Origin of the sequence: Streptomyces sp. NBC_01431 (assembly GCF_036231355.1) — a bacterium.
Taxonomy (GTDB): domain Bacteria; phylum Actinomycetota; class Actinomycetes; order Streptomycetales; family Streptomycetaceae; genus Streptomyces.
Window position 1 is genome coordinate 1,375,663 of record NZ_CP109496.1, and the last position, 57,671, is coordinate 1,433,333.

General features: G+C 70.7%; 47 protein-coding genes and 3 pseudogenes (2 of these 50 only partly in view). 31 read left to right on the forward strand and 19 right to left on the reverse strand.

Going from position 1 to position 57,671, the window contains the following annotated elements; all coding sequences use genetic code 11:
* Positions 1-88: the end of a DUF1918 domain-containing protein gene (locus OG522_RS06490; protein ID WP_329461978.1), read on the forward strand. 830 nt of this gene lie to the left of the window's left edge; only the last 88 of its 918 coding nucleotides appear in the window; its start codon lies beyond the left edge, outside the window; it ends in the stop codon at positions 86-88.
* 384 nt (positions 89-472) lie between these two features.
* Positions 473-1,348, forward strand: coding sequence for a universal stress protein (locus tag OG522_RS06495; RefSeq protein WP_329461979.1), 876 nt, complete (start codon positions 473-475; stop codon positions 1,346-1,348).
* Between the two features lie 31 nt (positions 1,349-1,379).
* On the opposite strand, the gene fdhF is transcribed toward OG522_RS06495, so the two are convergent.
* Entirely contained in the window at positions 1,380-4,067 is a 2,688-nt protein-coding gene (gene fdhF, locus OG522_RS06500) for a formate dehydrogenase subunit alpha (RefSeq protein ID WP_329461980.1), read from the reverse strand.
* Complete coding sequence (locus OG522_RS06505) at positions 4,064-5,749, reverse strand: NAD(P)H-dependent oxidoreductase subunit E (protein ID WP_329461981.1); 1,686 nt, start codon at positions 5,747-5,749, stop codon at positions 4,064-4,066. Before OG522_RS06505 ends, fdhF begins: the two co-directional genes overlap by 4 nt.
* 289 nt (positions 5,750-6,038) lie before the next feature.
* Between OG522_RS06505 and OG522_RS06510 the strand changes: the two genes are divergently transcribed.
* On the forward strand, positions 6,039-6,494 hold the full coding sequence (locus tag OG522_RS06510; protein ID WP_329461982.1) for a universal stress protein: 456 nt from the start codon (positions 6,039-6,041) through the stop codon (positions 6,492-6,494).
* Positions 6,495-6,737: 243 nt separating this feature from the next.
* Here OG522_RS06510 and OG522_RS06515 read toward each other — a convergent pair whose 3' ends face one another.
* The 4 genes and pseudogenes from OG522_RS06515 to OG522_RS06530 form a co-directional block, all read right to left on the reverse strand.
* On the reverse strand, positions 6,738-6,869 hold the full coding sequence (locus OG522_RS06515; protein ID WP_329461983.1) for a hypothetical protein: 132 nt from the start codon (positions 6,867-6,869) through the stop codon (positions 6,738-6,740).
* Positions 6,870-7,026: 157 nt separating this feature from the next.
* Positions 7,027-7,785 carry a hypothetical protein gene (locus tag OG522_RS06520; protein WP_329461984.1) on the reverse strand — a complete coding sequence of 253 codons (759 nt, stop codon included), beginning with the start codon at positions 7,783-7,785 and terminating at the stop codon, positions 7,027-7,029.
* 35 nt (positions 7,786-7,820) lie between these two features.
* Positions 7,821-7,997, reverse strand: a pseudogene (locus OG522_RS06525) (amino acid permease); the annotation flags it as partial.
* Complete coding sequence (locus OG522_RS06530; protein WP_443074665.1) at positions 7,988-9,535, reverse strand: site-2 protease family protein; 1,548 nt, start codon at positions 9,533-9,535, stop codon at positions 7,988-7,990. The gene OG522_RS06530 and the pseudogene OG522_RS06525, both read right to left, overlap by 10 nt.
* A 365-nt stretch (positions 9,536-9,900) precedes the next feature.
* On the opposite strand from OG522_RS06530, the gene OG522_RS06535 reads away from it, so the two are divergent.
* Together OG522_RS06535 and OG522_RS06540 are read left to right on the forward strand one after the other, a co-directional pair.
* Complete coding sequence (locus OG522_RS06535; protein ID WP_329461986.1) at positions 9,901-11,634, forward strand: IS1182 family transposase; 1,734 nt, start codon at positions 9,901-9,903, stop codon at positions 11,632-11,634.
* A gap of 474 nt (positions 11,635-12,108) precedes the next feature.
* On the forward strand, positions 12,109-12,981 hold the full coding sequence (locus tag OG522_RS06540; RefSeq protein ID WP_329461987.1) for a slipin family protein: 873 nt from the start codon (positions 12,109-12,111) through the stop codon (positions 12,979-12,981).
* Between the two features lie 126 nt (positions 12,982-13,107).
* On the opposite strand, the gene mgtA is transcribed toward OG522_RS06540, so the two are convergent.
* Positions 13,108-15,768: a magnesium-translocating P-type ATPase gene (gene mgtA / locus OG522_RS06545; RefSeq protein WP_329461988.1), complete on the reverse strand. Its 2,661-nt coding sequence runs from the start codon at positions 15,766-15,768 to the stop codon at positions 13,108-13,110.
* An 877-nt stretch (positions 15,769-16,645) separates the two neighbouring features.
* A pseudogene (locus OG522_RS06550) lies at positions 16,646-16,886 on the reverse strand (tyrosine-type recombinase/integrase); the annotation flags it as partial.
* 680 nt (positions 16,887-17,566) lie between these two features.
* On the opposite strand from OG522_RS06550, the gene OG522_RS06555 reads away from it, so the two are divergent.
* Positions 17,567-18,733: a serine hydrolase domain-containing protein gene (locus OG522_RS06555; RefSeq protein ID WP_329461989.1), complete on the forward strand. Its 1,167-nt coding sequence runs from the start codon at positions 17,567-17,569 to the stop codon at positions 18,731-18,733.
* Positions 18,734-18,886: 153 nt separating this feature from the next.
* On the opposite strand, the gene OG522_RS06560 is transcribed toward OG522_RS06555, so the two are convergent.
* Positions 18,887-19,606, reverse strand: a complete 720-nt coding sequence (locus OG522_RS06560; protein WP_329461990.1) for a response regulator transcription factor — start codon at positions 19,604-19,606, stop codon at positions 18,887-18,889.
* Positions 19,603-20,826 (reverse strand): sensor histidine kinase, encoded by a 1,224-nt coding sequence (locus OG522_RS06565; protein ID WP_329461991.1) that lies wholly within the window; start codon positions 20,824-20,826, stop codon positions 19,603-19,605. The genes OG522_RS06560 and OG522_RS06565 overlap by 4 nt, the downstream gene beginning before the upstream one ends.
* Positions 20,827-21,107: 281 nt before the next feature.
* On the opposite strand from OG522_RS06565, the gene OG522_RS06570 reads away from it, so the two are divergent.
* Entirely contained in the window at positions 21,108-23,318 is a 2,211-nt protein-coding gene (locus tag OG522_RS06570) for an MMPL family transporter (RefSeq protein ID WP_329461992.1), read from the forward strand.
* A gap of 126 nt (positions 23,319-23,444) precedes the next feature.
* Here OG522_RS06570 and OG522_RS06575 read toward each other — a convergent pair whose 3' ends face one another.
* Complete coding sequence (locus OG522_RS06575) at positions 23,445-24,035, reverse strand: transposase family protein (RefSeq protein ID WP_329467506.1); 591 nt, start codon at positions 24,033-24,035, stop codon at positions 23,445-23,447.
* A 344-nt stretch (positions 24,036-24,379) separates the two neighbouring features.
* Positions 24,380-24,688 carry a hypothetical protein gene (locus OG522_RS06580; RefSeq protein ID WP_329461993.1) on the reverse strand — a complete coding sequence of 103 codons (309 nt, stop codon included), beginning with the start codon at positions 24,686-24,688 and terminating at the stop codon, positions 24,380-24,382.
* 82 nt (positions 24,689-24,770) lie between these two features.
* On the opposite strand from OG522_RS06580, the gene OG522_RS06585 reads away from it, so the two are divergent.
* Positions 24,771-25,349, forward strand: a complete 579-nt coding sequence (locus tag OG522_RS06585) for a pentapeptide repeat-containing protein (protein WP_329461994.1) — start codon at positions 24,771-24,773, stop codon at positions 25,347-25,349.
* A gap of 878 nt (positions 25,350-26,227) precedes the next feature.
* Here the strand turns inward: OG522_RS06585 and OG522_RS06590 are convergent.
* The 4 genes from OG522_RS06590 to OG522_RS06605 form a co-directional block, all read right to left on the reverse strand.
* Positions 26,228-27,022, reverse strand: coding sequence for an NAD-dependent epimerase/dehydratase family protein (locus tag OG522_RS06590; RefSeq protein ID WP_329461995.1), 795 nt, complete (start codon positions 27,020-27,022; stop codon positions 26,228-26,230).
* Positions 27,019-28,179, reverse strand: coding sequence for a macrolide family glycosyltransferase (locus OG522_RS06595; protein ID WP_329461996.1), 1,161 nt, complete (start codon positions 28,177-28,179; stop codon positions 27,019-27,021). The genes OG522_RS06590 and OG522_RS06595 overlap by 4 nt, the downstream gene beginning before the upstream one ends.
* 43 nt (positions 28,180-28,222) lie before the next feature.
* A complete protein-coding gene (locus OG522_RS06600) occupies positions 28,223-28,888 on the reverse strand; it encodes a flavoprotein (protein WP_329461997.1) in 666 nt (221 codons plus the stop codon).
* A 70-nt stretch (positions 28,889-28,958) separates the two neighbouring features.
* Positions 28,959-29,096 (reverse strand): hypothetical protein, encoded by a 138-nt coding sequence (locus OG522_RS06605; protein WP_179500251.1) that lies wholly within the window; start codon positions 29,094-29,096, stop codon positions 28,959-28,961.
* 304 nt (positions 29,097-29,400) lie between these two features.
* Here OG522_RS06605 and OG522_RS06610 point away from each other — a divergent pair, with 304 nt between their 5' ends.
* From OG522_RS06610 to OG522_RS06670, 13 genes are all read left to right on the forward strand, one after another.
* Positions 29,401-30,633: a macrolide family glycosyltransferase gene (locus tag OG522_RS06610; protein WP_329461998.1), complete on the forward strand. Its 1,233-nt coding sequence runs from the start codon at positions 29,401-29,403 to the stop codon at positions 30,631-30,633.
* Positions 30,630-31,883: a macrolide family glycosyltransferase gene (locus OG522_RS06615; RefSeq protein WP_329461999.1), complete on the forward strand. Its 1,254-nt coding sequence runs from the start codon at positions 30,630-30,632 to the stop codon at positions 31,881-31,883. Before OG522_RS06610 ends, OG522_RS06615 begins: the two co-directional genes overlap by 4 nt.
* Positions 31,880-33,202 (forward strand): cytochrome P450 family protein, encoded by a 1,323-nt coding sequence (locus tag OG522_RS06620; protein WP_329462000.1) that lies wholly within the window; start codon positions 31,880-31,882, stop codon positions 33,200-33,202. The genes OG522_RS06615 and OG522_RS06620 overlap by 4 nt, the downstream gene beginning before the upstream one ends.
* Positions 33,203-33,249: 47 nt before the next feature.
* Entirely contained in the window at positions 33,250-34,263 is a 1,014-nt protein-coding gene (locus OG522_RS06625; RefSeq protein ID WP_329462001.1) for an ATP-binding cassette domain-containing protein, read from the forward strand.
* On the forward strand, positions 34,260-35,147 hold the full coding sequence (locus OG522_RS06630; protein ID WP_329462002.1) for an ABC transporter permease: 888 nt from the start codon (positions 34,260-34,262) through the stop codon (positions 35,145-35,147). The genes OG522_RS06625 and OG522_RS06630 overlap by 4 nt, the downstream gene beginning before the upstream one ends.
* A 16-nt stretch (positions 35,148-35,163) precedes the next feature.
* A complete protein-coding gene (locus tag OG522_RS06635; RefSeq protein WP_329462003.1) occupies positions 35,164-36,231 on the forward strand; it encodes a glucose-1-phosphate thymidylyltransferase in 1,068 nt (355 codons plus the stop codon).
* Entirely contained in the window at positions 36,228-37,184 is a 957-nt protein-coding gene (gene rfbB / locus OG522_RS06640) for a dTDP-glucose 4,6-dehydratase (RefSeq protein ID WP_329462004.1), read from the forward strand. The genes OG522_RS06635 and rfbB overlap by 4 nt, the downstream gene beginning before the upstream one ends.
* A gap of 96 nt (positions 37,185-37,280) precedes the next feature.
* Positions 37,281-38,528 (forward strand): nucleotide disphospho-sugar-binding domain-containing protein, encoded by a 1,248-nt coding sequence (locus tag OG522_RS06645; RefSeq protein ID WP_329462005.1) that lies wholly within the window; start codon positions 37,281-37,283, stop codon positions 38,526-38,528.
* A 170-nt stretch (positions 38,529-38,698) separates the two neighbouring features.
* Positions 38,699-40,711 (forward strand): hypothetical protein, encoded by a 2,013-nt coding sequence (locus tag OG522_RS06650; protein ID WP_329462006.1) that lies wholly within the window; start codon positions 38,699-38,701, stop codon positions 40,709-40,711.
* A complete protein-coding gene (locus tag OG522_RS06655) occupies positions 40,704-42,740 on the forward strand; it encodes a TOMM precursor leader peptide-binding protein (RefSeq protein ID WP_329462007.1) in 2,037 nt (678 codons plus the stop codon). Before OG522_RS06650 ends, OG522_RS06655 begins: the two co-directional genes overlap by 8 nt.
* A gap of 11 nt (positions 42,741-42,751) precedes the next feature.
* Entirely contained in the window at positions 42,752-44,383 is a 1,632-nt protein-coding gene (locus tag OG522_RS06660) for a SagB family peptide dehydrogenase (protein WP_329462008.1), read from the forward strand.
* Positions 44,380-45,942, forward strand: coding sequence for a SagB family peptide dehydrogenase (locus OG522_RS06665; protein WP_329462009.1), 1,563 nt, complete (start codon positions 44,380-44,382; stop codon positions 45,940-45,942). The genes OG522_RS06660 and OG522_RS06665 overlap by 4 nt, the downstream gene beginning before the upstream one ends.
* A 46-nt stretch (positions 45,943-45,988) precedes the next feature.
* Positions 45,989-47,164 carry an NAD(P)/FAD-dependent oxidoreductase gene (locus tag OG522_RS06670; RefSeq protein WP_329462010.1) on the forward strand — a complete coding sequence of 392 codons (1,176 nt, stop codon included), beginning with the start codon at positions 45,989-45,991 and terminating at the stop codon, positions 47,162-47,164.
* Positions 47,165-47,214: 50 nt separating this feature from the next.
* On the opposite strand, the gene OG522_RS06675 is transcribed toward OG522_RS06670, so the two are convergent.
* On the reverse strand, positions 47,215-47,907 hold the full coding sequence (locus OG522_RS06675) for a response regulator transcription factor (RefSeq protein ID WP_329462011.1): 693 nt from the start codon (positions 47,905-47,907) through the stop codon (positions 47,215-47,217).
* Between the two features lie 297 nt (positions 47,908-48,204).
* Between OG522_RS06675 and OG522_RS06680 the strand changes: the two genes are divergently transcribed.
* The 10 genes from OG522_RS06680 to OG522_RS06725 all read left to right on the forward strand — a co-directional run bounded on the left by OG522_RS06680 (position 48,205) and on the right by OG522_RS06725 (position 56,018).
* Positions 48,205-49,419, forward strand: a complete 1,215-nt coding sequence (locus tag OG522_RS06680; protein ID WP_329462012.1) for a cytochrome P450 family protein — start codon at positions 48,205-48,207, stop codon at positions 49,417-49,419.
* Positions 49,416-50,468 carry a methyltransferase gene (locus tag OG522_RS06685; protein WP_329462013.1) on the forward strand — a complete coding sequence of 351 codons (1,053 nt, stop codon included), beginning with the start codon at positions 49,416-49,418 and terminating at the stop codon, positions 50,466-50,468. Before OG522_RS06680 ends, OG522_RS06685 begins: the two co-directional genes overlap by 4 nt.
* Positions 50,465-51,475, forward strand: coding sequence for a diiron oxygenase (locus OG522_RS06690; RefSeq protein WP_329462014.1), 1,011 nt, complete (start codon positions 50,465-50,467; stop codon positions 51,473-51,475). The genes OG522_RS06685 and OG522_RS06690 overlap by 4 nt, the downstream gene beginning before the upstream one ends.
* A complete protein-coding gene (gene dcd, locus OG522_RS06695; protein ID WP_329462015.1) occupies positions 51,472-52,002 on the forward strand; it encodes a dCTP deaminase in 531 nt (176 codons plus the stop codon). Before OG522_RS06690 ends, dcd begins: the two co-directional genes overlap by 4 nt.
* The gene (locus OG522_RS06700; protein WP_329462016.1) at positions 51,999-52,526 is read left to right on the forward strand and encodes a dCTP deaminase; all 528 of its coding nucleotides are present in this window, start codon (positions 51,999-52,001) and stop codon (positions 52,524-52,526) included. Before dcd ends, OG522_RS06700 begins: the two co-directional genes overlap by 4 nt.
* Positions 52,523-53,638, forward strand: coding sequence for a glycosyltransferase family 4 protein (locus OG522_RS06705; protein ID WP_329462017.1), 1,116 nt, complete (start codon positions 52,523-52,525; stop codon positions 53,636-53,638). The genes OG522_RS06700 and OG522_RS06705 overlap by 4 nt, the downstream gene beginning before the upstream one ends.
* A gap of 69 nt (positions 53,639-53,707) precedes the next feature.
* The gene (locus tag OG522_RS06710) at positions 53,708-54,376 is read left to right on the forward strand and encodes an HAD family hydrolase (RefSeq protein ID WP_329462018.1); all 669 of its coding nucleotides are present in this window, start codon (positions 53,708-53,710) and stop codon (positions 54,374-54,376) included.
* Positions 54,377-54,381: 5 nt separating this feature from the next.
* Entirely contained in the window at positions 54,382-55,098 is a 717-nt protein-coding gene (locus OG522_RS06715; RefSeq protein ID WP_329462019.1) for a copper homeostasis protein CutC, read from the forward strand.
* A complete protein-coding gene (locus OG522_RS06720; protein WP_329462020.1) occupies positions 55,088-55,525 on the forward strand; it encodes an HIT family protein in 438 nt (145 codons plus the stop codon). Before OG522_RS06715 ends, OG522_RS06720 begins: the two co-directional genes overlap by 11 nt.
* A 34-nt stretch (positions 55,526-55,559) precedes the next feature.
* Positions 55,560-56,018 carry a hypothetical protein gene (locus OG522_RS06725; protein WP_329462021.1) on the forward strand — a complete coding sequence of 153 codons (459 nt, stop codon included), beginning with the start codon at positions 55,560-55,562 and terminating at the stop codon, positions 56,016-56,018.
* A 667-nt stretch (positions 56,019-56,685) separates the two neighbouring features.
* Here the strand turns inward: OG522_RS06725 and OG522_RS06730 are convergent.
* Both OG522_RS06730 and OG522_RS06735 read right to left on the reverse strand, forming a co-directional pair.
* A pseudogene (locus OG522_RS06730) lies at positions 56,686-57,062 on the reverse strand (ISAzo13-like element transposase-related protein); the annotation flags it as partial.
* A 172-nt stretch (positions 57,063-57,234) separates the two neighbouring features.
* Positions 57,235-57,671, reverse strand: partial view of a S1 family peptidase gene (locus tag OG522_RS06735; protein ID WP_329462022.1) — the final stretch only. It continues 646 nt past the right edge of the window; the window shows 437 of its 1,083 coding nt (coding positions 647-1,083); its start codon lies off the right edge, out of view; its stop codon occupies positions 57,235-57,237.

Sequence of the window (57,671 nt, forward strand, 5' to 3'; positions counted from 1 at the left end):
GCCGTGGGCCGGAGGCGACCGCGAGATGTGGGTGTCGATTCAGCCCACGCGCCTGACGGGCCGTCGCATCGGCCCGGCCGATCGGTAGACGGCCACGGACTGGTGCTCGCCTGGTCATTCCACGACCACGGTTCAGCGACGACCCGGCCCGTCTGGATGGGCCCCTCGGCTCGCGAAGGGAGGCTGCGGTGAGCCAACTGCCACTCCCTGAAGAACATCTCCTTGAACGGCGCGTCGCGTCCGACCGCCACCACCGTCACGCTCATCACATCACTCACGATGTGCGGGGTCTCAGGTACTTCGGACCTCCTCCCGGCCTATGACCCCACCCTCGTCGCAATCCGGTGCGATGCGACCCGGGCCGACGTTTCGCTCGCGAAGGACCGGTCCGCATGTCGCGGTGGCACCGGGGCGGTGCGACGGTAATCACAGGGGATCCTCGCAGTGGCCGGGACGGAAGGCGGTGGGGACGATGGAACTCCCGCTGGTCGTGGGTGTCGACGGATCGGATTCCAGTCTGGACGCGGTGGACTGGGCGGTGGACGAGGCAGCACGGCACGGGCTGCCACTGCGGCTGGTCTACGCGTCGTTGTGGGAGCGTTACGAGGGCGGGCGTCCGTCCTTCAGCGCCGCTCGACCCGCCGAAGAGGTCATGGCCGAGCACATCACGGCGTCCTGCGCGGAACGCGCCCGGCTTCGCAACCCAGCGGTGGCGGTCTCGGCCGAGGTGCTACCCGAAGATGCGGTGTCCGCGCTGCTGCGGGAGGGACATGAGGCCGCCGCCCTGGTGACGGGCTCCCGGGGCCGGGGTCAGCTCGCCGGGATGCTGCTGGGGTCGGTGGGTCTCACCGTGGCGGCCCGCGCCGTGTGCCCCGTCATCGTGGTGCGTGGCGGGGAACACAACCAGCAGGGCGCCTTCGGACGAGTGGTGGTGGGGGTCGGCGACATCGCCGAGAGCATGGGCGCCGTACGGTTCGCCTGCCGCGAGGCCAAGGCGCGCGGCTGCGCGATGGATGCCGTGCGGGCCTGGCGCTGCCCGGCCCATGAGCATGTGGACCACCCGCTGATCGCGGATGACGCGTCGCAGGTTCATGAGGAACGGGCCTCGACGCTCCTCGCCGACGCGCTGCGCGAGCCCGTACGAGATCATCCTGGCGTCGTTGTCCGCCAACGGCCCGTCGAAGGCCCCGCCCACAGGGTGCTTGTGGACGCATCGGCCGATGCCGACCTGGTGGTCGTCGGCGCCTTGAGGCGGCCCGGCCACTTCGGACTGCAGCTCGGCAGGATCGCCCACGCCCTGCTGCATCACTCCCAGTGCCCGGTCGCGGTCATCCCGCAGCGAACCTGAATCCGGCGGCGCGAGCGGGTTCCCGGGCGTCTTACGGCGCGGCCACGCGTACCGCCGTGACCTTGTATTCGGGGCAGGACGTGACAATGTCCGCGTGACCGGAGGTGAGGCGGTTCACCCCGCTCGCGGGGAAGTGGAAGGAGCAGAAGACCTGACCGGGGGCTGTCTGCTCGCTGATCCGGGCGACGAGCCGGGCCCGGCCGTGCCGGCTCTCCACGCTGACTCGCGCGCCGTCCTGCACGTCGTAACGGGCGGCGTCGTCGGGGTGGAGGTCGAGGAAGTCGACCGGATCGAGGGCGAGGTTGCCGCTACGCCGGGTCATGCTGCCGGAGTTGTAGTGCGCCCAGCGGCGCCCGGTGACCAGGACCAGCGGATAGTCGTCGTCGGGCTGTTCACCCGGGGGGAGGTAGGGGGCCGCAGCAAGGTGGGCCCGCCCGTCGGGCGTGGCGAACCGTTCCTCGTACAGCTTGGCCTGGCCGGGGCGGCTGGGGTCCGGGCAGGGCCATGGCACCGCTCCCTCCCGGTCCAGCCGGGCGTGGGAGAGACCGGCGAAGACGGGTGCGACCCTTCCGCACTCGGCCAGGGCCTCGGCCGGAGTAGCGCAGCCTAGGTCGACTCCCATGACCGCGGCGAGGGCATGTACGGCATCGAAGTCGCTGCGCGCCTCACCCGGTGGGGGTACTGCGGGCCGGACCCGCTGGAAGCGGCGGTCGAAGTTGACGAACGTGCCGTCCTTCTCCAGCCAGGACGCGACCGGCAGCACGATGTCAGCGTGGCGGGCGGTCTCGGACAGGAACAGTTCGTTGCACACCACGAGCGGGCACGTGTCCAGGGCGCGGGCAACCTGGTTCGTGTCGGGATCCGTGGCGCAGACGTCCTCGCCGATGATCCACAGCGCCCGCAGGTCCCCGGCCCGCGCGGCGGCGAACACGTCCGGGAGCCGCATACCGGGGCGCTCCGGCACCGATACGCCCCACACGGCTTCGGCCCGGGATCGCGCGGCAGGGTCGGTCACCTGTCCGTAGCCGGGCAGGAGGTCGGGCAGCGCGCCCATGTCGGAGGCACCTTGGACGTTGTTCTGGCCGCGCAGCGGGTTGACCCCGTGGCCGTGGTCGGTGCCCACGGCGCCGCGCAGGATCGCCAGGTTGGCCAGGGCCCGCACCCCGTCGGTGCCATGCAGGTGCTCGGTGACGCCCAAGCCGTAGACGATCGCGGGCCGTCGGGCCCGGCCGTACAGCCGGGCGGCCGCGATCAGGTCCGCGGCGGGTACCCCGGTGATCTCCGCGACCCGATGGGGCGGGTAGTCGTCGAGCAGTCCGGTGAGTTCCGGCAGGCCGGTGGCCCGCTCCCGCAGAAACCCCTCGTCGACCAGTCCTTCGCCGAGCAGGACGTGGGCGAGCCCGTGGAAGAGCGCGACGTTGGTACCGGGGCGGGGGCGCAGATGCACGTCGGCATGCAGGGCGAGACCTACGGCACGGGGATCGGCGACGACCAGCTTGGCCCCTCGCAGCACGCGCCGGAGCAGCCGCGCGCCGGCCACCGGATGGGCCTCGACAGGGTTGGCCCCGACCACCAGCAGGCAGTCGGACCGCTCCACGCCTTCAAAGCTGTCGGTGCCCCCGGAGAGCCCGAAGGAGGCGGTCAGGCCGGCGGCGGACGGGGAGTGGCAGAGGCGGGAGCAGTTGTCGACGTTGTTCGTGCCGATGACGACCCGCATGAACTTCTGTACGAGGTAGTTCTCCTCATTGGTTGCGCGGGCCGAGGAGATCGCCGCCACGGCGTCCGCGCCGCCCGCCGCGACGGCCTCCCGCAGCCCCCTGGCGATATGGTCGAGCGCCTCGTCCCAACTCGCCGGTTCCAGGCGGCCGTCGCGTCGCAGCAGCGGCCGGGTGAGCCGTTCGGCCGAGGTGAGATAGCCGTGGGCGAAGCGCCCCTTGACACAGGCGTGCCCCTGGTTGACCGGGCCGTCCCGGGCAGGCAGCACCGCCGTGATCCCGCCGTCGCCGGTGACGACCTCCAGTGCGCAGCCGACACCGCAGTAGCCGCAGGTGGTGCGCGTCCGGGCTGCCGTCCGGCGGCTCGCGGAGGTGAGCCCGCGGCCTGGGCCCGGCTCTGCGATCGCGCCGGTGGGGCAGGTGTCGACGCAGCCGCCGCAGGCCACGCAGTCCGACTCGGCCCAGGGCCCGCCGGTGCCGGGGGCGACCACGGTGTCGGCGCCCCGTCCGGTCAGGGTGAGAGCGAAAGTGCCCTGCACCTCGGCACACATGCGAACGCACCGGCCGCAGGCGATGCACAGGTCCCGGTCCAGGTGGACGTACGGGTGGGAGTCGTCTCCGCCGCGACCTCCGGCGCCCCGTGCCGCCTCCGGTCCGATGTCCATCGACCGACAGACCTGTGCCAGCTCGCTGGGACCGTCGTCCGCGAGCGCGCGGGGCGGCAAGGCGGAGACGATGAGCTCCACCGCGTTCCGGCGCAGCCGCCGAAGGTCATCCGTCGCGGTTTCGACGCGGACGCCAGGAGCGGCCGGGGTCACGCATGCCGCGGCGATCCGCCCGTCGGCCCATACCAGGCAGGTGCGGCACGAGCCCGCGGGGCTGAGCCGGTCATCGGAGCAGAGTGAGGGCAGCTCGATCCCGGCCGCCCGGACAGCCGCGAGCAGCGAACTGCCCTCGGGCACCTCGACGCCCGCGCAATCCACCTGGATCTCGATCCCGGTCATGGGGCCCATCCCCCCAGTCGGTCACCGTAGGCGCGGGCGAGGCTGTACACGGCGGGCGGGATCCGTCGTCCGAAGGCGCACAGACTCGCCTCAGCCAGAACGCGCGCCAGCGAACCCCACTCAGGACCGGGTGGAGTGCCGACGGACGCCAGTTCCAGGCCCCGGCGCGAGCCCACCCGGCACGGAGAGCAGGCACCGCAGCTCTCGGCGGCGGCGAACTGCCAGATGTGTCGCAGTACTTCCTCAGGTGTCACATGGCGGTCGAAGGCGACCAGTCCGGCGTGGCCGAGGGCGGCGCCGCGCGCCGCAAGGTCTTCGGTGGTCAGCGGCACGTCCAACGCGTCGGGGGCGAGGAAACCGCCCAGCGGTCCGCCGACCTGGAGAACGGTCAGCTCGCAACCGTCCTTGAGACCCCCGCCCAGTTCGGTGACGATCCGCCTCAGCGGGGCGCCCAGCTCGACCTCGTACACCCCTGGCCTGGCGAACCGCTCCGACAGGCAGACCAGCTTCGTGCCGGTCTCGCCCCGAGCCCCGCGCCGGGCGTACGCGCCGCCGCCACGGGAGACGATCCAGGGCACGGCTGCCAATGTCTCGACGTTGTTCACCACGGTCGGCGCATCCCACAACCCGTGCCGGGTCGGGTAGGGCGGGCGCGGCCGGGCACAGCCCCGATCGCCTTCCAGGCCGGCGATCAGGGCGGTCTCCTCACCCGCGACGTACGATCCGGCACCCTCTGCCACTGCCACGTCCAGGGCCCGCCCCGTCCCGTGAACGGACGGGCCGAAGTGCCCATCGGCGTACGCCCGCCTGACCGCCTCCCGTATCCGCGCCAGAGCGCGCGGATACTCCGAGCGTACGAGCACCACGCCCCGGTGCGCCCCGCATGCGAAGCAGGCCAGCGCCAAGCCCTCCAGCACCCGCTCAGGGTCTGCCTCCATCAGCAGCCGATCGGCATAGGAGCCGGGATCTCCCTCGTCTCCGTTGACCACCAGCACGGTGTCGGGTGCCCGGCCGGCCGCCTCCCACTTCGCGGCCACACCGAACCCCGCGCCGCCGCGTCCTCGCAGCCCGGACGCGGCCACTTCCCGCAGGACCTCGTCAGGAGTTCCTTCTGCCACCGTCGTCGGCCACACCTGCCACGCGGCCTCACCGGCCATCACACCGCCCAGCAGAACGGGGTCACCGGTGTCGTCGGCCGCCGGGATCTCCGGCGCCCGAGCAGGCTCGCGCCCCGCGAGCTGATCGGCCAGCGTCGGTCCGGTGCAGGGCGTGTCACCGTCGAGCGCCGCAGGAGCCGCGTAGCAGTACCCCACACAGCGGACAACCTGCACAGACGTCTCTCGGTCGGGCGACGTCGTGCCCGCGGTGACCCCCAACTCGTGCTCCGCATCGGCGAGATGCCGTCCAGCCTGTGCGGCGAAGCACGCGGTCGCCGTGCAGACCCGGACGTGACGGCGGCCGTGCGGGGCGGCGAGGTCCGCGTAGTAACTGGCCGGTCCGAGCGCGGCGGCCGCGGGAAGACCGATATCCGCGGCGACGGCCGGAGCCCAGGTCTCCGGGCTGTCCGCCGTTCCCGCCCTGGCCTCGGCCAGCGACTCCATCAGCCGGTCTCCCGGCCGCCCACGCCGGTCGGCCAGGGCTCGAAACGCATCGAAACGATCCGCACGTCCCACGGCACACATGACCTCATCGTGGGGGCGGTCGGACACGGCCGCAATTCCGACTCGGCGTCCGCCTGCCCCCGTGCTTGCGGCCGGCCCGAAGCAGTGGCTGCTGCGCGTGCGTGAGTCGAACGGCGCCCCGGTCGCGCCTGCGCCATCGGCCGTCTTGTGAAGGGGTCGACACACCGCGTCGGCATGCCCTCCCCCTACGGCCGCCCTCCCTGGCGGGCCGGCGGGGAGGGGCGCAACCTGGAAGTGACGGGAGCGGACGAGCGAGGTCACCAACAGAGCCAAGAAGGAGGTCGTACGTATGGACAGGGATGCCACGGGACCGCGGGTCGTGGTGGGTGTCGACGGTTCGCCGTCCTCGCACGAGGCATTGCGTTGGGCCGTCCGGTACGGCGGCCTTGTCGGGGCGACGGTGGAGGCCGTGGCCACGTGGGAGCTGCCGGGTGGGCGTGCCTGGTCGGCTCCGGCCATCGACACCACCTTCGACGAGGAGAGCGCCCTTCAAGGACTGGTCCAGGAGCTGAGGGAGGTACTCGGCGACGAGGGCGCCAAAGCCGTCCGGGCGCTCCTGGTGCACGGCAACCCCGTCGACGTGCTCCTCAAGGCGGCCGAGGGCGCCGAGGCCCTGGTCGTGGGCAGTCATGGGCGGGGCGGCTTCGCCCGGGCGCTGCTGGGGTCCGTCAGCCAGCACATCGCGCAGCACGGGGCCTGCCCCGTCGTGATCGTCCGCCCGGGAAAGTCCGGAGCCGGACACTGACCGGCCCGTCACGGGACGGGACGGGAAAGCGCATGCCCGTCCCCGCAGGCACGACGGTCGGCCGGGTTGTATCGGCAGCGGCGACGTTGGCGTGGTGGGGCGCTGGGCGGCGGGACCAGCGGCCTCCACCCGGCTTCCCAGGCTTGATGGTCTGCTGTCGAAGTCCTTCGGAGGCTGACTCCGGAGCCGATGTTGTGCATGGTGTCTTCTCAGGTGCTGGTGCCCTTTCAGGGGGCGGGTGGGTCAGGCGGTGCGGTGGTAGTAGGTGATGGAGACCTTGACCGGGCCGTCGTTCGTGGCGGTGGTGAGCGCGTGGACGACGGCGATGTCCTGGCCGCCGGGCGAGCGGACGCAGAAGCTGCGGTCGGCGTTCAAGGTGGTGAAGGGCAGGGTGGAGGTGGGGCGGGTGTCGATGCCCTTGAGGCAGTTGGGGAGGGTGAGGGGTCCGGCCGGCGGGATGTAGGCGTCGGTGTCTTCGGGGATGTCGAAGGCGCCGGACTTGCGGGCCAGGTACCAGGCGGGGTGTCCTGGGTCACCTTCCCGGCCTTGAGGTCGAACTCGGGGTCGAGGTCGGGGGAGGTGAGTTCGACGTTGGTGTAGACGGCGGTGTAGCCGGTGACCGCGGTCGGACGCGGGGGCGTTGAGGGGGAGGACCGGGGGTGGCGGGCGGGGAGGGGCTGGCGGTCGCGGTGTTCTGCTCGACGGAGTCGTCGAAATAGTCGGAGTAATCGAGCAGGAGGAAGGTCGCCGCGGCTCCGACGAGGAGGGCGGCGGCCGTCAGGAGCGCGGTGCGGGCGCCTCGGCGCGCGGTGGTTGCGGCCCTTCGCCTGGTGGTGGGGGCAGGCTCCGGGCCAGTGGGTGCCGGGGCGGGCAGGGCAGGTGCGGTCGGGGCGTCGGCCGGAGCCGGGTCGAGGACGGTGGCGGGCGGGGCCGGCGTGGTCGGCAGGTGGGTGTGGCGATGGAGTTCGCTGCTTACCTGCTGCGGCAGCCAGCCGTCGGAGAAGCGGAGTTCGCCGCCGGTGGCGGGATGGTGGCGGGCGGCCTCGATCAGCCAGGCGGCGCCCGGCCGGTCCTCGGGGTTCTTGGCCAAGCAGTACCGGACCAGCTCGTGCAGGCTGAGCGGAAGGCGGGAGAGGTCGGGTTCCTCGTGGACCGCCGGGTAAAGGGAGATGGGCTCGGGGCCGGAGCCGAAGGGCGGCATGCCGGAGCCTGTGCAGGCGATCAGGGCGCCCAGGGCGAAGACGTCGGTGGCCGGCGTGGCGGGCAGTCCGAGGGCCTGTTCGGGAGCCATGAAGCCCGGCGAGCCAATGCGCACGCCGGTGCCGGGCGGGCAGCCAGCCGCGTCGAGGACGTCGCGTCGCAGTACGCCACGAGGGCGGCCAGAGCCAGAGCCAGGGCCACCAGCAGCCCTGAATCTGCGGCACCGGCCGCCGGCTCGAAAGCGGCGAAGATCCCGGTCCCGATCATCGACCCCAGGCCGATCATCACCGCCGTCATGCCGCCGTCGCGGTCTGGTGGGCCGCGGCGAGCCAGGCGACTGTCTGGTTGACGTCGGCGAAGGAGACGATGCCGGCCAAATCCCGCGTGCCAGGGGCGGAGAGGACCAGGGCGTGGTGCAGCGGATGGGCTTCGAGGCGCGGCAGCAAGGCGGCGACGCGCTCGGTGGGGGTGGTGGTGAGAGTGTCGGCGAGGGGACACATCACGTCGCCGAGATGCGTGAGCGCGCGGCGATGTACGGGGGTGCGGTTGATGTGCGCGACGGTGATCAGGCCCGCGACCCGGCCGTCCGGGCCCGTCACCGGGTAGCCCGCCTGGCGGTGGCGGGCGTACCGGCTGGCGGAGAGGAGGGCGTCGACGGTGATGGCGGCCGGAAGGGTGACCGGATCGCGGATCATGACCTCGCTCACCGGCAGGTCGCCCAGGACCTCTCGGATCTGCGCATTCCGGCCCTCGTACGTCGCGGCGGTGATCACGAACCAGCCCAGCAGCATCGCCCACAGTCCGGAGAACGCGGCCCCGGTCAGCACGGTGGCCCCTCCGCTGAGCACCAGGAACCAGCCCAGCAGCCGTCCGGCATCGGCCGAGCGGCGAGCGGCCCGGAGCCGGTCGCCGCCGCGATGCCACAGGAAGGCGTGCAGCAGGCGTCCGCCGTCCAGGGGTGCGGCGGGCAGGAGATTGAACGCGGCGAGGAGGAAGTTGATCGTTGCCAGCCAGCTGGCTGCCGACACCGTCAGCGGCGGCGCGCGCAAGGCGCCGAGGCCGAGCGTCAGGCCGGTGAAGACGGCCCCGGCCAAGGCACTGGCCAGTGGTCCGGCCCCGGAAATGCGCAGTTCCACGGCGGGAGTCGAGGGCTCACCGCGCAGGCGGGCGACGCCGCCGAGCATCCACAGGGTGATCCCGTCGACCTCGATACCGTGGTGGGTGGCGACAACGGAGTGGGCCAGCTCGTGAGCGAGCAGGCAGCCGAGGAACAGAACCGAAGTGATCAGCGCGAGCGACCAGCGGGCCCAGGCCGGCTGCCCCGGCTGGGCGGCGGGGAACGCACTCCGGGCCAGAAGGAACGTGACCAGAGCCAGAACGGCCAGCACACTCCAGTGGACGCCGACCCGGATTCCGGCGATCCGACCCAGCGACAGCGACTCCTTCACCGTGCCCTGCCTTCCGGCGTCGGCCCCGGAACCCTGACCTGTGCCACCGCCCCCGGGCCGCGCCCCTCTCGGGTGGTTCTCTGGTGGGCCGACCGCTCCCTCGAACGTATCCCCCTTTACTTCAGCATGCCGCGCCACAGGCCGGGCGTCATGGGGCCACCCGGCTCTCGGTACCCGGCAACCGGCCTCGACAGCAGTCGATTCCAGCCCGCCCGGGAGGCGTCGGACGCACGGCCCGACAATCCCTGGTGCCCGACCCGGGCCGGGTCTGGTCTGGTCTGGTCTCCTTGAGTGCTGCCCCCCGGCCCCCGGCAGCAACCACGCTCGTACGGCGCGCAGAGGGACGCCGAACTGGCCCCACCCCTCTGCCGTCCCGCGACACGCCCGTTGCATACGGGAAGGTGTTCCATGGAACGCACTGTCACCCTGGTCGGCCTGCCGCGGATCAGTCCGGGGCCCTTCGGGCACAGCCCGATGACCTGCACGTGCAGGCTGGGGCTGCCCGGGAAGCCAAGGGGTAACGGAGAAGCTGATCGGCGTGCTCCAAGCGACAGTGTGCGGCCCCCTCGGACGGCTCCCTCACCAGACTCCTGTGCGGGCTCACAGCCCAAACATCAAGCGGCGTCGGCGGGCAGCCCCTGCACCGATTTTCACGCCCTGCGGGATCCTGCTGGCCAAATGTCGTGTCCTGGGGTGTGGGGGCGTGGTTGGCAGTGTGGTGGCCGGTCTTGTCGTTCCCGGCCGCTGGGGTGGGAGTCATGTCGTTGCGGCCGGAGGAATGGCCTGAGGTCCCCGAGCTCACGGCGCGGGTTGCACGGGCTGCGGCCGCGCGTGGGGCGCCGCCGTTGGCGATGCGGGTGCGGGATGAGCTCGGCGCGCTGTTCGCGGATGCGGAGTTCGCCGTGGCGTTCGGCCGCCGGGGTCGGCGCGGATGGTCGCCGGGGCGCCTCGCGATGGTGACCGTGCTGCAGATGGCGGAGAACCTGACCGACCGCGCCGCCGTTCAGCGGGTCCGGTTCGACCTGTCGTGGAAGTACTGTCTGGGCCTGGAGCTGGAGGACGTGGGCTTCGATGCCTCGGTGCTCTCGGAGTTCCGCACCCGGGTGGTCGAGCACGGCCTGGAGGAGCGGGTGCTGGATCTCCTCGTGGTGGCACTCAAGGAGAAGGGCCTGGTCAAGGCCGGTGGCAAACAGCGTACCGATTCCACTCGTGTACTCGCGGCAGTGCGGGAGTTGAACCGGTTGGAGCTGGCCGGGGAGAGTGTGCGGGCTGCGCTGGAGGCGCTGTCCGCCGCGGATCCCACCTGGGTGGCTCAGGCGCTGGAGGTCCGTGAGTGGAACCGGCGTTACGGGCGGCGCATCGATGCGTCCTGGCGCCCGCCCGGCTCCCAGGCTCAGCGGGACGAACTCGCCCTGGACTACGGCCGCGACGCGGTGGCTCTCCTGAAGGCGGTCTATCGCCCATCCACACCGATGTGGCTGCGGGAGCTGCCCGCGGTCCAGGTGCTGCGGCAGATCACTGTGCAGAACTACCTGATCGCCACGGACAGCGGCGGGTCGGAGGTGGTCAAGCGGCGGGAGGCGGACAAGGACGGTCTCCCGCCCGGCAGATTGCGTCTGACTTCGCCCTATGACCTCGACGCCCGTTACGGCACCAAGCGAGATCTGCACTGGACCGGGTACAAACTGCACATCAGCGAGGTCTGTCACCCGGCCCGGCCCGATGACCAGACGTCGCACACTGGACGGCGGGCACGTCCTCCGGTCCCCAACATGATCACCCACGTCGCGACCACCGATGCGACCGTGCCGGATGTGAAGCTCGTCGAGCCCGTCCACCAGGCCCTTGCCGCCCGGGGCCTGCTGCCCGCCGAGCACTACCTCGACTCCGGCTACGCGAGCGCCGAACTCATCGTCGGCGCTCACACCACCTTCGGCATCACCCTGGTCACACCACTGCTGACCGGGACCTCCCGCCTCCACCAGGAGAACACTGCCTACCAGCGCGAAGCCTTCACCATCGACTGGGACGTCCGCCGGGCCACCTGCCCCCAGGGTGCCACCAGCCGCTTCTGGAGCCCGACCCAGCACAAGGGCCGCGACATGGCCGTGGTCCGCTTTGACCAGGCCGACTGCGGCCCCTGCCCGGCCAGGGCTCTCTGCACCAAAGCCACCCGCTGGGGCCGTCAACTCACCCTGAGGCCACGCCCCTTGCAGGAACTCGTCGAGGCCAATCACACCGCCCAGGAAACTCTTGAATGGCAGGCGAAATACGCCCTGCGGGCCGGCGTCGAGGACACCATTCGCCAGGCCATGGCGGTCACCGGCAGCCGCCGAGCCCGCTACCGCAGCCTCGGCAAGACCCATCTCGAACACGTCTACTCCGCCATCGCCCTCAACCTGATCCGCCTCGACGCCTGGTGGAACGGTCAGCCCCTCGACCACACCCGCACCAGCCACCTCGCCCGCCTCGACCTCACCCTCGCCGCATAACCCCACATTTGGCCAGCAGGATCCTGCGGGGCGTCACCGCAGGCGAACGGTCGACTCCTATGAAGCGGATCGAAGAGTCCGCCTGCTTCACTCACGCTGACCGCGCGCCATCGGTCGGGGGCCGTACCGCGAGCCGTCCGGTACGGCCCCTGCGCGCGTGCGCGGGCGGGGGTGTCCTGTTCGGCTTCGGCGAACGCGCGGTACAGCGAGGCCGCCGACGGCGAGGTGCCCGCGTTCTTGCCGGACTTGAGCATCGTGACCGTCTCCACAAGAAGGCACCTCGGGTAGGCGATTACCAGAGGGCCGGTCGTGGGTGACTCAGGGCCTGTCGGCCCCTACTGGGCGCAGTGCGGGCGACGCAGACTTGCTGCGAGGCCGGGAAGCGGTCTCGCGTTCCCCCGGTGTCCCCGCCGCGGCGACGCTTTCCCGGACCTGGTGACCTGTTGCCGCGGTCCATCCCCTGAGGAGCGAAACATGGCCGCCTTGATCACCATCCTGGTGGTGCTCGCAATCCTTGTCCTGATCGGGCTGGCGACGGCGATCCGTATCGTCCGGCAGTACGAGCAGGGCGTCCTGTTCCGGTTCGGCCGGCTGGTCGGACGGCGCGATCCGGGGCTGCGGTTCATCATCCCCTTCGTCGATGTCCTGCACCGCGTCTCGCTGCGCGTCGTGACCATGCCGATCCAGTCCCAGGGCATCATCACCCGCGACAACGTCAGCGTCGACGTGTCCGCCGTGGCGTACTTCCGCGTGGTCGACGCGGTCAAGTCGGTCATCGCGATCGAGAACGTGAACGCCGCGATCAACCAGATCGCGCAGACCACCCTGCGCAAGGTCGTCGGCCAGCACACCCTGGACGAGACCCTGTCCGAGACCGACCGCATCAACCTGGACATCCGTCAGATCCTGGACGTCACCACGGGCGAGTGGGGCGTGCAGGTCACTCTGGTCGAACTCAAGGACATCCAGCTGCCCGAGTCCATGAAACGCGCGATGGCCAGGCAGGCCGAGGCCGAGCGCGAGAAGAGGGCAAAGATCATCAACGCCGAGGGAGAGTCCCTGGCAGCTGCCGCCCTGGGCGACGCCTCCGACACGATGATGGCTCATCCGCTCGCCCTGCAGCTGCGCAACCTGCAGAGCCTGGTCGAGATCGGCGTGGACAAGAACACCACGGTTGTCTTCCCCGCGCCGTTGATGAGCACCATCGGAGAACTCGGATCCTTCCTCGCCCGCGAAGCAACCGCGGCCGCCGCCCCGGCGCCGCCGTCCGCCATGCCTATACCGGCCCTGGGCCTGACCAAGTCCGCTCGCGTGCCGGCACCGAACGGGGTGGCCGAGCCGGTGTAAGCGGCCCTGTCAGCGCGAGGTTGCGGTGGCCCACGGCGCATATCCGCCGGCTGGGGCCACCGCATCGCGGTGCGTCTGTGCCCCGTTCCCCGGTTCCGCCGCTCGCGGCACGGCTCACGGTCCCCATCACGGCGGTCCGCCCGCCGGGGTGGGGCGGGGTCCTGCGGTGCTGAAGCGGGCGGCACGGCGCCGCAGGTGACGGTGGCCGGCGTAGTGCCGGGGAACCGGAGGTGCCGGGACTGCGGCCCCGTAGAAGAGCCGTTTGGCGATCTCGACGAGGGCCAGGTAGGCGAGGATCATGCCGACCAGCGTGGCGAAGAAACCCCCGGGAAGCGGCTGGAAGCCCAGAGCGGGGGCGAGTGGAGTGGCCGGCAGCACGGCGCCGGTCGTGACGACGCCGAGCGCGGCGAGAGTCAGCGGCAGGCTGGGGTGGCTGCGGAAGAACGGGATGCGTCGGGTGCGGATGGCGAAGATCACCAAAGTCTGGGTGGCCAGCGATTCGACGAACCAGCCGGAGCGGAACTGGGCCGGTCCGGAGTGGAAGACCCAGAGCATGACTGCGAAGGTGACGAAGTCGAACGCCGAGCTGAGCGGTCCGAAGGAGATCATGAAACGGCGGATGAAGGCGATGTCCCAGTGCGCGGGCTTCCGCAGCTGGTCCTCGTCCACGTTGTCCGTCGGGATGGCCAGCTGACTGCTGTCGTAGAGAAGGTTGTTCAGCAGAATCTGTGAGGGCAGCATCGGCAGGAAGGGCAGGAACAGCGAGGCGCCCGCGGCGGAGGCCATGTTGCCGAAGTTGCTCGAGGTGCCCATCAACACGTACTTGATGGTGTTGGCGAAGATCCGGCGGCCCTCAGCCACACCGTCTGCGAGGACGTTGAGGTCTTTCTCCAGCAAGATGACGTCGGCCGCGTCCTTGGCGACGTCGGTGGCCGAGTCGACGGAGATGCCCACATCGGCCGCGTGCAGAGCCAGTGCGTCATTGACCCCGTCGCCCAGGAAGGCCACGCCCCCGTGGCTGCGCCGTCGCACGTGCACGATACGCGCCTTGGCCTCGGGACTCACTCGCGCGAAAACGGTGGTCCGGGAGATCGCCTCGGCCAGTTGTGCGTCGTCCAGGGCGTCGACCTCACTGCCGGTCATCGCGCCCGCGTCGGTGAGCCCCAGGTCACGGCAGACCTTTGCGGCGACCACGGCGTTGTCGCCAGTGACGACCTTCACCGCGATGCCGAGGCCGGAGAGTCTGCGCAGCGCTGCGGCGGCGTCCGGCTTGGGCGGGTCGAGGAACACCAGCAGCCCGGCCAGGATCAGCTCCTGCTCGTCCTCCGGGCCGACGGCCTGTGTTCCGGGGGCGACGGGCCGGGTGGCGACGGCGACCACCCGGTTCCCCGCGGCGAACTCCGCCGCCAGCGCCGCACGGACTTCGGGTGGGACGTCGACGCAGCGGTCCAGGACAGTCTCCGGAGCGCCCTTGGTGACCAGGCTCGAACAGCCCTCCCTGTCCCGCACCAGGACCGAGATCATGCGCCGTTCGTGATCGAAAGGCAGCACCGCGACCTGTGTGTACCCCTCCAGGGAGGCGCGCTCGCCCGCGGCGGCCGGAGACCGCCACAGGGCCTGGTCCAGCGGGTTCCCGCCGACGTCCTGCGCATCCCGCGTCGCGTTCTCCGTGCCGAGCAGTCCCCACCGCACCACCGCCTCACTGCCCTGGCGGCCGGCGGGAACGGCGCGCATGTACTCGATGCGGCCCATGGTGAGCGTGCCGGTCTTGTCGGTGAACAGGACATCGACATCGCCCAGGTCCTCGATGCAGACCAACCGCTTGACCAGCACCTTGCGCCGGCTCATCCGGCGCGAGCCGGCGGCCAGGCTCGTCGAGACGACGGCGGGCAGCAGCTGCGGGGTGATACCGACCGCGATGGCCAGTGAGAACAGCAGAGCGTCGATGATCGGCTTGTGCAGGGCTACGTTGATCACGAAGATCGAGGTGGTCAACGCGCCCGCGACGTAGACCAGCAGCAGCGAGAAGCGCCGCAGGCCGACCTGGAACTCGGTGTCGAGCGGATGCGTGTCAAGCCCCGCGGCGATCTTGCCGAACTCGGTGTGTGCCCCGGTAGCGACGACTACCCCGCGGGCAGCGCCGGTCCGGACGACCGTGCCCATCAGAGCGCACCCGGACAGTTCGGCCAACGGGGTCCCGGCCGCGACCGCGGCGAGGCTCTTGTCCATCGGCAACGACTCGCCGGTCAGCACCGACTCGTCGCACTCCAATCCGGTGACCTCCAGCAGCCGCAGGTCCGCCGGCACGATGTCCCCCAGACGCAGTTCGACCAGATCACCGGGGACCAGCGCCGTAACGTCCACGAGCGTGTCCCGACCGTCGCGCAACACCACGGTCTCGTGGTGGATCTGCGAGTGCAGCGCCTCAGCCGCCTTCTCGGCCCGGTACTCGTTGACGAAGCCCAGCGCGACGGACACACTCACGATCAGCCCGATGATCACCGCATCGCTTTGCTCTCCCACCAGGAAGGACGCGACAGCGGCCGCCACCAGCAGCCCCAGCAGCGGCGAACGGAGCTGGTGCCACAGCACAGGGAACAGCCGGGCACGGTGCGTAGCGACCGCGTTGGGGCCGAACCGCGCCTGGCGTCGCAAGACCTCCTCGCCACCCAGGCCCACGCCGGCGACGACACCGACCTCGCGAAGGACATCGTCCACCGGCAAGGTGGCCGCCAACGCCACCCCGGGCGCGAGCACCGGTGGCTGAGCCGGAGCGGAGACGCTCACCCGGCCCCGCCCCCCGCAGGCGGGGACACCGTCTCTCGGTGCGGTGCACCGGCTGGACTCCCACAATTTCGGCACTGCTGCTCGGTCATACGATCGCCGCCCTGGGGTCGTCACGCCCGATGGGGATGCGGGGTCCAAAAAGACCGGGCGCGCTCCGGGGATCCAGCATCGCACGCTCATCGCGGTTCAACGCCCGGCACGGGCCGGTGTCCCACGAGACCAGGCGGGTCCCGGCCACCCATTCCGTGCGGGGCGACCCGCCAGGGAAGGGACCGCGCAACAGGCCGGTCGGGACCAGAGTGTGCCCAGTCGGCCCTCTCCGCGAGACCCCGGAAGGCGTATCCATGACGAAGACCCCAGCGGTGCTCCGCAGGAGCTCGGGACGCTCCCGGCAGCACCCAGCCCGCTGGACGCCCCTGAGCACGTTCTGGGGCGGCAGAGCCTTCTTTGGGGAGCAGGCGTCTGTGTGTCCCTGGGCAGGCACTCAAAACGCCTGGCCAGGGACATTCCAGCGCCCGTGGGCCCCGAGCGTGCACGATTTCGGCGAGTTCGCCGGGAGTGGGCTCGCGGAGGGCATCGCGTGTGCCGATGCCGCCCCTCCCCCGTCGGGCGCCACCTGGGGTCGGCTACTGCGCATGTGCTGGCGAACTCCCTGGCGAAGCCGAAGGCAGGCTCGCTCCGTCGTCGCTCGGCATCAGGCGGCTCTACCTTTTTGTTCGGGTTGGTCCCCCCGTTCGTAGGGTGAGGGCACCCAGGGGAGGCGGGTGTGGCTTTCAGGCGGCTGCCGTTTGTGGCTCGCGAGGCTTGGCCGCCCGCCTCCCCACGACGACTCGGCCGCCGACTGGGAAGTGCGAATGTGTCGCTGTGCAGAGCAAAGTCATCTGTTGCCGTGTGGGGCGGATGGGCGAGGCGCTTCCCCTGTAGTGCATCCCCCAGGGCGTTGGAACCGGAGTCGGACATGGGCGTAGACGCTGGCGGTGACGCCGAGCGTGCCCGAGGAGTTCCTTGATCACGACGAGGACGACACCTAGTTCCAGGAGCAGAGTGGCGGTCGAGTGGCGGAGGTCGTGGAAGCTGCGGCGGAGTCCGGCCCGGTTGAGGAAGCTGCGGAAGCGGCGGGGACGGGGGTGGTGCAGGGCGACATCAAGGCGCCCGGGGTAGGTCAGGAGGGGGTCGAGCCAGCCGGGGACGACTTCGGCCGGATAGCCGGTCACCACCAGCTCCCCCAGGCAGCCGGGCGCGAACCGGCCTGCAGCCACCGTGACCGATCGGGTGCCGGTCGTCAGCGCGGGCGGCAGGACAGAATGAACGGGCAACGAAGCTCCTTGCGATACGAGCTGTCTTGGACGACTGCCCGTACCAACGAGCTCCGTTGTGCTACGTCAGGAGATCTTCAACTCCCTTGCACGACCTGCGGAAACGCTAACTACCCGGCTGGGCAAACCCCCACAGAACAGCTGGCTCTTACCTCCGTTCGGCATGGCCGGGTTGTCCGGGCGCAGGCGTCGGTCAGTTGGGTGCCACGCTCCAACGCCTCGCCGTCGCAGACGTGTTGGGCGGTGCGGGTGGCCGATGTGGCCGGCGCAGGCCGCATCGCGTGCGCGTGAGGGGGGGCGGCCGAAAGGCCCTGGGTCGGCAGGCGCAGCGTCCCCGCCCCGTTCGCCATCGTCTGAGCGCACAGGGGGGTAGCCCCACCTGGAGCCGGCCGGGTAGCGGGATCGCCCCAGGCTGCCGCACCCGAACATGCTGGGACCGGCACATACCGCTGGTTTCCGATCGATTCCACAGGAGTTGGCTCGTGCGTGAACAGACATGGCAGAGGTTCCGTTCTCCCAGGCGGCGGAGCGGCCGGCGCAGCGCCGTGTCGGCCGCGGCCGCGGTGGCCGTGGGCGTCATGACGATGGGCGTCCTGGCGCCTCCCGCGGCGTCCGCCGCCGCCCGGCCGGACACTGTCAAGGAGGGGCTGAACGCCTTGCTGCGTTCCGATGGCCTGCCCGCCGCGCTGGCGAGCGTCAAGGACCGCAAGGGCCACGACCGTACCTACACGGCAGGGGTGGGCGACCTGGCCACCGGCTCGAAGGTGCCCAGGGACGGTCAGGTGCGAGTCGGCAGCAATACCAAGACGTTCACCGCGGTGGTCGTGCTGCAGTTGGTCGCCGAGGGGAAGGTCCGCCTCGACACCCCGGTCGACACCTATCTGCCGGGCCTCGTACGAGGGGAGGGGATCGACGGACGCCACATCACCGTCCGTCAGCTCCTGCAGCAGACCAGCGGGCTCCCCAACTACAGCAACTACCTCGGTGAAGAAGTCCGTTACTTCGAACCCCGCGAGCTCCTCGGCATCGCTCTCCAGCACAAGGCCGATTTCGCCCCCGGGGCGAAATGGGCGTACAGCAACACGAATTACGTGCTCGCCGGCCTGATCGTCGAGAAGGTCACCGGCCGACCGCTCGCCAAGGAGATGGACCAACGCATCATCAAGCGCATCGGGCTGCGCCACACCTACTTTCCCGCCCCCGGTGACGCGACCATCCGAGAAGCCCATCCCAAGGGCTACTACCAGGATTCGGCAGGCGCGCCGCTGCGCGACGTCACGGAGACGGACCCCTCCTGGGGCTGGGCGGCAGGTCAGATGATCTCCACCAACTCCGACCTCAACCGGTTCTTCGGCGCGCTCGTGTCCGGCCGCCTCCTCCCGGCGGACCAGCTCGCCCAGATGCGCACCACCGTCCCCGCTGAAGGCACCTTCGGCTCCGGCGCCCGCTACGGACTGGGGCTCGTGAGCAAGCCGCTGCCGTGCGGCGGCCTCTACTGGGGCCACGGCGGAAGCTTCCCCGGATACGAGACCCGGGGCGGAGTCACCGACGACGGCCGCGCCGCCAATGTCGCGGTGACCATTCAACTGACCGACGAGGCAGCCAGGAAGCGCGTCGACAATGTCGTGGACGCGGCCTTGTGCCGCTGAATCGCGCCTCCCGGGGTCTGTCCGGCGGCTCATGTGCGAAGCCGGAGGCGAAGGGCTGCAACAGTCACGGCGCTTGACCTAACGGCGGCGCAGGTAACGGCGGTTGCGGTGGGAGGAGTGCGCGCCGCTCCATGGATCTCGGTGGTGAGCCCGCTATCCGGTGTGCCCGTCGCCGGCCGGGTGTTCGGCTGCTGTCCGGGCGGCGACCAGTCCGGATTCGTAGGCCGCGATGACCGCCTGGGCGCGGTCGCGGACGTGGAGCTTGTCGAAGATGCTCGTGATGTAGTTCTTCACCGTGGAGAGGCTGATGTCCAGGGTGCGGGAGATCTCCGTGTTGTCGAGGCCGGTGGCCATCAGATGCCACACCTCGACCTCGCGGGGGGTGAGTTCACCCCGGCCGGTGAGGTCCGGCCGCGCACCGCGAGGTGCCCGTACGTAGGTCGATATCAGCCGGGTGAGCAGGCGCGGCGCGACGACCGCCTCGCCGGCGTGGACGGTGCGGATCGCCGCGCTCAGGTCCTCCGGGGAGCTGTCCTTGGGCAGGAACCCGTAGGCGCCGGCGCGCAGGGCGCCCACCACGTACTCGTCCAGATCGAAGGTGCTGAGGGCCAGGACCCGGCAGCCCGGCAGAGTGGCGGCGAGTTCCCCGGTCGCGCCGACCCCGTCGAGCACGGGCATCCGGATGTCCATCACCACGACGTCGGGGCGCAGTTGGCCGGCGAGGGTGACGGCCTGCGCGCCGTTCTCGGCCTCTCCCACCACCTCGAAGGACGGGTCGGGGGAGAGGATCAGCGACAGGCCCCGCCTGACCAGCGGCTGGTCGTCCGCGATCAGCACCTTGATCCTCTCCGGCGTCGGCCCGGTCTCCGTCATCGGAGTGCCCCCTCGTGCTGGACGGCAGCCTCGTCCGCCTCGTCCGTGGCCAGCGGCAGGTCGACCACCACTGCGAACCCGCCACCGGCCTGCGGGCCGGCGGTGAGGGTGCCGCCGTGCAGGGCGACGCGCTCGCGCATGCCGATGAGGCCGTAACCGCCTGAGCCCGCCGCCGACGCCCCCTCCTGCGGTGGTGCGCCCCCGCCGCCGTCCCGCACCTCGACGGTGACCCGCTCCTGGCGGTACGTCAGCCGTACGGACGCGTGCGCGGTCCCCGCCGCGTACTTGCGGGTGTTGGTGAGGGCCTCCTGGACGATCCTGAACACCGTGAGGCCGACGGTCGGCGGCAGCGGTACCCGCTGACCGTGGACGCTGAACTCGGTCGGCAGTCCGGCAAGGCGGGAATCGGCCACCAGGCGGTCGAGACCGTCGACGCCGGGCTGGGGCAGCGACGGCGCGGTCTCCGGTTCGTCTCCAGCCCGCAGCACATCAAGGAGCTGGCGCATCTCGCGCAGCGCGAGCCGCCCGGAGGACTCCAGGGTGACCAGGGCGTCCCGGACCACCTCCGGTTGGGCGAGGTTGGCCCGGGCCCCGCCGGCCATCAGCTGCATGGTGGTGATGTGGTGGGCCACGATGTCGTGCAACTCCCGTGCGATACGGCGGCGTTCGTCGGCCACCGCGCGATCGGCGAGGAGCCTGCGGTTGGCGGCCACCTCCTGCTGCCAGCGGCTGACCGCCAGGGCGGTGCCGACCACGATCAGGACGCTCAGCGGCGTGGCGAAGGCGTTCTGGTAGCTCGGTATCCGGCCGCCGCTCTGGCTCACCAGCGTCACCACCCCCGTCACGATGGCCATGGCCGCCGCCACCCGGCCGCGGCACGTCCGGGCGACCTCGTACAGGGCAACCACCAATACGGCACCGAAGTGGGTGGACAGCGGCACGGTCACGGTGGCCGTCGCGTCGAGGACCAGGACGGCGGCGAGTACCGCCACGGGGTGGCGGCGCCGGGCCAGCAGCGGCAGGGCCGCCACCGCGACGAGGAGGAACCCGGCGACGCTCACCTCTTGCTGCCCGTCGGGGGCCTCCGCGAACAGGTAACTGAGCACGTTCAGCACACAGGCCCCGCCGGCCACGAGCGCGTCGTTGCGGGACCACAGCGGCTCGGCGCTATCGAGGCGCAGCGGCCCGCGGCTGCCGCCGGTCCCTGTGCGATCACTCATGGGCATGTCCGTTCTCCCTGCGCTCCGGCCTCCCGGCCCCGCCACAGCGTTGCACAGCCGTCGTGCCCGCGGCACCGGCGGCGGCCGTTCTCACCCTTCTGACCTGGCCGGGACCAGGACCAGGGTCCTGGTCCCGGCCCCGGCGGGGCCCCAGGGCCCCGGTCCGGATCATCCGCTGCCACGACGCTCGCGGCCCCTTCCCAGTGATGGTCTGGAGACCTGCCGGGAGAGCTCGCGGCAGACGTCCGCACACACACCACGAACCCGTCCGCGGAGGACAAATGATCCGCGCCCTGACCGGCTACTCCACCCGACATCCCTGGAAAGTCATCGCCCTGTGGGCGGTGCTGGGTCTCACCCTGAGCGCCCTGGCCCCGATCTTGATCGCGCGGGTGACCCAGAGCCAGACCGGGGACTTCCTGCCCCGCAGCTACGACTCGGCCGCCGCGCTGCACATCGCCCGGGAACAGTTCGGGGAGGACCCTGACGCCACCACGGTCACGGTGCTCGTGGCCCGGTCCGACGGCAAGGAACTGAGCGCCGCCGACCACAAGCGCGTCGAGGCCGAGGCGGCGAAGCTGGGCCAGCGCCGAGTGGTCATGCCCAGGCGGGACGACATGCCGGAGTTCCTGGTCCAGGACCGCTCCCAGACGCCCAGGATCGCCCCGGCGATGACCGCGCCCGACCGGAGCTTCCAGTTGCTCACCGTGCAGCTGACCGGCAATCCCACGGACATAGGGGTCCAGGACGTCTACCGGACCTTCCGGGACGCCGCCCGGACGCAGTTCGCCGAGGCGGGCATGCGCACCGGCTTCACCGGGAGTCTCGCCGACACCGTCGACACCACTGACGCCCACGACACCGCCGCGAAGGTGGGGAGCGCCCTCGTGATGGCGTTCATCGTCCTGCTCAACGTACTGGCGTTCCGCAGTGTGCTCGCGGCCCTGCTGCCGCTGCTCGCGGTCGCCCTGATCGGCGGGGTGGCTGGCGGAGCCGTCGCGGGGGCCGCGCTGCTCACCGGACACAAGCTCGACGCGAGCACCCCGAGCCTGATCCAGGTGGTGCTGCTCGGCATCGGCATCGACTACCTGCTGTTCCTGCTGTTCCGCTTCCGCGAGCACCTGCGCGGTCGGCCCGAACAGTCGGCCCGCGAGGCGGCTCAGCAGGTGTCCGGCCGGGTGGGCACCGCGATCACCTCGGCGGCACTGACCATCGTGGCCGCGTTCTCCACCCTGGGCCTGGCGACCTTCGGGCAGTTCCGCTCCCTTGGCCCCGCGATCGCTGTCGCGGTCCTGGTCATGCTGCTCGGCAGCCTCACCCTGATGCCGGCGCTGCTCGCGGCCGCCGGGCGCAAGATGTTCTGGCCCTCCAAGACCCTGCGCCACAAGCCGCGCGAAGGCCGTGCCGCCCGCCTCGGGGTGCTGGTCGCGCGCCGTCCGCTGACGATGCTGGCGGCGTCCGTCGCCCTGCTCGCCGCGCTGGCCGCCGGTTTGATCGGCATGCGCATGGACTACGGCCAGGGCGACTCCGGCGACACGACCCCCGCCGCGGCCACCGCGGCCGAGATCTCCCGCGCGCTGCCGGCCGGGGTCTCCGACCCGACAACTGTCTTCGTCACCGCCAAGGACGGCGGCACCCTCACCGCCGACCGGCTGGGCGGCCTCTCCCGAGGGCTCGCCCAGGTCAAGGGCGTGGGCCAGGTCGCACCGACCGTCCTGAACGAGGATCGCCGCGCCGCCAGGATCGACCTCTACCCGACCGCCGACCCGCAGAGCCAGCAGGCCCGCGACCTCGTCTCAGGGCCGATCCGGGACGCGGTCGCCCGGCACACGCCCGCCGGGACGACGGCACACGTGGGCGGAACGGCGGCGATCTTCGCCGACATCTCCACCGCAGTCGACCACGACCTGAGGATCGTGTTCCCCGTCGCGGCCGCGCTGATCGCGCTGATCCTCCTGTTGCTCCTGCGCAGCCTGCTCGCACCGGTGGTCCTGATGCTCTCCGTCGGGCTCGGCTTCGCCGCCACCCTCGGCGCCGCCACGCTGCTGTTCCAGCATGGCCTCGGCAAGCCGGGCGTCAGCTTCACCCTGCCCCTGGTGCTGTTCCTGTTCGTCGTGGCACTGGGCACCGACTACAACATCCTGATCTCCGACCGGATCCGGGAGGAGATGCAGCAACCGGGCCCGGCCCGCGCCGCCGTGGCCCGCGCGGTACGGCACACGACGCCGGCCATCGCGACGGCCGGGCTGGTCCTCGCCGGCTCCTTCGCCACGCTCGCCACGACCCCGGGGAGTGAACAGGTCGCCTTCGCGATGGCACTCGGCATCATGCTCTCCGCGCTCGTCCTCTCCCTGGTGCTCGTCCCCGCCCTCGCCGCACTCCTCGGCCGGACCCTCTGGTGGCCGGTCCGCCCCAGGCCCACCACGGGCGGCCACCCGCAGCACCGTACGACCGCACCTGTCCGGCTACCCGACCAGGTCACGACGTACTGAGTGGTTTGGCGTTGCCTCTCCAGGGCGAGGACGACCTTGGCGACTGACGTCATGCGGTTGTGGCTGATCCGGGATCTTCGAAAGATTCGCCAGGATTTGTGATGCTATGCCCCGTTCAACGGGCGCTCAGGACGTGGCCAGCGCTCGATTGACGGTCTGCTGGGTGGGGGGCAGCTGCCCACCCGGCGGCCGTCTGCGCCCGGTGACCCAGGCGCCGGCGCTTGGTAGGCGCGGTCGGCCAGGACAGGGACGCCTAGACGTTTCGCAGATCCGGATGATCCGGTGAGCGCGGGCCGCGGTCAGGTCGTGGCACCGGCCTGGCGAGGCCCCTGGGATCCACAGCACCTGCCCGGCCGGATCGGTCACGACCTGCACGTTCACGCCGTGGCGACGGTGTTTTATGCGAGTAGTTGGCCCTGCCATCGCCCACGCGGTCGCACTCGGCACGAATCCCGTCGGGCAGGACGTACTCCGGTTCGTGCTCACGCAGGACCTTGAGCAGGCTGGTGCCCTGGCGGCCAGGAGGTCGATCACAGCCGCGGTGTATGCGTGGGCGGTGCCGACCGAGATGCCGAAGCCAGCCGCTATCTGAGCCAGGGTGTCGTGCTTGCGCAGGTACACCCGACCGACGAGCGCGCGTTGATGCGGCGGGAGCTTGCAGCGGCTGTCACCCTCACGGGGTGACGATGAGCATGGTGACCCCCTCGACCAGCGCATGAAGCAGGTCAAGTGCGGCAGGAAGGAAGACCAACGAGGCACCCACGCCGATGAGTTGAGACGTTGAACACCTCCCTCAACGGCACGGGTGCCTTGTGCGTTGCGCCCACACTGCCGTCACCCCATCGGTGGCAACTCTGAAAATGCGCAGTGATTCGCCGAGGGTCGAATGGTGAGGCGGCAGCCTCGACCACGGGTAGGTGCCCGGCGTGCCTGGCCGTAGACCTGGCTCACGCCCCGAGTGCTGCCACCCGCCTCACAGGGCAAGCCAGTTCAGATGTCACCCGATCATGCGGCAGACCCCTACCGCGAAGGACAAGCGCAGCGACTACGCGCCGCAGGAATCAGTGTTCTTTTGAGTTGACGCTACTCATCCGCCGGTCCCGGCCCTGGTAGTCGCGGGGAACGGAGGTGTCCGTGACGCCTTCTGCGCCGCTGGGTGGCCATCCGGCGGCAGCCGCGGTCACAGGAGCGCGCTTGGGGCGGGCTGCGTTGTCAGTGGCGGGTGCGCGTACAACCCGGCAAGGCATGCCCAGACCTGGGTGGAGACTTTTACCGAGCAGATTGACGATTTGCATCGCGTAGTCATTGTTGACGTCCGGAACGCGGATCAAGCGGCGATCGACAGCATCAAGGGCATTGTTGAAAGCCACGGTTGGGGAGATCATGTCATCTGGTGCCCGTAAGACATGGGAGCCGAAGACGCTCCCGACTGACTCTGAGGCGACGCGCCAGTTGCAGGAATGGTTGACTGAGGAGGGTTCCAGCCTTTTCGGTATCGAGCACGACTTCCGAGGTGCGGACCTGTCGGGCGGAGACTTCACGAGCTCGTGGTTCACCCAGGCGGTCTTGGCGGGTGTGCGGCTAGAGGGAGCGAGTTTCTACCGCGCCGACCTTCAGTCAGCGGATCTCACCGGTGCGGATCTCACCGGCGCGGACCTCGTCAGGGCGAATCTTGACGAGGCTGTGCTCCGTTCGGCGCGGCTCGACGGCGCCGACATGGTCAAGGCCTCGCTGCACGGGGTCGATGCGTCGGGAGCGAGCTTCAGAGGAACAAGGATCATGGGGGCTTCGCTCTTCCGCGTCGATCTTAGGGGAGCGGACCTGACCGACGCAGTCTTGTTCCACAACAGCTTCAGGGTCAAAGTCGACGACGCTACGGTGGTGCGTGGCCTGACAGGCACCGTTTTCGGGCCGATCACGCTCTTCAGTGGCGAATCCTCCCGAGAGCTGGCCGGCGCGGAGCTCGAGGCGTGGATCGGTGAGCGGGGTGGGCGGGTTGAAGTGATCGCTCCGGGCAGCCCGCAGCAGTAGGGCGGGCGTGCCCCTCCCGGATTCCGCGACTTTCACGGCGGGGCCCGGCTCCAACGGGCAACGAAGCGGGGAAGCCGGCCCAGCAAAGTCCAGGGGCTTCGGGGCTAACACACCGAGGACAGTGCGGTCGGAGCTCGCTACGTCTGGCTAGCTTTCGCTTGTGCCCTCTGGAAGGACTCGGCGTGCAACAGCGGTGGGAGCGCCGCATCCTGGACGCATGGGCTCCCCGATCGTGGTGCACCCTCCGCTGGGTACGGGTGGGCGGCGCGTCGTCGTGCGGAACCAGATCGTCGGTATCGCCTATGACGACCGAGAGCTCATTGAACTGCTCCGCCGGACTGGCTTGGAGCTGGCTGAGGCATTGGTGGACAGTGATTCCCCGATGATGGAATGGCGGGGCGGGCAGCCCCACGACTACGGATGGGGACCCAGCGAGCCAGGCCATCGGCCTGCCCCAGCGCGCTGAGCACTTCGCGACTGTGTTCCATCTTGAGTGCCTGTCATCGAGCCTTGAACGAGGGCTTGAGTCCGGGATATCGCCCGTAACGCCCACACCGCACATAATGCGCACGCACAAAACTGCAGGTCAGGAGCCCTTTGCCGCCGGTTCGAGGATGGCAACTCACTCCACATGTTGCGTCCTACGGAACAGCTCGAGCCGGAGCTGGTGAAGGAGAGCCACAGGTCAGGGACTTGTGAACCGGGCTTCCCGGCGTGAGTGGTGTGCTCCATGGGCACTGTGTACGGAAGCGCGACGCTGGCTCGCAGCGGCCCTCCCTGCCTCGTTGGACAAGGCAGCCTGCAGACACCGCCGGACCGGCATATCCGCCCCAGCGGGCGCCCTGGCCCAACTCCGCCTACGCGCCTCGCTCTGGCCGCTACGTGTCCCCCCAGTCACCATGTCCGTGTGGGGAGTTCTCAACGTACTCACCCGCCTGGCGTCCCGCGTAGCGTCTGACCAAGCTGTCCAGGTATCGGGGGCCGAACCCGAAATCGGCTACTTCGGGGACTAGAGCCCACATGCGCTGGTTGGAGATGCACAGGGTCTCGGGCGGCACATCCAGAAAGGTCCGGTTCGCGGATCGGCCCATCTCCGTCTCAAGGGCCGTGACGATCTGGTCGACAGGAAAAGCCACCCCGGAAGCCACATTGACCGTACGGTCGCGCACACCCAGAGCGAGCAACCGGTCGAGGACCGTGGCGAAATGATGCACGCCCATCAAGTCTCGGCGGGCCCCACGGTGCACCATGACTGTGCCCGAGTGGACCTGGCGGACAAGGGAGGGGAACAACTGCGCCGGGTTTTGGCGCGGGCCGACAACGTGGCTGAGCCTGAGCGTCAGCCAGTGCGCCCCGGAGTTGGCCACGAGCCGCTCCATGGCCAACTTGTGCTGCCCGTACGGGGAGACAGGAGCCACCCGGGAGTCTTCACGGCCCTCACCCTCCCTTCCATAGAGCCCGGTGGCCGCAGAGGAGAGGAACACCAGCAGCCGACCACTCTCTCTGCACCGCGCTGCGGTCTCGGACACCATCGCGGCCTCGCGGCGGAACCGCTCCGGTGATGTCTCCGAGGTGTCCGAGACGCCGGCGGCCAGGATGGTCGCCGACACGTCTGAGGGGAGGTGCTGACGGAGGTACTCCGCGAGGAAACCCCGGCCGATGACTTCCCTCATCCTGCCGCCGACAAGAGCCGCCGTACGACGGCGTCGGCCGCGGCCCCCGCTCCGCTTAGGCTCCGGATCTCGTCGCGCATCGCGCGCACCCGGCGGCGTACGCCGCCATGGGCATGCACGGCGAGCACGGACCTGCGCAGGAGATCGGCCGTAACCGACCGGAGGGGGATCGCCGTGCCGAGCCCGAGCTCCCGCACCCGCCTGGCGGTGTCGGCCTGCTCCCGGAGCCGCGGAACGACCAGAGACGGCACGCCGTGGTGCAGGCTCTCCATCGTCGTGGCCATTCCCCCGTGGTGGATGACCAACGAGGCGTGCGCCATGACGGCTCGCAGCGGAACCCAGCGGTGCGCTTCCACGTTCGGGGGCAGCGGGGAGAGCGCGGCGGGGTCGGTGCGGTCGCCGATCGCCATAACCAGGTGCCAGTCGAGACCGGCGAACGCCTCCGCCGCAGTGGCGAAGAACTCCGGGTGGCCGTGGTCGAGGGAGCCCAGGGTGACCAGTGCGACCGGGGCACCATCCGCGGGCGGTGCCCACCGCGAGGAGTCCGGTGCGGGCGGGAGGGCCGGCCCAGCGAAGGTGTACGACTCGCCGAAGCCGTCACCGCCCGGCTGGAAGGAGCGCGGGACCAGGACGAGCCCTCCCGCGAGGGCCGCGTCCAGGTGTGCCCTCGCCTCGGTCCGGATGCCCTCTTCGGTCAGGAACGAGGCGAGCCCGGACAGGAACTCCCCGGCGACGGGGTTGGCGCCGGGCGCATCCGGTGCGGCGAGGGACCAGTGCCGGCGGGTGGCGAGGTATGTCCACACCTGCATCGACGGGATGCCCCACTTCGCAGCGAGCACGCTCCCGGCGCCCGCCGGATCCTCGGTGAGGACGAGATCGGGGCGGTCGCCGCCGAAGTGCGCTTCCAGAACGGGCAGTACCGCCCGGGCGTCGGCGAGGTAGAGGAGCGGCAACCGCCGGACGTCGGTCGGCCAATGGGCCGGGTCCGAGGGCAGCGACGACCGGAAGACCACGGCCGTGGCCCCCGCCGCCTCCACGAGCGGTGCGAACCGCTCCGTGGTGGCGTAGCTGACCCGAACGCCCCGGCGCACCAGCTCGGAGACCGTGCCCAGGAGCGGGCTGATGTGGCTGTGGGCAGCGGCAGTGACGATCGCCACGTGCCGGTCACCGCCCGGTTGGCGCCCGGCCGCCGCGCGCTCGTCAGGCCACGCCGTCACCGCTCACCGCCCCGGCGTCCTCTCGCGGCCGCTCGTGCCCCGCGGCGCGTCGTGCGCGCAGCTCTTCGAGACTCCGCAGGAGGGTGGGGAGCGTCGCGGGCTGGTTCCCGTCGTTACGGCCCGTCGTCATGCTGAGCCCGGTGACCGGCGGCTGGAGCACGACGTTCTCACGGTCCGCCAGCCGGGCCCGGTGATCGCGCATCGCGGCGCTCTCCCAGCCGCCGGGCGGCAGCGCCGCGGCGAGTGCGATGGGGGCCTGCGTGCACTGGAGCGCCATGGTCGCGGGGGTGTCCGCGAGGCCTTGCGCCAGTCGCGCGATGAAATGCATTCCGGCCGGATAGACGGCGATTGCGTCCGGCCAGGCGGCCAACTCCACATGGAGTTTGCGCGACTGCGGCTCTTCGGACCAGGAATCCTCGAACACAAGTCGATTAGTCAGGACAGAAAGTCCTTCACGCGTCACGAACCGCTGTGCGGACCGAGTGAGAACAATGCGCATTTCCACGTCTGGGTAACTGACCTGAAACCAGTTCACCCAGAGAGGCAGGAACGCGACATTGGACGATCCTGTTCCGATCAGGAGAAGTCGCTTCATCCCGACGGAGGGAACCTTCATCGAGGGCATTCCCCAGTTTTCTTCATTTGCCATGTCGCACTCCGACCTCGTTGCACCTCCCGGGAGGCCGATGCCTCCCGGGAGACGTCCATCAGACCGATGCTCAGCAACCGCACCAGGAGCAGCAGCAAGCACACAGGACAGCCTGGGCTTCCTTGTCGTCGGCCTCAACGAGGAGGTCGTCCTCGGTCAGGGCGTCCAGCTCGAGAAGGTCATCGGCGAGCAGCTCGGCGACAGGCATGGGAGCCTCCTTGAATAGTGAATTAATTCTGCCGGTCCGAAGAACCAGCAGGACCGCCACGGAACCGAACGGCCGACGCCATCGTGTCGGAGGGACGTCGTCGAATTCTTCCGCCCGCCAACTGGTTTTCCAGCCACCCTGCCGGTATGAGCCGGCCACCTCATCTCACACTCGGGTTCGAGGTGCGGCCTCATCCACCGGCGAATTCCTGTTTTTGCCCCCCGTCATGTACCGGACGGGCGGGGCTGTTTGCTACGGTGCGCTTCCGATCACATTTCTGCCCGTCTGGAAAAGCGGTGGCTCGATGTCCCATATCGCCTTCTTCAATATTCCTGGCACCGGCCATGTCAATCCGACGGCGGGAATCGTCGCGGAACTCGTGGCTCGTGGTCACCGCGTCAGCTACGCGGTGACCACGAGCCAGGGCGCCGAGGTCGAGAAGGCCGGTGCCACGCTCGTTCCCTACGAGTCCGTGATGGGCGCGTTCCGGTCCACCATGACGGACCTGGAGAACAACGACCGTTTCACGACGGGCGACTTCGTCCAGGTCCTCCGCGGCCTGGTGCAGGAGACCGCGGCGCTCTACCCGCAGTTGCGACGGGCCTTCGCCGACGACCGTCCCGACGTCCTGATCTATGACGGTCTCTCCGGTTGGACGGGCCGGCTCCTCGCGGAGAACTGGGGGATACCCGCCGTGCGCAGCATCCCCACGCTGGCGGCGAACGAGCACTGGTCCCTCGGCTCGGACGGCGAGTACGCGGAGTTCGAGCCCGGTCACCCGGGGCTCAACGCCGTGTACGGGGAGATCGGCGCGATGCTGGCGGACATCGGAGTGGGGTACTCCGCCCAAGAGTTCTTCGGGAGCAGCGAGTCGGGCCCAGCCCTGGTCTACATTCCGCGCGCGTTCCAGTTCAAGGGCGAGACGTTCGGGGAGGACGTCCACTTCGTCGGGCCGTGCTGGTCGGAGCGCCAGTTCGACGGCGAGTGGGTTCGCGGGAGTGACGCGACGGGCGAGCGCCCCCTGGTCCTGGTCTCCCTCGGCACCATCCACAACGACAACGCCGCCTTCTTCCAGACGTGCATCGACGCCTTCGCCGAACTCCCCTGGGACATCGTCATGGCCGTCGGCAACCAGATCACCCCCACCACCCTCACCAACGTCCCCGACCACATCGACATACGCCCCCACGTACCCCAGCTCCAGATCCTGCGACAAGCAGACCTCTTCATCACCCACGCCGGCATGGGCAGCGTCATGGAAGCCCTCTCCTTCGGAGTGCCCATGGTCGCCATCCCCCAGATGAGCGAACAACGCGCCAACGCCGACCGCCTCACCCAACTCGGCCTCGGCCAACTCCTCCACCGCGACCAGACCACCCCCCAAACCCTCCGCGACACCGCCCGCCACGTCCTCACCGACCCCACCTACCGCACAAACACCCACACCATGCGCCACCACATCACCAACGCAGGCGGCGCAACCACCGCCGCGGACGTCGTGGAGGCGCTGCTCACGGACGCGCGGGGGCAGCGGTGAACGGCGTCGGCACGGCACACATCGCGTTCTTCGCGCTGCCGGGGCACGGACACGTGAATCCGGCCCTCGGAGTCGTGGAAGAGCTGACCGCGCGCGGTCACCGGGTCAGCTTCGCGACGACCGACCGTTTCGCGCCCGTGGTCGCCGAGGCCGGAGCGGTGCCAGTGCGGTACGAGTCGACCATGGACGGCCTGCCCGCCAGGGACAGCGCGGTGGACCGCGCCGACCGCTTCGGCAGCGGCGACCTCGCCGTGGTCCTGCGGGACCTGCTGCGCGAGACGCTGGCCGCCCTCGCCCCGCTGGATCGCGCCTTCGCCGCGGACCGTCCCGATCTGGTGGTGTACGACGATCCGTCCGGGTGGGCGGCACGGCTGATCGCGGCGCGCCGCGGCATTCCCGCCGTGCCGTACCGGACCACCTTCGCCGCGAGTTCCGAGTGGTCCCTCGCCGCTCACCAGACAGACGTCGATCCGCTCGACCCCGAGATCGTGCGCGTGTTCCACGGCATCGCGAACCTCCTGGACCGGCTGAAGGTTCCCCTGAGCCCGAAAGCCCTGATGACCGGCAGCGAGTCGGGCCCAGCCCTCGTCTTCGTACCGCGCGCGTTCCAGTTCAAGGGCGAGACGTTCGGGGAGGACGTCCACTTCGCGGGCCCCTGCCTCGCGCGACGGGCCTCCGAGGGCGGGTGGGTTCGCGGGAGTGACGCGACGGGCGAGCGCCCCCTGGTCCTGGTCTCCCTCGGCACCATCCACAACGACAACGCCGCCTTCTTCCAGACGTGCATCGACGCCTTCGCCGAACTCCCCTGGGACATCGTCATGGCCGTCGGCAACCAGATCACCCCCACCACCCTCACCAACGTCCCCGACCACATCGACATACGCCCCCACGTACCCCAGCTCCAGATCCTGCGACAAGCAGACCTCTTCATCACCCACGCCGGCATGGGCAGCGTCATGGAAGCCCTCTCCTTCGGAGTGCCCATGGTCGCCATCCCCCAGATGAGCGAACAACGCGCCAACGCCGACCGCCTCACCCAACTCGGCCTCGGCCAACTCCTCCACCGCGACCAGACCACCCCCCAAACCCTCCGCGACACCGCCCGCCACGTCCTCACCGACCCCACCTACCGCACAAACACCCACACCATGCGCCACCACATCACCAACGCAGGCGGCGCAACCACCGCCGCGGACTTCCTCGAATCCCTGCTGGGCCCGGCGTCCGCCGCCAAGGAAGTCCGCGGGTGACGGGGCCCACGACCGCGCCCGCCGGGATCGACGACCCGTCCTTCCTCGCGGACCAGCACAGGCACTACGCGCGGCTTCGGCAGTCGCCGGGGCCCCGCCGGGTGCGCAACCCCCAGGGGCTCGAGTACTGGCTGGTCACACGGCACGACGAGGCCCGGACGGTGCTGCTCGACACCAGGTTCTCCAAAGATCCGCAGCGCGCGTCGGACGCCCTGAGCGCCGCCGGGTACGGGGTCTCCGGCGCGGGCAGCTTCTTCCTGCCCCTGGTGAACAGCGATCCGCCCGACCACACACGGCTGCGGCGGCTCGTCGCGGGAGCGTTCACTCCGCGCCGGGTCGCGGCCCTCGCGCCCGCGGTCGAGCGCCTCACCCACGAGCTCCTCGACGCGATGGCGGAGCCGGACGCGGGCCCGGCGGCGGACGGCGGACCCGTCGACCTCATGACGGCCCTCGCCTTCCCCCTGCCGGTCCTGGTGATCAGCGAACTCATTGGTGTTCCTCACGGCAACCGCGGGGCACTGCTGACCTGGGCCGCACGGATGCTCACGGTCACGGGATCGGGAGCCACACCGGGCCCGGCGGAGCGCACCCGCAGACTCCACCGGTGGTTCGCCGCCCTGGTGGCTGCCAAGCGGCCCCGGGTACGCACCGACGTACCCGCGGACGAGCAACCGGACCTGCTGTCGGCGCTCGTGGCGGCCCAGGCGCGTGAGCAAGGGCTCGGCGACGACGAACTCATAAGCCTCCTGGTCCTATTGCTCCTGGCGGGGCACGAGACGACCACGGGGATGGTGGGCAACGCCGTCGACACCCTGCTCCGGCATCCCGACCAGCTCGCGCTGCTGCGCCGCCGGCCCGAGCTGACCGCGTCGGCGGTCGATGAACTGCTGCGCTACGAGACCTCCTTGGCGCGGACCACGCTGAGGGTCGCGACGCAGGACGTCGAACTCGCGGGAGTAGTCATCCCGGCAGGAGCCATCGTGAGCGTGGCGCTCGCCGCGGCCAACCGGGACCCGGAGGTCTTCCCCCGGCCGGACCGGCTCGACATCACCCGAGCGCGCGGCCCCCATCTCGCCTTCGGCCACGGCATCCACTTCTGCCTCGGCGCACCACTGGCCCGGTTGCAGACGGAGACGGTGCTCACCACCCTGTTCGGCCGCCATCCGCACCTCGCGCACGCCGACCCGGACCAGCCGCAGGCGTGGCGCCCGATCGGTGACATGCGGAGCCTGCTCACGCTCCCCGTACGTCTCGGGCCCCGGCCACCGACGCGGCCCGGCTCCGGCCGCCCGGCCGCGCACCCGGCAGATCGGGCATGAGCGTGCCGCGCCGTCCCGACCACCCCCATCCGGCAGGAGAGGAATCCGTGCTCCCCTACACCACCGGCAGCCGACCGTCCGAGGCGGCGATCGAAGTCCGCGGCCTGCGCAAGCTGTTCGGGACGACGACCGCCCTGGACGGCGTCGACCTGACCGTCGCACCCGGCACCGTCTGCGGTCTGCTCGGCCCCAACGGAGCGGGCAAGACCACCCTGGTACGGATCCTGGCGACGCTGTCGCTGCCGAACGGCGGGCACGCCCGGGTGGCCGGGCTGGATGTCACCCGCGACCCCGCCCGGGTACGCGCCGCCATCTCGCTGACCGGCCAGTACGCCTCGGTGGACGAGCTGATCACCGGCCGCGAGAACCTGGAGATGTTCGCCCGGCTGCACCGGATGCGCGGTCCCGCCGTCCGGCGTCGCGCCGAGGAACTCCTGGAGCGGTTCGGCCTCCAGGACGCCGCCGGGCGCGCCGTTCGCACGTACTCCGGCGGCATGCGCCGCAAACTGGACCTCGCCGTGAGCCTGGTGGTCCCCCCTGCGGTGATCTTCCTCGACGAGCCGACGACCGGCCTCGACCCGCAGAGCCGGTACGGACTCTGGGACAGCGTGCGCGAGCTCGTCCGGGGCGGCACCACCATCCTGCTCACCTCCCAGTACCTGGACGAGGCCGACCACCTCTCCGACCGGATCGCCGTACTCGGCAACCCGGACGGCACCGGGGGCCGGGTGATCGCCGAGGGCACCTCCTCAGCCCTCAAGTCCTCGCTCGGGCGCGGGTACATCGACCTCACCGTGCGCCATGCCGATCAGCTGGCACGCGCCGCCGAGGCCCTGGTCCGCACAGCCGCCGGGCCGGTCGAGGTCCACCACGAGCTGCGCAGGGTCACCCTGGCCGCCGGTCGCTCCACCGGTCCCGGCACCGCCGTGCTCACCGCCGCGCTGAGTGAACTGGAGGCCTCGGGCGTCGCGGTGGAGGATCTCGCGCTGCGCCGTCCGACGCTGGACGAGGTGTTCATCAGCCTGATGGCCGCACCCGGCACCACCGAGAAGGCCGCGTGAACCACCGACCGACCATTCAAGAGGCACCGGCGACGACCAGCGGAGACGGGGCACCGCCCGCTCGTACGCGCCGGACCGAGCCCCTGCTCGCAAAGCTGCGTTGGGGCGCCGGTGACGCGGCGACCATCACCCGCCGCTACCTGATCCATCTGCGCGCCGCCCCCGAGCGAGCGGTCATGGCCCTGCTGCTCCCGCTCGTCTTCACCCTGCTGTTCGTCTACGTGCTCGGCAGCAACATGCGCGTCCCGGAAGGCGACTCGTACGTCGACTTCCTGATCCCTGGGATGCTGGCCCAGATGACGGTCTTCGGCATCGCGGCGAGCGCCTCGGCCGTCGCCGACGACCGGGACAAGGGGATCACCGACCGACTCCGCTCCCTGCCGATGAGCAGGACCGGGGTACCCGTCGGGCAGTCGTTGGCCGAGAGCTTCGGCGGCCTGATCACCCTCCTGGTCATGGCGGGTTGCGGGCTCCTGGTCGGCTGGCGTCCGGGCGCGTCCGTGACACATGTCGTGGCGGGGCTCGCCCTGCTGCTGTTCGCCCGGTACGCATTCAGTTGGCTCGGCATGTGGCTCGGCCTGGTCCTTCCGTCCCGGTCGGCCACGGACCTCATCGGCATGCTGACCTTCCCGCTGACGATGGTCTCCAACATCTTCGTGCCGTCCGATGGTCTGCCGGCGGGCCTGCGCCTGGCCGCCGAGTGGAACCCCGTGAGCGCGGTGGTGTCCGCGGTTCGGGAACTCTTCGGCAACCCCGTCGGCACGTCCGCCGACGCGGCGTGGCCGATCGTGCACCCGGTGGCCGCGACGCTCGGGTGGTCGTTCCTCCTGCTCGCCGTCTTCGGTCCCCTCGCCGTGTCGGCCTACCGCTCGCCGAAGCACTGACCACTGGAGAGATGTCATGAAAGCCCTTGTTCTGGCGGGTGGTTCGGGCACGCGGCTGCGGCCCATCACCAACACCTCCGCCAAGCAGCTCGTCCCCATCGCCAACAAACCCGTCCTCTACTACGGGCTGGAAGCGATAGCCGACGCCGGGATCAAGGACGTCGGCGTCATCGTCGGTGAGACGGCCGCCGAGATCGAGCGCGCCGTCGGTGACGGTTCCGCCTTCGGGCTGAAGGTGACCTACATAGCGCAGCCCCAGCCGCTGGGGCTCGCCCATGCGGTGCTCATCGCCGGCGAGTTCCTGGAGGACGACGACTTCCTCCTCTACCTCGGTGACAACTTCATCCTGGGCGGGATCACCTCGCTCGTCGACGAGTTCCGCGCGAACCGCCCGGACGTGCAGCTGATGCTGACCCGGGTCGCGAATCCCGGCGCCTACGGCGTCGCCACCCTCACAGACACGGGCAGGGTTGCTGCCCTGGAGGAGAAGCCGGAGCGGCCCCATAGCGACCTGGCGGTCGTCGGCGCGTACCTCTTCACGCAGGCCGTCCACGAGGCGGTCCGCGCCATCGCTCCCTCGGAACGGGGCGAGCTGGAGATCACCGACGCCCTCCAGTGGATGCTCGACCAGGGCCGGGACGTGCGGCCGACGGTGATCACCGGCTACTGGAAGGACACGGGCAACGTCACGGACATGCTTGAGGCGAACCGGTGCGTGCTCGAGGTCCTGGAGCCGGCCGTGGAAGGCACCGTCAGCGCCGACAGCGAACTGATCGGCAGGGTCAGGGTGTGCGCGGGCGCCGAAGTCCGCGGTTCGCGCATCGTCGGCCCCGCCCTCATCGGCGCGGGGTCGTCCGTCGTCGACTCCTACGTGGGCCCGTCGACCTCGATCGCCGAGCACTGCCGGATCACGGACAGCGAGATCGAGTTCTCGATCGTCCTGGACCACGCCTCCATCACCGGCGTCCGCCGGATCGACGCGTCACTCATCGGCTGTCACGTCGAGGTCGCCCCGGCGCCCCGCGTACCGATGTCGCACCGCTTCGTCCTGGGCGACCACAGCAAGATACGGATCTCCTCATGAGCAGCGGGCACTTCCTCATCACGGGCGCCGCCGGGTTCATCGGCTCGCACTTCGTCGACGACCTGCTGGGCCCCGGATCACCGCCGGACCTCGCGGTCACCGTCCTGGACGCGCTCACCTACGCGGGCGATCCCGCGCACCTCGCCCCGCTCTCCGGCGACCCCCGACTCCGGTTCGTCCGGGGGGATATCACCGACGCCCCGCTCATCCGCTCCCTGATGGAGCCCGGATGCGTAGTGGTCAACTTCGCCGCCGAGAGCCACGTGGACCGCTCCATCGCGGACTCAGGAGCCTTCGTCCGCACCAATGTCACGGGGGTGCACGTGCTCCTCGACGCGGCGCTCGCCGCAGGGGCCGGTTGCTTCCTCCAGGTCTCCACCGACGAGGTATACGGATCCATCGACCAGGGTGCGTGGACCGAGGAATCGCCCCTCTCCCCGAACTCCCCCTACGCGGCCACCAAGGCCTCCGCCGACCTGCTGGCGCTCTCGTACGCCCGGACCCACGGCCTCGACGTGCGGATCACGCGCTGCAGCAACAACTACGGCCCGCGCCAGCACCCGGAGAAGCTGATCCCGCTGTTCGTCACCACCCTGCTGGCGGGCGGAACGGTGCCGCTGTACGGCGACGGCGGGAACGTGCGCGACTGGCTGCACGTCTCCGACCACTGCCGTGGCATCCGGCTCGTGCTGGATCGCGGCCACGCCGGCGAGGTGTACAACATCGGGGGCGGCACCGGGCTGACCAACCGCGAGCTGACCGGGATGCTCCTGGACGCCTGCGGGGCCAACTGGACGGCGGTCCGCACCGTCGAGGACCGCAAGGGACACGACCGCCGCTACTGCGTCGACGACGGAAAGCTGCGGCGCCTGGGATACCGGCCCCTGGTCCCCCTCGCGGAAGGCCTGGCCGAGACCGTCGGCTGGTACGCGGCCGCGCCCGCCCACCGCTGACGACACGGCACATGCGCCGACGGTCCACTCCCTCCACCACTCAGTCACCGCAGCCGGGCTCCGCGTTCAGGGCTCGCAGTTCCAGAAGGATTCTCCGTGCGCGTCCTGTTCGCCGTCTTCCCTGCGACATCCCACACCCTCCCCGTCATACCGCTCGCCTGGGCGCTGCAGAACGCGGGGCACGAGGTCCGGATCGTCACCCACCCCGACAGCACGGGGCCGGTGACGCGGGCGGGGCTCGCCGCCGTGCCCGTCGGCGGATCGACGGATCTTCGCGAACTCGCCGACTTCAGGCACAACCCCGCTTTGCTCGGCCACGCCGGCGGGGACCTTTCCGTCGCCTCCCCTGACTGCCCCGACTGGGGTCCGAAGTGGTTCCGGATGACACGCGTCTTCGCCGGTATGCGCCCCCTGCTGGAGGAGCTCACCGGGATCGCCGTGCGCTGGCGCCCCGATCTGGTCCTGTGGGACCCCTTCTGTCTCCCGGCCGCCGTCGCGGCCCGGCTGAGCGGAGCCGCGCACGCCAGGGTGCTGTGGGGCCGCGACAACGTCGCCTGGCTCCGGCAGCGGTCCCTGCGGTACCTGGCACAAGCCCAGGGCGGGAGCTGGCCGGACCCCCTGGAGGAGGTCATGCAGCAGCTGCTCGAACCGTACGGGCTGACCTACGAGGAGGAACTACTCCTCGGCCAGTGGACGATCGACCCCCTGCCCCCCGGAGTCCGGCTGCCCGCTCCGGACGTCCGGTACGAGAGCATGCGGTGGGCGACGTACAGCGGAGGCGGCCGCGTACCCGACTGGCTGCACTCGAAGCCCGTCCGCCCGCGCGTCTGCCTGGCATGGGAAACCGGTGAGCCGGGTGCGCTGCCGCAGCCGGGAGCCGGAGCATCCCTCTCCGAGGTACTCGCTTCCCTCGCGGAACTCGACGTGGAGCTGGTCTCGACGGGCGACCCCGCGGCGCCGGGCTCCGACGTACCGGGCCGGGTACGCCTGCTGGACCGGCTTCCGCTCAACCAGCTGCTCCCGGGCTGCTCCGCGATCGTTCACCGGGGCGGCAGCGCGGTGTTCTCCGCCGCGGCACACGGCGTACCCCAACTGGTGGTCCCCACGCCGTTCTGGGACGAGGAAGGGACCGCCGGGTACCTCGAGCACAGGAACGCGGGACGCGTGCTGGACCGCGCCCGGTGTGATCCCACGACCCTGCGCGACGCGCTGTCGGCCCTGCTGGCGGACCACCGCATCCACCAGCGGGCCGGGTTCCTGCGCGACGAACTCGCGCTGCTGCCGGGGCCCTCCGAGCTGGTCCCCGTGCTGGAGCGGCTGACCAGCCTCCACCAGCGGATCTGAGGCGGGGGACCCCACTCCAGTCGTAGTCCGGCCCCACCCGCGGGCCCGTGGCGGAGACAAGAAAGCAGTCCCGGGACGGACGACCGCACACCGGGATCGCTGACACGATCGACCTCACGATTCGACGCGGGCACGACCTTCACGACCAGCCGAACGCGGAGCCCTCCACCATGCACAGCACCATCGCGGCCATGTATCCGCGGATGAGAACCGGGATCTTCTTCACCCCCACCACCGAAGGTGACGGTGTCCTCCTAACCAACGGCAGTGAGGTCGTCTCCTTCCTGGGCGCCTCCACTTACGCCTGGCTGGACAGACTCTCCCCGCACCTCGACGGCTCGCACAGCGTGGCCGATCTGACGGCCAGCCTGCCGCCCGCGCCCCGGCAGATGGTGGAGAAACTCGTCGGCGCCCTTCACGAGGCCGGTCTGGTCCGTGACGTGAGCCAGGACCGGGCCCATTCCCTCACCGCGGACGAACTGGAGCTCTACGCCACCGAGATCGCGTTCGTCGAGGCCTTCCACACCTCCCCCGCCCTTCGCTTCCAGCGCTATCGCGAGACCCGGGTCGCGGTCATCGGGTCGGGCGCAGTCTTCGCCGCGGCCGTCGAGGGCGCACTGCTGACGGGAGTCGCCCGGCTGTCCGCGCGGCCCACCCCCGAGCGGGGCTCCGAGGACCGTGTACGGGAGCGCCTCGTCGAACTCACCGTCGAGGCGGGGCGGCGCGATCCCGGTCAGCGGCTGGAGACCGCGGCGCTCGATCCGGCCGATCCGGTGGCGCTGCGCGACGCGGTCGAGGCCGCCGATCTGGTCCTCTACGCGGCTGACCGCACCGACCCCGGCGCGCTGCGCGCACTCGACGGGATCTGTGCCGACCTCGGGCGGACCCTCATCCCCGTCACCCTGTACCGGGACGAGGCGTGGGTGGGGCCGACGTGTGCCGCGGACCGGCCGGAGACGCGGTGGGAGAGCCTATGGCTCCGGCTGGGCGAGCGGCCCGAAGCCGAACGGGACCGGCCCCGGTTCCTCACCGGCCCGGTGCCCGGCATCGTCGCCAACCACCTGATCTTCCGCGCGTTCGAGCACCTCACTGGAGGCGCGGACGCGTCCGCGCCGGACGAGGACGGCCCCGGCCGGGCGTCGGGCACCGTACGCCTCGATCTGGAGACCCTCCAGACCTCGGCCCACGAACTGGCACCGCATCCGCTGGTGCGCCGGGGCGACCGGAGCACCGACGGGCGACGGATCCGGGAACTCGCCGACGGAGCGGCCGTGGATGCGTCCGAACTCGCCGCGCGCGTCGTCCCCCTGACCGACGACCGGCTCGGCATCCTCGGCCCCGTGTCGGAGGCGCACCTCGAACAGTTCCCGCTGCGCGTGGTCCGCCTCGCAGTGACGGATCCGCACCGGCCGGGAACGCCGTTCACCGTATGGGGCGCCGGATCCGATTTCCCTCGGTCCCAGGACGCCGCCCTGCGCCACGGGCTCGCCGCCCATGCCGTCCGCTCCGCCGCCGCGACGACGCTCACCGACGGCGTGACCGGCGTCCGCCTCGTGGACGGCGCCAACCTAACGGTGCCGGCGGCGCAGGTCTTCGTCCCGGCAGGCGACGCCGAGGCCGGCGTCCTTCCGGTCGGTACGGCCGGGGCGGCTACCTGGGCAGCCGCTGTCGAACAGGGCCTGCTCGACCACGTCCTGCGCGGCGCGCCCGCCGGGGCTGCCCGGAAGTCGGCGGACCGCCGAACCACGGCACAGCTCGATCTGACCGCCGGGTCACAGCGGTTCCTGGAGCTGCTCGCGGCATCGGGCAAGGCCCTCACCGCGTACGCCGTGGACGCACCCGCAGGAGTGCACCTGTACGCCTTCCAGCTCGGCGCCGACCCGGCAGCCCTTGTCGAGCACGGCGCAGGGTTCACGGCGGCCGAAGCCGTCGAGGCGGGGCTCGGCCGGCTCCTGCTGGCCTGGCAGGCCGACAACGCGGGGCAGCCCGAGTACGCGCCCGCTCCCGCGGTGAACCTGCGGACGTCTGCGGCCGACACACGCGCGGACGCGTTGCGCCACGCCCCGTTCGTCGAGGCCCTGCACACTGCCGGTGCCGTGGCGGTGGCGGTTCCGCTCGACGGCGACCCGGCCGTGCAAGCCGTACTTCCCTACCTGGTCAGGGTGGTGCTGCTCGATGCCTGAGGAGACTCGGAACCCCGTTCCCGCCCGTACGGTCGCCGTCGTCGGTGACGGCGGCTTGCTTGAGGCGGCCGTCACCCGGGCCGCGTCCCGCGGCTTCCGTGTGCTGCGCCCTGGAGACGCGGCGGACGCCGACGCACTGCGCTCCTGTGCGGCCGTCCTGGTCGCGAGTGACAGCGCGAGCACCGCCTGGCACCCCGACGTACGCGGCGCCGCTGAAACCGTCGGCATCCCCTGGATCCCGGTCGGCACCGACACGGACGCCATCCATGTGGGACCGGTGGCCGCGGGCATCGGGCAGGCCTGTCCGACCTGCGCGGACTGGCGCCGCCGTCTCGCGCGGGACCAAGCGGGGCACCACGAGACCCTCCGCGCCCGCCACGGCGCCGCGTTGGCGGCGCTGCCCTCCCGGCTCCGTACCCGCCCGGCCGCCGCCGTGGCCGCGGAACTCGCAGTCTCCCTGCTGGAATCCGCCCTGTCCGGGGTAGCTCCCCATGACACCGTGACCGGCACGGACGGCATGGCCGTCCGCCGTCCGGGCGACGTGTTCCTGCGGGTCGAGTTGGACTCACTCGCCACCAGTTCCCACCGCTACCTGCCCTACTCCCTCTGCGAGGACTGCGGAGGCCTGCCCGACGACGACGCCGGGCCAGCGCACATCGTTCCCGCCTCCCGTCCCAAGCCCGCGCCCGATGTCTTCCGCGTGCAGAACGTGGTGGCCCGCGAGCAGGAGCTGTACGACCTGTACGTCGACGGAACCGCCGGTGTGGTCCCCACGGTGAAGGACGAACGCGGCGGCCCCCTGCCACGTGCCATGGCCCCGCTGAGCTCGCTGCGCGGCAACAACTCCCAGAACGGCTGGGGCCGTACGACCGACTACCGGTCCTCCCGCATCACCGCCGTCCTGGAGGCCCTGGAGCGCTTCGGCGGCGAGGAGCCCCGCGGCCGTCGTACGTCGGTCACGGCCAGCCGCCGCGAGCTGGGTACGCGCGCCGTCGACCCGCGCGCCTTCGGCCTCTATCCGGACGAGCGCCACGAACTGCCGAACTTCCCCTACACCCGGTACGACGAGGATCTGGTGATGCCCTGGGTGTGGGGCTACTCGTTCGCCCGGGGCGAGGCGGTACTGGTGCCGGAGCGGTACGCCTACTACGCCGCCCACAGCCACGAGGATCCCCGGTTCGTGTACGAGATCTCCAACGGCTGCGCCATGGGCGGCTGTCTGGAGGAGGCCGTCCTGTGCGGTCTGCTGGAAGTCGCCGAACGGGACGCCTTCCTGATGACCTGGTACGGACAGATGCCCATCCCCCGGGTCGACCCCGCCAGCGCACGGGACCGCTCCATCCCGATGATGATCGAGCACCTGCGTCACCGGACCGGGTACGAGATCCAGCTCTACTCGGCCACGCTGGAGCAGGGCGTCCCGTGCTTCTGGGCGGTGGGGCTCGACACCCTCGGCGATCCGGGGAGGCCCCGGATCCTGTGCGCGGGCGGCTCCGCGCTCCAGCCCGAGAAGGCCGTGGTCAACGTCCTGCACGAGATGGGGCACCTGCTGGAGCACGCGAAGCTCTACGACTCCGCGGAGCAGGACCGCGCCGCCCGCATGGTGGCGGACCCGTCGCTGGTCAAGGTGATGGGCGACCACTCGGTGCTCTACAGCCACCGGGACGCGTTCGACCGGTTCGACTTCCTGTTGTCGGAGCGCGAGGCACGGCCGTTCGCCGACTTCGAGGAACAGTGGCGGTGGCCCGTCCACACCGATCTGCGGTCCGACCTGGACGAGATGGTGCGCCGCTACCTGGACCGCGGCCTGGACGTCCTCGTCGTCGACCAGACGACGCCGGAGCACCGGGCTGGCGGATTCGCCTGCGCGAAGGTGATGGTGCCCGGCACCCTGCCGATGACCTTCGGGCACCGGAACAGGCGTGTCGACGGGCTGCCGCGGCTCTTGAGCGTTCCGTACGAACTGGGGTACCGCGACCGGGTCCTGACTCCCGGGGACATCAATCCCCATCCCCACCCCTTCCCCTGAGGACTGCACGGATGACGGCCATCGAACAGCGGGACGGGCACACCGCGTCGCCAGGCGCCCGGTACTGGCACCGGTCCCTGCACGACTACGCCGCCATGACGGCGGGGGCTCCGGGGGGCCGCGAGGGCGGCCCCGGGGAGCCCGCGAGGTTCACCCGGTTCGGCGCGCTGCCGCGGTACCCGCTGCCGGCGCCCGTGGGGGAACTCGCCCCGCTCCCCGTGACCGCCCCGGACGCCGCCTTCCACTCGGCGCTGCTCCACTACTCCTGCGGTGTGCTGCGGACCGAGTTCGGTCCGACGGCCCGCTGGCCCTATCACCGGGCAACGCCCTCCGCCCGGTGCTTCGCCCCCGTCGAGACGTACCTCTGGACCCCCGGGCACGAGGGGCTCCCGGCCGGTGTCTACGCCTATGACCCGGCGCACCACGCGCTGGTGCCGGTGCGCTCCGGAGACCATCAGGCCGTCCTGAGCGGGGCATTGGGCGCGGACCTCGACGACGCCGTGGGGGCGCTGCTGCTCTCGACGGTCTTCTGGCGGACGGCCTTCCGCTACGGCGACTACGCCTACCGGCTGTGCGCGCAGGAGACCGGACTGGTCGCGGGGAACGTCATGATGGTCGCGGATGCCCTCGGCACGCAGGCGCACCTGCACCACCAGTTCCTCGACGGAACCCTGGAGCGGCTCGTCGGAGCCACCCGCCCGCAGGAGAGCATGGCCGCGGTCCTGCCCCTGTACCCCCGGCGGGACACGGGCCACAGGCCGGTCCTGCAAAGCGGAGCGGCGTATACGGAGAAGGCGCTGTCCGCTCTCCTCAAGCCCGCGGTCGGCCGGCCGGCGTCGCCCTCGACCGGGATCGGCACGCTGGTCGAGCTGACCGGGATCGACGCGGCTGCCCGGCTCACGGACACGGCGTCCTTCTCCCGGCTGCCCGCCGGTCCGGCTCCCGCACGGCGAACGGGCGATGCGGAGGCCCGTGCCGTCGATCTGGCGCACTGCCTGCGGCAGCGCACCTCGGGCAGCCCCGCCTTCAACCCGGCCCGCCGGCCTGTCCCCTTGGACGGGATCCGCCGCGTGCTCGGTCCGCTGTTCGACCCCTGGCCGTCCGATGCGGTGCCGGACGGCGCGGCGCCGCCCGTCACCGCCCATCTCTGGGCGGTCAACGTCAGCGGGCTCGCCGACGGAGTGCACTGGGTGGCACCGGGCGGACTCCACCGGCTCGGGTCCGCCGCCCCCCTCCTCGCCCGGGACATCGGCATGGAGGCGGCCAACGTCAACTACCGAGCCGTCGCGGCCGTGGTGTTCCTCTCGGCCCCGCGCGCGGTCGCCCAGGAAGTCTTCGGTGACCGGGCGTTCCGCGTCCTGCACCACGAGGCCGGAGCCGTCGCGCAGCGGCTGTGCGTACGGAGCGCCGCCGAGGGGCTCGCCGCCAGGATCCACAACGGCTACGCGGCGCGGACGTTGTCAGGCGTACTGGAGCTGCCGCCGGGGCACGAGCCGCTGTTCCAGATAGCGCTCGGCGTCCCTGGGCCCGACGAACGCTATCTGATGCCGGTCTCCCGGCTCTCGACGACCGCTCAGCGGCCCGGACACCCCGGCGGGCCCACCTCTGCCGCACCGGCACGGAACGAGGTACAGATCGCATGACCGCACACGCTCCGTCCGCCGGCGCGACGGCACTGGGATTCCTCGGCTCCGGCCATCAGCCACCGGACGCCCTGCCCGCGGCGGACCCGGCCCGTCTCCCGCCAGTCCACAAGCGCTACCCGTCCGCCCCCTGGGTGCCCCTCCCGTCCGGCGACGAGCCGTCGGTGGACGCCCTGCTCCCGCGCCTGTCCTGGCTGCTGCGGCAGACCGCCGGGCTCACCAGGATGCGCTGGATGAGCGGTCTCATGCCGCTCGGTCTGAGCGGCTCCGGTACGCCGCGGGACCGGCGGGTGCTGCTCTCCCCCGGCCGGACAGGGGCGGCGTCCGGCTCGCGCTACCCCGTGGAGGTCTACGTCGCGCACGGCGCGTCGGACGGTGTCCCGGCCGGGCTCGCCCACTACGACCCCGTGCACCACGTACTGGAACGCTTGCGGGACGGTGACGGCCGGGGCCGGCTGCTCGGCCTGCTGAGCACTCCGCCGGAGCGGGAGCCCGAGCTGGTACTGCTCCTGACAAGCGTGCTGTGGCGCAACGCGGCCAAGTACGGCGTGTTCGGCTATCGGTTGCAGAGCCTGGATGTCGGGGTCGTGGCCGCCCAGGCGGTGGCCGCCGCGGAGGCGACGGGGCTGATGGCCACCATCCACCTGCACTACGACGACACGGCCCTGGACGAGGTCCTCAGCCTGTCCCCCTTTGCCGAGAGCGTCTTCGCGGTGGTCACCCTGCACCGGGCGGAGGACCGGCCCGCACCCCGCGCGGAGCGGAACGCCCCGTGGTACGGCCCCGTACCCGAGGCCGTACCCGGCCCGGCATCGATCTCCGCGGTCCCCGAGATGGCGGAGGCGGCCGCCCTGCACTCCGCGATCCGCGCCGCGGCGCCCGGTTCCCGGGGGTGGCTCCCGGCGTGGTCACCGGAGGCCGGTGCGCTCCCGCACGCGCTGCCGACGGCGGACCTGAAGCTTGCCGACGGCTTCGCCGGACGGCGTACCGTCTACGGCTACCGGCCCGCTCCGGTGCCGGAGCACACGCTCGCGGCTCTGCTCGCCGCGGCCGCCGCGCCCCTCCCCACGGACACTCCGGACAGGGCGGACGCACTGGCCCTGCGGCTCGCCGGGGTGGTGCAGCGCGTCCACGCGGTGGCGACGGGCGCCCATGTCTACGACCCCGTCGGGCATGCGCTGATCCCCACCCGACCGGCGGAGGCCGTGCGGGCGATGATCGGCGCGGCCAAGAGCCCCATGCTGGCCGACGAGTGCCGCACCGCCACCGCGACCCTGGCGCCCTGCGGTGATCTGCGGGCGGGCATCGAGCGGTTCGGCGACCGCTGGTACCGGACGCAGAACATCGCGGCAGGAGCCCTCGCCCAGCGCGTCGCACTGGCTGCGGCCGCGGTCGGGCTGGAAAGCCACGTGCACTGCGACTTCGACCCGGACCGCGCCGCCTCGGCCCTCGGCCTCGGCCCTGGTCCCGGATCGCTCCAGCCGCTGGTGGTGGTGACCGTGGGGCCCCCGTCCCCGCAGCACTCGGACCCGCAGCTGCCGCTCCGGGACCGGGCATGAGAACCCCACCCGCACCCCTGCCCGGCAGACGGAAGGACACCAGCTGATGGATCTCTACGATGTCGTGGTCGTTGGCGCGCGGAGCGCGGGAGCCTCCACCGCGATGCTCTTCGCACGCGCCGGCTACCGGGTCCTCCTCCTGGACCGGATGCGCTTCCCCAGCGACACCCTCTCCACGCAGCACATCCACCGGCCCGGCCTGCGGCTGCTCAAACGGTGGGGCCTGCTGGGGCGGCTGGCCGACACCGGCTGCCCGCCGGTGCGTCGGATCTCCTACACCCTGGGAGACCTCAGGCTCGAGGGGGCTGTACCGGTGGAGGAAGGTATCGACGCGGTCTACGCGCCGCGCCGGTTCGTCCTCGACAGCCTCCTGATCGACGGGGCGGTTGAGTCCGGCGTGAAGTTCCACGAGGGGTGCACCGTGACCGGCGTGCTGTCCGACGACGGCAGGGTGTCCGGTGTGGAGTGGCGCACGGCCGCGGGGTCCACGGGCCGGGCGCACGCCCGGCTGGTGGTTGGCGCGGACGGGATGCGCTCGACCATGGCCAAGCACGTCGGCGCCCGTACGGTGCAGGAGGACGCTCCGCGCACCTGCGTCTACTACGGCTACTGGGAGGGCCTGCCTGCGGAATTCGAGGTGTACGAGCGGACCGGCAGGCTGATCGGTGTCGTCGCCACGCATGACGAACTGACCCTGGTGGCTGCCTACTTCCCGCAGGAGGAGTTCCCCGGGATACGACGGGACCCCGCCGGGGCGTACCTGGAGACGCTCCGCACGACCGCCCCGGAACTGGCCGAACGTGCCGCGTCGGCGCGCCGGGTGGAGCACCTGCGGGGCACGGGGAGCCAGCTCAACTTCTTCCGCGAGACCACGGGGCCAGGCTGGGCCCTGGTCGGCGACGCCTCGTGCCACAAGGATTCGATCACGGGAACCGGTATCAGTGACGCCTTCGAGCAGGCGTCACTGCTTGCCGGATCGGTCGGCAGTTCCCTTCACGACGACCGGGCGACGGCCGTCGCGCTGGAGCGGTACGCAGCCAGCCATCAGCGGCTCCTGGAGCCGCGCTACGAGACGGCGCTCCAGAGCGCACGGCTCGAAGTGTCCCGGGAACGAATGGAGTTCACCCGCTGGATCTCCGGCGACCCGGCGTCCACCGAAGCGTTCCTGTCGGTGGCGGTGAGCCACATCGATCCCTCGCTGCTGGTCCCCGCCGCGGGGTGAGGGGGTCCCCGACGGTCTCGGCTGACCGGACCGGAAACCCCCCTACCCGGTCACGCCGCGGAGGCCCTGACCAGCCCCGTCTCGTAGGCGAGGATCACCGCTTGGGTCCGGTCGCGCAGCCCGAGCTTCTGACACAGGTGGTAGAGGTGCGATTTGACCGTGGCTTCGCTGAGCGACAGCATCTTGGCGATCACCAGGTTGGAGTGGCCGTTGGCGACGAGCGCCAAGACGTCACGCTCACGGCTGGTGAGCAACGAGAGCTGTGAGGCGGTCGCGGGAGCCATCTCCGGCGCCCGGTTGAGCAGCAGCCGAATCATCTGGACCGCAGGCGGCGACTTCAGCACCATCGCGCCGTCGGCGATGTCACGGATGGCTGCGGGGAGCGACTGCGGGTCGCAATTACCGGGCAGCAGCCCCTGTACCCCGCCCCGTAGCGCCGCGAGCATTTCGCTGTCCTCCGTGGCGGAGCTGAGCATGAGGACCCCGGGCGCGGCAGCCCAGCCCAACCTCCTCAGAATCATTGCAATCGCGATGCCATCCATGACATCCGGATCGTGGCTGATCAACGCGACATGAGGTCGCAACTCGCGAACGGCCGCCTCCACCTCATGTGTGTGCAGCGCCTCACCGACAACTGTCATGTCGGGCTCGCGTTCCAGAACGCTGGCCAGGCCCACGCGCATCAGATGGTTCGGGTCACACAGAAGGACCCGGATACAGTCACCCTCAATATCATTCGCCACAGCGCGAATTACCCCCGTAAATGCATGAACTCCTGCCGAGATCGCCTAAGAGTTGGCGATTCGACTGGTCTGGACCATTACAGAGACTACCGACATGTCGGTGCGAGGGCCAGCAGGTTGCACTCCGGTTTGCATCACACGCGAGCCCAAAGGGTGAGACGGGCTCCCGACTCAACCCGCAGGCGGGGAAACAAGATTGGCTGACGGGCGGACGACATCGTTCCTCGCCGGTGTCAGGGTGGTCCCCGTCAGCCAGTTCTGGGGGTACAGGTGCAAATACCGGCGGAAGCAGCTCCGTTGCTCGACTTCAGCCCCTACCGGCTGCTCACGGAACCGGAGGCCGTCCACCGCAGTATGCGTGCGGAGCCGCCGGTGCGCTACGTACGCGAGGAGAGCGGGTTCTCGTACTGGCTGATCTCCCGCTACGCCGAGGCCCGTGAGGCACTCGGCGCGCCGGGGCTCTCGAACGACCCGCGTCGCCTGGGGCACGCGGTCGACGCCCACAACGCCTACTCCCCCATGGCGAACAACGACCCGCCGGACCACACCCGGCTGCGTGGGCTCGTCTCCCACGGGTTCACCCGGCGCCGGGTGGCCGCTCTGGAGCCCGAGGTTGACCACATCGTCGACGAACTGCTCGGCGCCGTCGGACCGTCCGGTCACACCGACGTGATCGCGGACCTCGCATTCCCCTTGCCCGTCCTGGTCATCTGCGCGCTGCTCGGGGTACCGGGCCAGGACCGCGCGGCCCTGCGCACCTGGGCGGAGTACACCCTCTCGACGGCGGTGGGCCCGCGGACCCGGGAGGAACGTTCCCGCCGGCTGCGCACGTACTTCACTCGGCTGATCGCGGCCAAGCGCGACACCGTGCCGGCCGCCGTGCCGCCCGACGAACAGCCGGACCTGCTCAGCGCCCTCATCGCCGCACAGGAACAGGACAACAGCCTCACGGACGACGAACTCGTCGGTCTGGCCGTTCTGTTGCTGGTCGCCGGGCACGAGACGACGACCAACCTGATCGGCAACGGGCTGCTGACCCTGCTGCTCCACCCGGCGCAGCTGCGACTCCTCCAAGAGGAACCGCGCCTGCTGCCCACCGCGGTGGAGGAACTGCTCAGGTACGAAGGCTCCGCCGGGCAGTCCTCCTTGCGCGTGGCGGTCGAAGACACCCTCATAGGGGGAACCCTGATTCCCCGGGGGTCCGTCGTCAACATCGGCCTGTCCCTCGCCAACCGGGACCCCGGCGTCTTCCCGGAATCCGACACCCTCGACCTCCGGCGGGAGTCCAATCCCCACCTGGCGTTCGGGCACGGCATCCACTTCTGCCTCGGCGCGCCCCTGGCCCGCATGCTCGCGACCGCTGCCCTCGGCGCCCTGCTGGAGCGGTTCCGCGGCCTCGCGCTGACCGTGTCGCGCGACGAGCTGCGCTGGCGACAGATCAGCATCCTGTGCGGCCTCACCGCACTTCCCATCTCCTTTGATCCCGTTTTTCGTGAAACGAGTCGTACGTGACGATCCCCGACCCCACGGCGGCGGCCCATCTCTACCGCCTTGCCTTCGGTTTCATACCCGCCCAGATGATCCATGCCGCCGCCAGGCTCCGCCTCCCCGATCTGCTGGCCGAGCGGAGCCTGACCACCGAGGATTTGGCGGACCTGACCGGTACCCACGCCCCCTCGCTGCGTCGGCTGCTGCGCGGCCTCGCCTCGATCGGCCTGGTAGAGGAGGACGAGGGGGGTGCCTTCGGGCTGACCCCGGCCGGTACACCTCTCCGGTCCGACGTGCCCGGCTCCGTCCGCCCCATGGTGATGCCGTACTTCGACGAGGGCATCTGGGCTTCGTGGGGACGGTTCGTGGAGTCCGTGCGCACGGGCCGACCCGCGGTGGAGTCGGTCACCGGAGGTTCGGTGTTCGCCCACTTCGCGGCCGACCCGGAGCTGGCCGCCGAGTTCAACGCTGCCATGGCGGTGAGCGGCGGCGCAGAGGCCTGGAGCCTGGCCAAGTCGCTCGACTTCACCGGCGTGCGGACCGTCGTGGACATCGGTGGCGGATCGGGCGCGCTCCTGGCAGTGCTCCTGGGACACCATCCCGAACTGCGCGGCATCCTGGTCGACACCCCCGCGGGAGTGTCCGGCGCCCCGGCCACCTTCGCCGAGGCGGGCGTGGCGGACCGCTGCGAGATCACCGCCGGGGACTTCTTCACGTCGGTGCCCGGGGGCGGCGACCTCTACGTGATCAAGAGTGTCCTGCACGACTGGGACGACGAGGAGTGCGTCCGCATCCTGCGCAACTGCCGCCGGGCCATGGACGACACGGCCCGCGTCCTGATCGTCGAGGTCATCGCGCCCGCCGTCGTCGACCGTACGACCGATCCGTTCCTCACGGCGAGCGACCTCAACCTGCTGGTCCTCACCCGCGGCCGCGAACGGACGCAGGAGGAGTTCGCACATCTCCTGGAGGAGGCCGGTCTCCGGTTGACGGGCGTCGGCGATCCGGTGGGCTTCAACGGGTACCGGACGATCGAAGCGCGTCCGGCGGCCACGGAAGGCGATGCGGCGTGAAGACGACCGAGGGATCCCGGGCAGCGTGCCCCGTCGAGGACTCCCACGAGAACGTGGGACCCGGCACGCTCCGCCGGCTCGCCGCCGCCTGGCCCAGGCGGGCCACTGTGCGCACCGACATGGACAAGGTCACCGGTACCGAGACGTACAACCCCGAGCTGCTCGACTACCCGGTCTCCCTGATGCCGTTCGGTGAACACCCCGACTTCCAGGGCGCCTCCGAGGAGATGCGCCGTACGGTGAACACCCTCGGCTGGATCGCGTACAACGAACGTGTCGTCGCGGCCGAGGAGTACGTGGTCAACCCGACCTTCGAGAAGCTCGGCCATGCGGTGTTCCCCGGCGTGGACCGGTTCGAGGTCAAGGAGATCGTGCGGCAGTCCCACATCGACGAGGTGTGGCACACGTACATGCACATGCTGGGCATGCAGCGCACCCGAGAGGCCCGGCAGGTCATGGCGGAACCCGCGGCCACGCACCCGGTGACGAACCGTCTGCTGTACGAGGCGCAGACCGAGGCGGGCGAGCGCTGGCAGACGGACCTCCTCTACCTGCTGTGGACCACGGTCGGCGAGGTCAGCGTCAACGCCTTCCTGGACCTAATGGCCCGGGACACCACCGTCCAGCCGATGCACTCCCTGATCGCACGGCTCCACGCGCGGGACGAGTCGGCGCACGGCCCGGTCATGATCGAGATCATGAGGGACGTCTACACCCATCTGAGCAGGAAGCAGCAGGACTTCTTCATCGCGTCCCTGCCCTTGGGCATCACCGCTTTCTGCGCGGAGGACTTCGACTGGTGGCTGAAGGTGCTGGAGTTCGCGGGAGTGCCCAAGGCCAGAGACATCATCGAGGAGTCCAGGAGCGTCGGCGGCGGCCGCCACGGCAACCTGCTCGTCAACGACTTCTCCGGTGTGCGGCGCCTGTGTCGCGAGCTCGGCATCGAAGACCGGGTGGCATTCGACTTCGCGGCCGACGACGCCGCCCGGCTGAGGAGTGCCGCATGATTCTCACCGGTCCCGAGATCACCGACGCGGCGGCGGACGGACGCATCGTCATTTCCCCCTTCCGGCCGGACCAGGTCAACCCCAACAGCTACAACATCTGTCTCGGAGACAGGCTGTTGACGTACACCGACGAGGTCATCGACCCTTACCGCCCCAATCCGACCCGTGAGATCACCATCGGCGAGGAGGGCTACGTTCTGCAGCCGGGCCGTCTCTACCTCGGGCACACCGTGGAGCGCGTCGGCTCCGACCTCTACGTACCGCTGTTGTTCGGGCGCTCCTCGGTCGGCCGGCTCGGGCTGTTCGTCGAGATCACCGCGCCGATCGGCGACATCGGTTTCCACGGCCAGTGGACGCTGATGCTCTCTCCGGTCATGCCCCTGCGGGTCTACCCCGGGATGAAGATCGGCCAGATCATGTTCTTCGTATCGCTCGGCCAGGTCGACCTCTACGAGGGCAAGTACCAGTCCTCGGCGGGCCCGCAGGAGTCCCGCTACTGGAGAGACGTGGCGGTACCGGCGACATGATCCTCACCCGTGAAGCCATCACGACCGCCGTGGAGCACGGCGACATCGTCATCGAGCCCTTCGCCCCGGAGCGCGTCTCCCCGAACGCCTACGACTGGCACTTGGGCGACCGGATCCGCGTCTGCGAGGGCGACGAGCTGGACGCGGCGGCCGCCACCCGGGTCACCGAACACGTGATCCCCGCGGAGGGCATGGTCCTCCGGCCGGGGCGGCTCTACCTCGGAGTCACCCACGAGCGCACGCACTCGGAGCGCTACGCCCAGATGATCAACGGAGACCGCAGCCTGGGCGCGCTGGGGATCTGGGTGCACGTCTCGGCTCCGCTGGGACACGTCGGCCACGCCATCCGCTGGACCCTGGAGATCCGCGTCGCACAGCCCGTCAAGGTCTACCCGCTGATGCCCTTCGGGAAGATCGTCTTCTTGTCCACGGCCGGAGCGACTGCCAGCTACCAACACCTGGGGCACAAGTACACGCGGACGAGCGGGATCGACATCTCACGGCTGTACGAAGAACTCCGGTGAGCGCGCCGAAAGTACTGACGGGGCTCGACCTGCCCTGGGGCAGCCCCGGCGGCAGCGTGGAGCTGCTCAAGGACCTCTACCTGGGGCCGCGCGCACCCCTGGCCGCCAACGCGTTCATGCTGGGTACGGACGCGTCCACGTCGGGTAGGGACGCGGCGCCCGCCTCCTGCGAGAAGGGGCTGCCCGCGCTGCTCGACGTACCGGGCAAGCAGCTGAGCGGCGAGGGGTTCTGGTCCTACGTCGACGGGCTCACCCACGCGATCACGACGCGCTTCCCGCCCGTGGAGCAGGACGTGCTCCACCTCCAGCACCTCGCCTTCGGTGCCACTCCGGCGCTGCTGCGCGGCTATCCGAAGCACCCGGGGATCGCGCTCGTACACGGCACGGACCTTCTCTTCGCCGAGGAGTTCCCCACGCAGCACGACGTGCTCCACGAGGCGGCGGCCGCCGCCCGGGCCATCGTGGTGCCGTCGGCGGCGATGGCCGACCGGCTGCGCATGCTGACCCCTGCCGAGTCCGACCGTATCGTCCACATCCCCTGGGGCGTCCCCGACTACCTGCTGGCCCGGCCGCCGGCGCGGACCGCCTCCCGCGACGGGGACCTCCGCGTCCTGTACGCCGGTCGCCTGACCGCGGAGAAGGGCGCCGCTGAACTGGTCGCCGCCGTCTCCGGGGCGGTCGGCGTTCAACTGAGCATGGCGGCACCCGCCGACGAGTTCCGACGGCTGTCAAAGGTCATGGACCTCTCCACGACCCGCTACCTCGGCTGGCTGAGCCGCCCGGACCTGTGGACGGCCTTCGCGGAGCACGATCTCCTGGTGATTCCGTCGGCCAGGCTGGAGGCCTTCGGCCTGGTGGCCATCGAGGCGCAGGCCTGCGGTCTTCCGGTGGCCTACCAGCCGGTGCCGGGACTGACCGATGTACTGGGCGACTCCGCCCTGCCGCTGGACCTCTTCGCCGACGCCGGGCGGACGCGCGACGTCCTGGTCCGGCTGACCACGGACCGCAGTGCCCTGGAACACCTGCGCGCCGCGGGCCACCGGAACGCGGCGCGGTTCCCGCTGTCCAGGACCGCGGACGAACTGGCCGCGCTCACATGCCAGGTTCGCTGAACGCCACGCTCACCTCCCCGGTTCCCTGAAGCCGCGCCCGCCCTCCCGCCGATACAGAAGGACTCCCACATGTACGCTGCCGCACTCTTCGACCTGGACGGCACGCTGATCGACACCGAGCCACGCAGTCGGGAGGCCTGGGCGCGGCTGTTCCGCAGCCACGCCGTCCCGTACGACGACGCCACCATCAGGAGCTTCGCCGGTCGCCCCGCGAGGGAAGCCCTGGGCGACCACGTCCACCGGTTCTCCGGCCGCACGGTCGACGAGCTCTTCACCGAGGCGATCCACTACACGACGCTCGCCGACATGCCCGCCGTCGCCACCGTTCCGGGTGCCCTGGAGCTGGTCTCCCGGCTCCACGCCTCGGGCGTACCGGTGGGCCTGGTCACGTCGGGCACGAGGGAATATGCCCGCCACGAGCTCGGCGCGCTGGGAGCTTTGCACCTCTTCGACGTCATGGTCACGGCCGACGACGTGACGAAGGGGAAGCCCGATCCACAGGGCTACCTCGCCGGCTGCGCCGCCCTGGGTATCGAGCCCTCGGCTACGGTGGTGTTCGAGGACGCGCCGGCCGGAGTGGCCGCGGCCAAGGCTGCGGGCGCCCGTTGCATCGCGATCTCCGCCGGGCAGCCGCCCGAGGCACTCGCCGCGGCAGACCTGATCGTTCCCGACCTCACCGACATCGCCTGGCCCCCGCGGTTCGGGCCGGTGGCCGCCGTCGCGGGTTCGGAGGGCTGAGGATCATGACGGAACCCATCCTGGAAGTAGTCGTCACCTCAGCGCAAGAGGCCATGGACGCCGTGGCAGGCGGCGCCAACCGCCTGGAACTGGCCACGGACATGGCCTCCGACGGCCTGACCCCCTCATTGTCCGACTTCCTCCGCGTCCGCGAGGCCGTCACCGTCCCCCTGCGGATCATGCTGAGGGAGAGCAACGGATTCCAGTCGGCAGACCTGGACCGGCTCGGCGAAGCGGCCTCGGGGCTCCGGGCGGCGGGTGCCGATGCCTTCGTACTCGGCTTCCTCACCCCGGAGGGAACTCTGGACCTGCCCTCGGTCAACGCCCTCCTCGCGTCGGTGCCGGGCTGTCGCTGGACGTTCCACCGCGCCCTGGACCACGCGCGCGACCGTGACGCCCTGCGCCGTGCCCTCCACGGGCTGCCGGGCCTGGACACCGTACTGACGGCGGGCTGCGTCCCCGGCGTCGAGCACGGACTGGACGTCCTGACCGCGGAAGCCCGCCGGCGGGGCGAGCGCGGCTACACGGTGGACCTCATGGCCGGTGGCGGCCTGATGACTCGCCACGTACCGATCCTGCGCGCCCACGGCCTCGGCACCTTCCACGTCGGCACATCCGTGCGCCATGGCGGCTGGGACACACCGATCGACCGGGCCGCCGTGCGGCGGTGGCGGAAGCTCATCGAGACGGACCCGGGACAGCCTGACCGCGATGACCTCTGAGACGACCTGCGAGTTCTGCGCCATCGTCACCGGCCTTCTGCACGCGGAGATTTTGTTCGAGGACGAGTCGACCGTCGCCTTCCTCGACAATACGGCGGTGATGGAAGGGCACACCCTCGTCATCCCCAAGGTCCACGCCACCGACATCTGGGCTATTTCCGAGGACGACGCAGCGGCGGTGATGCGCACCGCGCACCGCATGGCCGCGCTCCTCGACGGGGTGTTCACCCCGGACGGGATGACACTGTTCCAGGCCAACCGTCCGGCGGGCTGGCAGGACGTCTTCCACCTCCACGTCCACCTCGTTCCCCGGCGCGAGTCCGACCACTTGCACCGGCCCTGGCACGCGAAACGCGCCCACCCCGCCGCTCTGGCGCGGACCCGCCGACGCGTGCTGAGGCAGACCGGCGACGACACGCCCGTATGACGCAGCCCACCCCGAGTGAGGAAGAATCGTGACCATGGAACACCCCCACCTGCCGACCACCGAGGCCGCCGTCACCGCGATACGCACGATCGCGGACGACTACCGCCTGGCGATGACCGTCACCGACGATATCGGCGCCGACCAGACGTCACGCCGCACCTCGGCGGGCGTCTTCGCAACCCTCGACCCCGACGGGTCACTGCCGCACGAGGCATTCGTCGAACTGGCCGGCTCCCCCGCCGTGAGCGTCCGGGTCTTCCCCGAGGGCGATGCGAAAATCACCGTGGATCGCGTCGAGTTCCACGACGTACCCCGGGACTCCGTCCCGGCGTTCCTCCGCTCCGTGTACGGCGGACTCGCCCACACGAAGGGCCGGTTCTTCCCCCCGGGCCAGTGGCTCATCGTCCCTCTCCCTGGCGACGAGACCTACAAGGAACTGATCGCGGACACCACTCTCACTCCCTGGCTTGCACGCAGCACGCGTGGCTCATGACAACCCGCAAGTGTCCGGCCCATGGACGGCCCCGCTCCGCACGTTGGGCAGTTGCAGGCCCGACACCCGCTCCGCACTGGCCTTCGCCCAGCGCCCAATCCAACGCGCTTCCCGAAGCAGGTCCTACCTGTACTACAGCCGGAGATCTTGAGGGTCGGTGATGGGTGGGATCGGCCGGTGGTGGGCCCAGGCTCGGAGGCGGTCGGGGAGTGGGTCTCCGCGACGGCGGTAGTGGCTGACCGTGGCGCGGGGCTGGTGGAGCCGACGCCATAACTCGCAGGTCAGCACGGTCTCCACGGGGTGGCGGGGGTTGAGGCGGGCGGCGGAGAGGCAGTGCCGGATGGTGTGAGCTGAGGGCCGCAGGAGCGGGCCGGGGAACAGCCAGTTCCCTCGCTCTCCTCGATGACCTGGTCTTTCCCCGGGTCTGGGGCCTGTTCCTTGTGGAAGGAGGTGGTATCGAGTCCGCCCGTCGCAGCGAACAGCAGGTGGCTGATAACGAACCGGGCTGCCTCCTCCAGGCCGTCGGCCTCCGCCCGCCGACTGGCCTCCTGGCGAATCTCCGGCGTCGATGCCACGGGCCTCGGACGTGGCGCCGGTGACGGCGCGCGTGAGGATGAAGGCACGCGTCCTGCGAACCCACCTGCCCGGCAGCTCGCGCCGAACCTGTGGCAGTGGCGTGGATATGGGCTGAACTGGGCGTCGCGGTCCGGATGGCGGGCACCTTCGGCAGACTTGGCGGTGCCTTGCAAGCTGTAGCCCTGGCTGTGCAGCAAACGCCCGACGGTTGTGGCGGGGACAGGGAGCCCCTGCTGGGAGAGATCCCGGGCCAGGCTGCGTAGCGACAGCGTGGCCAGCCCAGCGGAGAGACAGCAGGGTCACCACGCGTGTGCGGCGCGACCAGCGCCTCCGGCGCCGGCACCAGGCCGGGGTCGGTGGCCTGCAACGCCCTGCGCTCGCTCCGGGAACCCCGATGCGGCGGGTCGGCAAGGGGCGCTTCGCCAGCTCTGCGATGCCGCGCGCGATAGTGGCAGTGCTCCCACCATAGGCAGCGGTCATGCTCCTGCCAGCCGCCACCCGCAGATGTCGGGAGGACGGGTACGAATAGGCGCGACATCAGCCACAACGCACACCAAGGGGGCGTCGCAGGCTCGGAGTCCCGCCCCCACGCGCCCGGGAACGGGACTCCGCACAACGCCCGACGAGTCCGACGAGTCGATCAGCCGATCTGCGCCCCCGTGGCGGACAGCGCCGCGGTGACGGGCTGGAAGAACGTCTCCCCGCCGGAGGTGCAGTTACCGCTGCCACCGGAGGTCAGCCCGATGGCGTTACTCCCCGAGAACAGCGAACCACCGCTGTCACCGGGCTCGGCGCACACATTGGTCTGGATGAGCCCGTTGACCGTGCCCTCGGAGTAGTTGACCGTGGCGTTCAGCCCGGTGACCGTACCGTCGTGCACGTGGGTCGTGGAACCGCTGCGGGTGACCTTCATTCCCACAGTCGCGTCGGCGGCTCCCGTGATCTTCTGGCTGGAACCGTTGTACAGGTCGACCTCGCTCGGGTGGTCGACGCTCGCCGTGTACTTCACCAGCCCGAAGTCGGTTCCCGGGAAGTGGGACTCGGCGTTCTGCCCTATCTCCTGGCCGCTGGAGTCCG

Bases quoted from the DNA above. Each gene is read 5' to 3' on its own strand.
- OG522_RS06610 (WP_329461998.1), top strand. From the start codon at position 29,401: ATGTCCCATATCGCCTTCTTCAATATTCCTGGCACCGGCCATGTCAAT.
- OG522_RS06565 (WP_329461991.1), bottom strand. From the start codon at position 20,826: ATGAGTGATCGCACAGGGACCGGCGGCAGCCGCGGGCCGCTGCGCCTC.
- OG522_RS06650 (WP_329462006.1), top strand. From the start codon at position 38,699: ATGCACAGCACCATCGCGGCCATGTATCCGCGGATGAGAACCGGGATC.
- OG522_RS06575 (WP_329467506.1), bottom strand. From the start codon at position 24,035: ATGCGCTGGTCGAGGGGGTCACCATGCTCATCGTCACCCCGTGAGGGT.
- OG522_RS06495 (WP_329461979.1), top strand. From the start codon at position 473: ATGGAACTCCCGCTGGTCGTGGGTGTCGACGGATCGGATTCCAGTCTG.
- OG522_RS06655 (WP_329462007.1), top strand. From the start codon at position 40,704: ATGCCTGAGGAGACTCGGAACCCCGTTCCCGCCCGTACGGTCGCCGTC.
- OG522_RS06715 (WP_329462019.1), top strand. From the start codon at position 54,382: ATGACGGAACCCATCCTGGAAGTAGTCGTCACCTCAGCGCAAGAGGCC.
- OG522_RS06710 (WP_329462018.1), top strand. From the start codon at position 53,708: ATGTACGCTGCCGCACTCTTCGACCTGGACGGCACGCTGATCGACACC.
- fdhF (WP_329461980.1), bottom strand. From the start codon at position 4,067: ATGACCGGGATCGAGATCCAGGTGGATTGCGCGGGCGTCGAGGTGCCC.
- OG522_RS06590 (WP_329461995.1), bottom strand. From the start codon at position 27,022: ATGAGGGAAGTCATCGGCCGGGGTTTCCTCGCGGAGTACCTCCGTCAG.
- OG522_RS06660 (WP_329462008.1), top strand. From the start codon at position 42,752: ATGACGGCCATCGAACAGCGGGACGGGCACACCGCGTCGCCAGGCGCC.
- OG522_RS06700 (WP_329462016.1), top strand. From the start codon at position 51,999: ATGATCCTCACCCGTGAAGCCATCACGACCGCCGTGGAGCACGGCGAC.
- OG522_RS06540 (WP_329461987.1), top strand. From the start codon at position 12,109: ATGGCCGCCTTGATCACCATCCTGGTGGTGCTCGCAATCCTTGTCCTG.
- OG522_RS06505 (WP_329461981.1), bottom strand. From the start codon at position 5,749: ATGTGTGCCGTGGGACGTGCGGATCGTTTCGATGCGTTTCGAGCCCTG.
- OG522_RS06720 (WP_329462020.1), top strand. From the start codon at position 55,088: ATGACCTCTGAGACGACCTGCGAGTTCTGCGCCATCGTCACCGGCCTT.
- OG522_RS06600 (WP_329461997.1), bottom strand. From the start codon at position 28,888: ATGGCAAATGAAGAAAACTGGGGAATGCCCTCGATGAAGGTTCCCTCC.
- OG522_RS06635 (WP_329462003.1), top strand. From the start codon at position 35,164: ATGAAAGCCCTTGTTCTGGCGGGTGGTTCGGGCACGCGGCTGCGGCCC.
- OG522_RS06530 (WP_443074665.1), bottom strand. From the start codon at position 9,535: ATGCAACGGGCGTGTCGCGGGACGGCAGAGGGGTGGGGCCAGTTCGGC.
- OG522_RS06665 (WP_329462009.1), top strand. From the start codon at position 44,380: ATGACCGCACACGCTCCGTCCGCCGGCGCGACGGCACTGGGATTCCTC.
- dcd (WP_329462015.1), top strand. From the start codon at position 51,472: ATGATTCTCACCGGTCCCGAGATCACCGACGCGGCGGCGGACGGACGC.
- OG522_RS06560 (WP_329461990.1), bottom strand. From the start codon at position 19,606: ATGACGGAGACCGGGCCGACGCCGGAGAGGATCAAGGTGCTGATCGCG.
- OG522_RS06520 (WP_329461984.1), bottom strand. From the start codon at position 7,785: ATGGCTCCCGAACAGGCCCTCGGACTGCCCGCCACGCCGGCCACCGAC.
- OG522_RS06670 (WP_329462010.1), top strand. From the start codon at position 45,989: ATGGATCTCTACGATGTCGTGGTCGTTGGCGCGCGGAGCGCGGGAGCC.
- OG522_RS06570 (WP_329461992.1), top strand. From the start codon at position 21,108: ATGATCCGCGCCCTGACCGGCTACTCCACCCGACATCCCTGGAAAGTC.
- OG522_RS06510 (WP_329461982.1), top strand. From the start codon at position 6,039: ATGGACAGGGATGCCACGGGACCGCGGGTCGTGGTGGGTGTCGACGGT.
- OG522_RS06605 (WP_179500251.1), bottom strand. From the start codon at position 29,096: ATGCCTGTCGCCGAGCTGCTCGCCGATGACCTTCTCGAGCTGGACGCC.
- rfbB (WP_329462004.1), top strand. From the start codon at position 36,228: ATGAGCAGCGGGCACTTCCTCATCACGGGCGCCGCCGGGTTCATCGGC.
- OG522_RS06535 (WP_329461986.1), top strand. From the start codon at position 9,901: ATGTCGTTGCGGCCGGAGGAATGGCCTGAGGTCCCCGAGCTCACGGCG.
- OG522_RS06725 (WP_329462021.1), top strand. From the start codon at position 55,560: ATGGAACACCCCCACCTGCCGACCACCGAGGCCGCCGTCACCGCGATA.